Here is a 56,577-nt window from a genome sequence, read left to right on the forward strand (position 1 = left end):
GTGTGGCCCGGTATGCGCCGCGGTTCTCGCGTGGGGCGCCAAGGCCTCGGCCTTCCGCGTTGGTTAGCCGGGTCTGCCGTGCGGTCCTTGCATGCGGGCGTCGGGGCCTCGGTGTTCTGCGGGGGCTGGCCCGGTCGGTCCGGCCTCGTGTCCCGTGGGGTGTGGCCCGGTATGCGCCGCGGTTCTCGCGTGGGGCGCCAAGGCCTCGGCCTTCCGCGTTGGTTAGCCGGGTCTGCCGTGCGGTCCTTGCATGCCGGCGTCGGGGCCTCGGTGTTCTGCGGGGGCTGGCCCGGTCCGCCCCCGCGTCCCGTGGCCCGATACGTCCGCTGCCCTCGCGTGCGGGCGAAACAGAGCCTCGGGCTTGCGCGAGGGGTAGCCCGGTTCGCCCCGGCGTCGCGCGAGGTAGCCCAGTCCGCCCCGGCGTCGCGCGAGGTAGCCCAGTCCGCCCCGGCGTCGCGCGAGGGGTAGCCCGGTCCGTCGCTGCGGCGCGGGGGGTATGGCCCGATACGCCCCCTGTCCTCGCGTGCGCGACAGGCTCTCGGGGTCCCGCGACAGGTAGCCCGGTCCGTCCCGGCGTCCCCGCGACAGCTGGCCCGTGCACCCTCGCGGTCCCGCGAACCGTGGCCCGGCACACCCCGCGGCCCCCGCGCACAGGTGACAAGCCCCCGGGGCCGCGAGATGTCACCCCGGCCACACTCCCCCGCACCCCCGCACCCCCGCCTACGCCCGATACCGCCCCAGCGTCCGCAACCCCGGCAGTGCCCGGTCCTCGAAGTCGAACAGCGCCAGGTTCTCCCACGCGTTGCCCGAGGACGGGTCCGTCGGGTCCCAGCCGTTGCCCGCGCGGTAGGTCCACAGGCCCTCCCAGTAGCAGTAGCCGAGGCCCTGCCCGTCCGGGACCCCGGCGGCGAGGTCGGCCACCGTGCGCAGCCAGGCGGCCTGGCCCTCGGGGGTGGCGGGGTAGCCCTCGGTCAGCTGTGAGGGGCTGTTCATGATGTCGTTGACGTCGTCCTCGCTCTCCAGCGTGAACGGGTACGCCGTCTCGGCGATCACGCAGGGCTTGCCGTAACGCGCCGTGATGTCGGCCATGTTGGCGGCCGCGTCCGCGATCGGGCCGTGCCAGAACGGGTAGTACGAGAGCCCGATGATGTCGAAGTCGACGCCGTACGACACCACGTTGTCGAACCACCAGCGGTACAGCCCGTTGTCGCCGCCGTTCGCCAGGTGCAGGATCGTGCGGACGCGCGGGGTGGTGTCGCGGGCCGCGCTCAGACCGGCCTTGAGAAAGGCGGTCATGTTGTCGAAGTGCTCCCAGTTGCCCTCGGGCCAGATCAGGCCGCCGTTCAACTCGTTGCCGATCTGCACGAGTTGAGCCGGAGTGCCCTGCCTCCGCAAGGCGCCCAGCACATCCGCCGTGTGGTCGTACACCGCCCGGGAAAGGCCCGCCACGTCCAGTCCCGCCCACGCGGCCGGCTTGGTCTGGTGCGCCGGGTCGGCCCAGCTGTCGGAGTAGTGGAAGTCGATCCAGATGCCGACCCCGGCCCGCTTGAGGCGCCGGGCCAGCGGCAGGATGTGCGCCTTGTTGTTGTAGCCGTCGGCCGGGTTCACCCACACCTTGAGGCGGGCGTGCGTGACGCCGGCCCGGGCGATCAGGCGCACCGGGTCCGCGCGGTGGCCGTCGGCCGTGCGGTACACCGCCCCGTGGTCCTCGTTCTTCGGCAGCGAGGAGATGTCCACGCCCCGGATGTCCAGACAGCTCCGCCGGGCGGTGGCCGGTGCGGCGACGGCCGGTGCCGCCCCCAGCACGGGAACGGCCAGCGCGGCGGCTCCGGCAGCGGTGAGAACACTGCGTCTGCGCATGTCAAGGGGTCCTTTCGCGGACGGTCGCGGAGATACCGGCTCTGCGGTGACTTCGGCGGCCGGGGGCGGGCCGGGGGAGGGCCGAGGAGTGGGGTGAGGGGAGCCGGCGAAACGCCGCACGCCCCAGAAAACCCTCATTTTCTGTGATCGTGCACAGCGCCCCTCACCCCCGTCATCGGCGGGCAACAAGTAGGTAACCCCACGCACCCGCCATTGACAAGGGGCCGAAACAATTCTCTACTGTGCACGATCACAGAGCCGCGCGGCCCTCGCGCACAGCCTCTCGGGTACGTCCGCAGAACCTCCCCCCACGGCGGTTGCCGCGAACGCGCGACGTCTCGAGACCGGCTGGTTCCAAGTCAGGGGAGATGAAGATGTCGATCAACCGCCGCCAGATCAGCAGGCGCAGCATCCTTGCCGGGGCCACAGCCCTCGGCCTCACCGGCACCCTCGCCGCCTGCGGCGGTTCCGACGACAAGGACTCCGGCGAGAGCAGCGGGCCGGTCAAGCTGACCTACTGGTCGTGGGCGCCCAACATGGAGAAGGTCGCCGCGATCTGGAACAAGAAGAACCCGGACATCACCGTCACGGTGTCCAAGCAGGCCAGCGGCCAGGAGATCCTCTCCAAGGTGATCACCGCCAAGAAGGCCGGCAACGCCCCCGACCTCATCCAGGTCGAGTACCAGTCCCTGCCCACACTGGTCTCCAACGACGTGCTGGCCGACATCTCCAAGTACGCGGGCGACACCAAGTCCGAGTTCGCCGAGGGCCTGTGGGGCATGGTCACCCTCGGCACGGACGCGCTCTACGCGATCCCGCAGGACTCCGGGCCGCTGATGTTCTACTACCGCGAGGACCTCTTCAAGAAGCACGGACTGAGCGTCCCGAAGACCTGGACGGAGTTCGCCGAGACCGCCCGCGCCGCCAAGAAGGCCGTCCCGGACGCCTACTTGACGACCTTCTCCGCCAACGACCCCGGTCTGTTCGCGGGCCTTTCCCAGCAGGCCGGCGGCAAGTGGTGGACCGTCGACTCGGCCGGCAAGTGGACCGTCGGCATCGGCGACGCGGCCACCAGGAAGGTCGCCGAGTTCTGGGGCGGCCTGGTGCAGGAGGGCGTCATCGACAACCAGCCGATGTACACCCCGGCCTGGAACAACGCCCTCAACAAGGGCACCCACCTCGCCTGGGTCTCCGCCGTCTGGGCGCCCGGCGTGCTGGTCTCCTCCGCGCCCGACACCAAGGGCAAGTGGCGCATGGCCCCGCTGCCGCAGTGGAAGTCCGGCGAGAACGTCACCGGCAGCTGGGGCGGTTCCTCCACTGGCGTCTCCTCCGACTCCAAGCACACCGAGGCCGCCACCAAGTTCGCCACCTGGCTGAACACCGACCCGGAGGCGCTGGCCGCCCTGGTCAAGGAGGTCGCGATCTACCCGGCCGCCACCAAGGGCCAGTCCGGCTCGATCCTCACCACGCCGGAGTTCTTCTCCGACCAGGCGGACTTCTACACGACGGCCGGCGAGATCGCCGCGACCACCGCCGCCGCGGCCTGGGGTCCCAACGTCAACACGGCGTACACCACCTTCCAGGACGCGTTCGGCAAGGCCAGCAAGGCGAAGAAGGAGGCCCAGTTCGACTCCGCCCTCGCCACCGTGCAGTCGAAGACCTTCGCCGACATGAAGAAGCAGGGCTTCGAGGTGACCGAGGCATGACCAGCGCTCCGCTCAAGGGCGCCGACCTCACCGAGGTCGGGCCCTTGGCGGACGGCACCGGCACCGCCCCGACCGTCCGCCCCAGCCGCCCCCGCCGCCGTGGCCGCAGCGCACCGTACTGGTTCCTGGTGCCCACCCTCACCCTCTTCGCGGCCTTCACCGTCGTGCCCATCGGGTACGCGGTCTGGCTGAGCCTGCACAAGGTCCGGGTCAGGGGCATCGGACTCGGCAAGGGCGCCCGCGAGCAGGTGTGGAACGGCATCGGGAACTACACCGACGTCCTCGACGACTCCGAGTTCGGCCACAGCATCCTGCGCGCCTTCGGCTACGGCCTCATCGTCATCCCGACCATGCTGGGCCTCGCGCTGCTGTTCGCGCTGATGCTGGACACCCCGAAGGCCCGCAGCGCGCCCTTCGCCCGGCTGATGATCTTCCTGCCGTACGCGGTCCCCGGCATCATCGCCGCCCTCATGTGGGGCTTCCTCTACCTGCCGGACGTCAGCCCCTTCTACTACCTGCTGGACAAGTTCGGCCTCCCGCAGCCCGACCTGTTCGACGGCGGCAACCTGTACCTCTCCTTCGCGAACATCGCGGTCTGGGGCGGCACCGGCTTCAACATGATCGTCATCTACACCGCCCTGCGGGCGATCCCGCAGGACATCTACGAGGCGGCCAGGATCGACGGCGCGAGCAACCTGAGCATCGCCCTGAAGATCAAGATCCCGATCGTGATGCCCTCGCTGGTGCTCACCTTCTTCTTCTCGGTGATCGCCACCCTCCAGGTCTTCACCGAGCCCATGGCCCTCAAGCCGCTCACCAACGGCCTGCCCAGCTCCTGGAGCCCCCTGATGGCCATCTACGACAAGGCCTTCCTCCAGTCCGACATCTACGGCGCCTCCGCCACCGCGGTCGTGCTGGCCCTGGCCACGTTCGTCCTCTCCTTCACCCTGCTGCGCATCTCCGACCGCTACACCCGGGAGGACCGGGCATGACTCCCCTCACCCTCACCGCCAGGCCCAAGGGCGGCCGCCGCACCGCCTGGGTGCCCACGATCGTCCTGCTCCTCGGCGCCCTGTACTGCCTGATCCCCATCGCCTGGGTGGTCATCGCGGCGACGAAGGACCGGTCGGAACTCTTCTCCACCTTCACCTTCGCCCCCGGCAGCGGGTTCTTCCAGAACCTCAGCGACCTCACGGACTACCGGGACGGCATCTTCTGGAGGTGGATGGCCAACTCGGCCTTCTACGCCGGTCTCGGGGCCCTGCTCTCCGCCGCGGTCTCCGCCGCCGGCGGCTACGCGCTCGGCCGCTACAGCTTCCGAGGCCGTGAGGCCGTCTTCAAGATGATCCTGGCCGGCGTCCTGGTGCCGTCCATCGTGCTCGCCGTACCGCAGTACCTGCTGCTGTCGAAGCTGGGCATGGCCGACTCGTACTGGTCGATGCTGCTGCCGTCGATCCTGTCGCCGTACGGCGTCTACCTGGTCCGCATCTACGCGGCCGCGTCGGTGCCCGCCGAGCTCATGGAGGCGGCCCGGATGGACGGCGCGAGCGAGTGGAGGATCTTCTCGCGGATCGCCGTACCGATGATGATGCCCGGGCTGATCACGGTGTTCCTCTTCCAGTTCGTCGGCATCTGGAACAACTTCCTGCTGCCCTTCGTCATGCTCGCCGACGACGAGAAGTTCCCGATCACCCTCGGCCTGTACACCCTGCTCGCCCAGGGCGCCTCGCAGCCCGCGCTCTACACCCTGGTCATCACCGGGTGCCTGCTCGCGATCCTGCCGCTGATCGGGCTCTTCCTGGTGATCCAGCGGTTCTGGTCGCTGGACCTGATGAGCGGCGCGGTCAAGGCCTGAGGCCCCGGGCTCCCCTGCACGAACGTCTCCGAACGAGGAACATGACCACCAGCGCGAACGGACGCCGCAAGCCACCGACCATCCACGACGTGGCCCGGGAGGCGGGCGTCTCGCGGGGCACCGTCTCCCGCTTCCTGAACGGCGGCCACTACGTCTCGCCCGCCGCGCGGCGGTCCGTGGAGGCCGCCATCAAGAGGACCGGGTACGTGGTCAACCGGCATGCGCGCAGCCTGAGCACCGGCCGGTCGGACTCGGTGGCGTTCCTGCTGACCGAGCCGCAGGAGAAGTTCTTCGAGGACCCCAACTTCAACGTCCTGCTGCGCGGTTGCACCGAGCGGCTCGCCCAGCACGACATCCCGCTGCTGCTGATGCTGGCCGAGAGCGACGACGACCGGCGCCGGCTGACCCGGTACATCACCTCGGGCCACGTCGACGGCGTGCTGTTGCTCTCCAACCACAGCGGTGACCCGGTCGCGGCCGAACTGCACGACGCCGGGATCCCGTTGGTGGTCTGCGGCAAGCCGATAGGGCGGGGCACCAAGGTGAGTTACGTGGCCGCCGCCGACCGGGAGGGCGCGCAGGACATGGTCCGCCATCTCCTCGCCGGCGGCCGGCGCCGGGTCGGCATGGTCACCGGGCCGCTCGACATGCCGGGCGGCCCCGACCGGCTGGGCGGCTACCGGGACGTGCTCGCCGAGGCGGGCCTGCCCTATGACCCGGCGCTCGTCGTCGAGGGCGACTTCCGGCGCAGCGGCGGCGAACGGGCGGCCCGCCGCCTGCTGGCCCAGGCCCCGGACATGGACGCGGTGTTCGTCGCCTCGGACCTCATGGCCCTGGGGGTCGTGGGCGTCCTTCAGCAGGCCGGGCGCGCGGTCCCGGATGACATCGCTGTCGGCGGCTTCGACGACTCCCCGGCGGCCACCGCCATCGCCCCCGCCCTCACCACCATGCGCCAGCCCTTCGACCGCATCAGCGCCGAGATGGTCCGCATGCTCCTCGCCCAGATCGCGGGCGAGGACACGGCCGGAGTGATCCTCCCGACCGAACTGGTGGTGCGGGACTCGGCGTAGCGCTCCGCGGGCCCGTCCGAGGTGGCCCCCGGAACCGGAACTGCCGTCAACGGATGTGAAAGCAGCAGCCGTCCGGTTCGCGTCGAGTCGGAGGGGCCAACCATCCGTATTCTCTGATCATGGCCGCCTCCCCCGCATATGCCCTCATCGCCACCGACCTCGACGGCACGCTGCTCCGCGCCGACGACACGCTCTCCGACCGGTCGTTGGCCGCGCTCGCACGGGTGGCGGCGAGCGGGGCCCGGCATCTCGTCGTGACGGGACGGCCGGCTCCCAGAGTGCGGCCGCTGCTCGACGACCTCGGCAGTACGGGGCTCGCGGTGTGCGGACAGGGCGCGCAGGTGTACGACGCCGGCGCGGACCGTCTGCTCTGGTCGGTGACCCTGGACCGGGAGCTGGCCGAGACCGCGCTCGGCAAGATCGAGGCCGAGGTCGGGCAGGTGTACGCGGCCGTGGACCAGGACGGCGTCGACGGGCTCACGCTCATCGAGCCCGGCTATCTGATGCCCCACCCGACGCTGCCCGCCGTGCGGGTCGGCCGGCGTGACGACCTGTGGTGCGAGCCGATCAGCAAGGTGCTGCTGCGCCACCCCTACCTGTCCGACGACGAGTTGGCGGTCACGGCACGCTCGGTGGTGGGCTCGCTGGCGACGGTCACCATGTCCGGGCCCGGGACCGTCGAACTCCAGCCATGCGGCATCACCAAGGCGACCGGCCTCGCGCTGGCCGCCGAACACCTGGGCCTGGGGCCCGAGGTGACGATCGCCTTCGGGGACATGCCCAACGACATCCCCATGTTCGACTGGGCGGCCCGCGGCGTGGCGATGGCCAACGCCCACCCCGAACTCAAGGCCGTGGCCGACGAGGTGACCCTGTCGAACGAGGACGACGGCATCGCCGTCGTCCTCGAAAGACTCTTCCCGCGGGCGTAGTTCCTAGTACGCGCCGAACACGTTGTCGATGGACCCGTACCGCTGGGCCGCGTAGTTGCAGGCGGCGGTGATGTTCGCCACCGGGTCGTACGGGTCCCACGAGGTGTTGGCCACGTGGTACGCGTTGAAGGTCGGGTCGATCACCTGGAGCAGGCCCTTGGAGGGCGTGCCGGCGGCCGCGTTGGAGTCCCAGAGGTTGATGGCGTAGGGGTTGCCGGAGGACTCGCGGATGACGTTGCGGTAGATGCCGTCGTAGGAGCCGGGAATGCCGTGCTCCGCCATGACGGCGAGGGAGGCCCGGATCCAGCCGTCGAGGGTGTTGGAGTAGCCGAGCGTGGTCGCGGTCTGCACGGTCGGGGTGGCCGCGGAGGCGCTGGTCGCACCGATGAGCGGCAGTGCGAGTACGGCGACTCCGGTGCCGGCGACGGCGAGCTTGCGGGCGAGACGGCTGGTACGGGTACGGCGGTGCTGAGCGGCAGCAGACATGGCGAAGTTCCTCTCCGTCGCCTGCGAGGTGAGCTGTCGGGTTCGGGCGGGAGCTGCCCGGCCACGCCTACGAAAGGCGTGACTTCACCCCAAGCCGTACCGGTATGTCCGAAGACGACCGGTACGGCGACTTACCTGGTTCCCCCGCTCCTGCCGTGGTTCTAGGTGGGTGTTGTCGGGTGGTGGCAGGATTCGGCGTCCGCCCGACAGGCCGGGAACGTATGCGAGAGCACATGTCCGGAACAAGTGGCGAAGTCACATGCGATGCCTATTGACCTTGGTAAGAGGCATTTGGGGCACTTGATCCTTTGCGTTCGCCAAGCCTCAACTCGCGCACGAGGAAAGGCGGATCGGCGGATTCCGGATTCACGCCGATCCGTCCGGACGAGTGGGCCAAGTCACAGCCGAGCGCAAGAGGGGTAAAACGGTCAATAATGCTCAACTCATGTTCAACCGGCCGTCCGTGGGATCCGCTTCTCCCACGTCCGGTGGAAGACCACCTCGCCGCCGTCGGTGCAGACGACCTCGTCGGAGGTGCGGAAGTCCGTTCCGTCGCAGGTGATCTCCGAGCGGGTCCGGACGGTCGCGTCCCAGCCGAGCTCGGGGCGGTGCAGCCGGATCGACCAGTCCGAGCGGGTGCGGGCGGACAGGGGGTCCTGCTCGTCGATCGAGTAGGTCTCCAGCGCGTCCTCGGTGGACTCCAGTCCGTCGGGGTACACGCGCGTGCCGCCGCGGCGGGGGTCGACCTCCAGACGCCACTCGCCCTTGGCCACATCACGGACGACCAGCCGCTCGGGGCGGGGTTCGTCCAGGGTGGCGGGGCTCCATCCGTCAGCGGCTACGCCGCGGGTGACCCCGAGCGGCCCGGACTGCTCCGGCTCCTCGAAGGCGATGGCCGAGTCCACTTCACGCGCGCGTACCGGCAGTTCGAGGAAGCTGCCCGCCGGCTCCAGGGTGAATCCCGCCTGCGACCCGGGCTGCGGCCAGATCCACGGCCAGTACGCGGAGGACACGGCGAGCCGGATGCGGTGGCCGGGCGGGAAGGCGTGCCCGATGCCGTTCAGCTCGAAGGCCACCTCCTGCGTGGCCCCCGGCTCCCAGGGCACCACCCGGTCCCGGCCGTGGCGTGCCGAGAGGTTCAGCACGCCCCGCGTGACGAGCGTCGACGACCCGTCCGGAGCAACATCGCAGAGCCGCGCGACGACCTGCCCGCGCGACACCTCCGAGGTCACCCTGAGCCGCACCCGCGGCCGTCCGAGGATCCACGTCTCCTCGCCCACCGCGAAGTCGAAGCAGGCCGAACGGGCGTCCTCCTCCCGCTGGTCCGGCGGCAGGTCGGCGTCGTTGCCGACGGGGCGGAAACGGCCGGCGTCCACACCCGTGTGCTGCGGGGAACGGAGCAGGACGGGTGCGCCCTGAAGGCCGTACGACACCGTCGTCACGTTCGGGGACGGCCAGGCCGGCTCGCCGAGCCAGCGGCCGGGCAGGGTGTCGTAGGCCGTGGCCGGGGGGTGGGAGTCGCTGACGTAGGCCCTCAGGAGCGGTTCCCGCATGATGCCGGTGTCCACGCCCTTCAGGTGCTGGTCCCACCAGCGCAGGGTCTCCTGGAGGAAGCCGATCGCCGGGCCGGGCGACAGGCCGCGGTCCGGGTACTGGTGGGACCAGGGGCCGATCAGTCCCCGTACGCCGTCGGCCGGCAGGTGCTCGACCAGCCGCAGGACCGTGTCGCGGTACGGGTCGTGCCAGCCGCCCACCGCGAGGACGCACGCGCCGATCGCGCCGAAGTCCTCGCGGACGCCGCCGCGCCGCCAGTAGTCGTCGCGGGTCTGGTGGCCGAGCCACGTGTGGACGAACGGCTCGACCGCTTCGAGGCGTTCGAGCCACATCTCCCGCCAGGCGTCCCCGACATGGAGCGGATCCGGCGGCCGGGAGACGAAGGCGAGCATCGTCGCCGCCCACGCGTGCATGTCCACCGCGAGGACGGAACCTCCCATGTAGTGCGCGTCGTTGTCATAGCGGTCGTCGGTGGAGCAGACGGCGACGACCGCCTTGAGCGGCTCGGGAGCCAGCGCCGCGATCCGGAGGGAGGCGAAGCCGCCCCAGGAGATGCCGAACATGCCGACCCGGCCGTCGCACCAGGGCTGCGCGGCCAGCCAGTCGACGACCTCGACCCCGTCGGCGAGCTCGGTCGCCGAGTACGCGTCGCCCGGCAGGCCCCCGCTGTTGCCGTGCCCGCGTACGTCCACGCGGACGGAGGCGTAGCCGTGGCCCGCGTACCAGGGGTGGCGCTGCCGGTCACGGGCCGCGGTCCGGTCGGTGAGGCGGTAGGGCAGGTATTCGAGGATCGCGGGTACCGGTTCCTGGGTGAGGGGTCGCCACACGCGTGCGTACAGGAGTGTCCCGTCCGGGAGCGGGATGCGGACGTCGTCGTGGGTCGTCTCGTGGGGGAAGGACGTACGGATGCGCATCGGTGGGGTCCCGTCGGTCGACATCGTCGTAGAGATTCACCGGCTGGGCCCGGATGCCGTTCGCCAGGACGAGGGACAGCGAGCAGGGGCCGACGATCGGTTCGGGACACCGGCGGGTACTTCCCTACAAGTCGATAGATATCCGTTCTTTTCAGGTGATCAAAAACATACCGGTCGTGATCCGATACCGCCTGGCATGGACGGGGCGGGCGCTATCGGTGATCCAAAGGTGACCGGATACGCTGACTTGAGTGATGGCAGCGACCTATCGACATTCCGCGTAACCGCAGAAGACACCAGCAGACAGGAGACCCCTCGTGACCGTCGTCGGGCCGTTCGGGCTGAGCGTGCGGGACCAGGCTCTGGAAGCCGATGTCCAGGCCGGATTGGCGGCTGTCGAGGAGGGACTGCTCGAGGCCACCAAGAGCGAGGTCCCCTTCATCACGGAGGCCGCCCAGCATCTGGTACGGGCGGGCGGAAAGCGGTTCCGGCCGCTGCTCGTGATGCTCGCCGCCCAGTTCGGGGATCCCTATGCGCCGGGCGTGGTGCCGTCGGCCGTCGTGGTGGAGCTGACCCACCTCGCGACGCTGTACCACGACGACGTCATGGACGAGGCCGAGGTCCGGCGGGGTGTGGACAGCGCCAACACCCGCTGGGGCAACTCGGTGGCCGTGCTGACCGGCGACTTCCTGTTCGCCCGCGCCTCGCACATCCTGGCCGATCTCGGTCCCGAGGCGGTCCGGGTGCAGGCGGAGGCGTTCGAGCGCCTGGTCACCGGCCAGATCCTGGAGACGGCCGGACCGCAGGACGGCCGGGATCCGGTCGACCACTACCTGGACGTCCTCGGCGGCAAGACGGGCTCGCTGGTCGCGGTCTCGTGCCGCTTCGGGGCGATGATGTCGGGCGCCGACGAGACGGTCGTGGACGTCCTGACCCAGTACGGCGAGCGCCTCGGCGTCGCCTTCCAGCTCGCCGACGACGTCCTGGACATCGCCTCCGACTCCCACGAGTCCGGTAAGACACCGGGCACCGACCTGCGTGAGGGCATCCCCACGATGCCGGTCCTGCGGCTGCGGGAGCGGGCCGCCCGGCTCGGCCTGGCCGAGGACAAGGCGCTGTGCGAGCTGCTCGACTCCGACCTCACGGACGACGCCCGGCACGCGGAGGCCCTGGCGGCCCTGCGCACCCACCCCGCGCTGGAGCAGGCCCGCCGGGACACCGTGCGCTACGCGGAGGAGGCGCGCGCGGCCCTGGCCCCGCTGCGGGAGTGCGACGCGAGGGCGGCCCTGATGGAGCTGTGCGACGCGGTGGTCCACCGGGCGGGCTAGCGGGCCGGTGGTCCCGAGCGGCGGCGCCCCCTACGGGTCGTAGGGGGCGTCGGCATGTCGTGTCATACCCCAGGTGTACATCGAGTTGGCCCCGAGGGCTGACGCATCTTCATGGCCGATTTGGTCAGATGGACACCACGGAAAACACCACTCCTCACCGATTCGGGTGAGAATGGCGGCTACGGGTGGACGCACGGGAGTTGACAGCCGCCGCCGACGACGGAGGTAAGGCACACATGGCACCGTACGAATCCGACGACAGCGCGACCGCCGCGGACGCCGAGGAGCTGCGTTCCGCGCGCCGGCGCAAGGCCGCGCGGTACGTCGTGCCGGCCACGGTGGTGGGGATCGCGGCGGCGACCATCGGGCTCGTCCCGGCGCTCGCCGACTCCGGCGACCCCGACCTGCCGAAGATCAGCGCACAGGAACTCATCGAGAAGATCGCCGCGTCGGACGTGGAGCAGCTGTCCGGCACCGTGAAGATCACCACGGACCTCGGTCTGCCGGACCTCGGCGGCCTGGAGAGCTCGCTCGGTTCCGCCGCCGGGCCCTCCGGCTCGGGCGGCGGCTCGTCCGCCGACCCGTCCACCAAGCTCACCGAACTCGCCTCCGGCACGCACACGCTGCGCGTCGCGGCCGACGGCGAGGACAGGCAGAAGGTCTCGCTGCTGGAGAACGCGGCCGAATACAGCCTCATCCACAACGGCAAGGACGTCTGGGGCTACGACAGCGAGTCCAACTCGGTCTTCCACACCAAGGCCTCCGAGAGCGACGGGAAGCGGAAGGAGCTTCCGGCCACGCCCAAGGACCTCGCCGAGGAGGCCCTCAAGGCCGCCGACAAGACCACGTCGGTGACGGTGGAGGGCACCGCGCAGGTCGCGGGCCGGGACGCCTACCGTCTGGTCATCAAGCCCAAGGACGAGGGCTCGACGGTCGGGCAGATCACCGTGGCCGTCGACTCGAAGACCGGTCTGCCGCTGAAGTTCACGCTGACACCGGCGAGCGGCGGCGCGGCCGTCGTGGACGCGGGCTTCACCCAGGTCAGCTTCGCCAAGCCGGCCTCCTCGACCTTCGATTTCACCCCGCCGAAGGGGGCGAAGGTCGAGGAGGGGGACGCGTCGAAGGCGCCCGGCCACTCCGAGGGCCTCGGCAAGGAGCAGCGCGAGGACCTGGCCAAGGGTTCCGCCGACCTCGGCAAGGGCGGCCCCGAGGGGCTGAACGTCATCGGGGACGGCTGGGACTCCATCGCCGCCTTCGACACCGGCGGCCAGGGCGTCCCGTCCGGCTCCGAGGTCGGCGGTGACGTGGGCGGCTTCCTGGACTCGCTCGGCGACAAGGTCTCCGGCGACTTCGGGAAGGGCACCGTCTTCAAGACCCGCCTGATCAACGCCCTGATCACCGACGACGGCAAGGTCTACGTCGGCGCGGTCACCAAGGACGCGCTGGTCAAGGCGGCCGACGCGGCGAAGTAGTCCCGAGCGGGCACGACGAATCGAGGGAGCCGATGGACCAGCCGTCCGCCACGGCACCGGATCCGGAGGGGGCGAGTGACAGCGCAGGCGGTGCTGCGGGTGCGGACGCAAGTGCCATCCACACCCGCGCCCTCACCAAGCGCTACCGCGGCGGACAGCTCGCCGTGGACGGTCTCGACCTGACCGTCCCGGCGGGCAGCGTCTTCGGCTTCCTCGGCCCGAACGGCTCCGGCAAGACCACCACCATCCGCATGCTGATGGGCCTCATCGAACCGACCTCCGGCACCGCGCGCGTCCTGGGCCGCCCCATGCCGCGCGCCTCCCGGACCGTCCTCCCGCACGTCGGCGCGCTCATCGAGGGCCCGGCCCTCTACGGCTTCCTCTCCGGCCGCGACAACCTCGTCCGCTACGACGCCGCGGACCCGACCGCCGACCCGCGCACCCGGGGCACCCGTGTGGCGGCGGCCCTGGACCGGGTGGGCCTCGCGGCCGCCGCGGGCAAGAAGGCGAAGGCGTACTCACTGGGCATGAAACAGCGCCTCGGCCTGGCCGCGGCCCTCCTCCAGCCCCGCAGACTCCTGGTCCTGGACGAACCGACCAACGGCCTGGACCCGCAGGGCATGCGCGAGATCCGTTCCCTGGTGCGGGAGCTGGCCTCGGACGGCACCACCGTCTTCCTCTCCTCCCACCTCCTCGACGAGATCGAACAGGTCTGCACCCACGCGGCGGTGATGTCCCAGGGCCGCCTGATCACCCAGGGCTCGGTGGCGGACCTGGCGGCGGGAGTGAGGGGACGCCTGGTGGTGACGACCCCGGATGCGGCGGACGCGGCGAGGGTGCTGAAGGAACAGGGGGCCGGCGATGTGGTCGTGGCCGAGGACCGGGTCACCTCCGACCCACCCGACGGTGAACTGGCGGACGTCAACACGGCGTTGGTGACGGCGGGGGTGAGGGTGCGCGGCTTCGGAGTGGAGAGGGCCTCTCTGGAGGACGCTTTCGTGGCCCTGACAGGGGAGGGCTTCGATGTCGCAGGCTGACGTGAAGGGGCGCGGGGAACTGCGCGCCGCCCAGCCCCCACAACCCGCAACCCGCCGTACGACCTTCTACGGCACCCTCTTCCGCAACGAACTCCACACCACGTTCCGCCGCTGGCGCACCCTCGCCCTGCTGGCGGTACTCGCGGCCGTCCCGATCCTCGTAGGCATTGCAGTGAAGATCGAGACCGGTGATGACTCCCGGTCCAGCCCCAGCGGCAGCGGACCCGCCTTCATCTCCCAGATCACCAACAACGGCCTCTTCCTGGTCTTCACCGCCCTCGCCGCGACCCTCCCCTTCTTCCTCCCGATGTCCATCGGCGTGATCGCGGGCGACGCGATCGCGGGCGAGGCCAACGCCGGCACCCTCCGCTACCTGCTGGTCGCCCCGGCGGGCCGCACCCGGCTGCTCCTGACCAAGTACGCGACGGTGATGACGTTCTGCCTGGTCGCCACCCTCGTGGTCGCCCTCTCGGCGCTCACGGTGGGGGCCGTACTCTTCCCGCTCGGCGACCTGACGACGATCTCCGGCACCCGGATCCCTTTCACGGAGGGGCTGGGCAGAGCCCTGCTGATCGCGCTGGTGGTGGCCGCCTCACTGACCGGCGTGGCCGCCCTCGGCCTGTTCGTCTCGACGCTCACGAACAGCGGCATCGCGGCGATGGCCACGACGGTCGGCCTGTTGATCACGGTCCAGATCCTCGACCAGATCCCCCAACTGCACGCGCTTCAGCCGTACTTCTTCTCCCACTACTGGCTGTCCTTCGCCGACCTCATGCGTGAGCCGGTCTACTGGGACGACCTGGTGAAGAACCTCGGCCTCCAGGCGCTGTACGCGGCGGTGTTCGGCTCGGCGGCCTGGGCGAGGTTCACGGCGAAGGACATCACGGCGTGATCTGCTCGTAGGGGAACCGCGCGAGCGGGGCCTCCTGGTCGAAGAAGGTCTTCGCCCGGGCAAGGGCATCGGTGTCCCGCAGGACGTCACCGGGCTTGCTGCCGTTGCCCAGGAGCACCCCGCCGAAGCGCATCCCCATGTACGCGGCCGAGTTGTTCAGGGTGCCGATCAGCGGGGCGGCGACCTCGAACTCCTCGTGCGCCAGCGCGGTGACACCCCACAGCGTGCGCCCCGCCATGGTCGCCTTGAACTCGACCCCCGGCGTGCGCAGCCAGCCCGACCAGTGGTCGAGGTAGCGCTTGACGTTCGCGGAGACCGAGTACCAGTACAGCGGGGAGGCGATCACGATGTCCGTGGCCGCGAGCGTCGCGTCGAAGAGCAGTGCCGTGTTCCCGATCGTCGGACGCACATGGTCGGTGTCGTGGCGGAGGTCCTCGAAGTCCGGCAGCGCATGTTCCGTGAGGTCGATCCACTGCTGCTCGACATCCGGGGGCAGTTGTTCTGCGGCCCGGCGGGCCAGCAGTTCGGTGTTGCCGTCGCTGCGGCTGCTGCCGAGCACGAACAGGAAACGGCGCGTCATGGAGAGCTCCCGGCTGATCGGCGTACGGTAAATACTCGCACATGCATTATATGTATACGCAAGTAAGTGTCCAGGAGGTGCCCCGTCAGGTGGTGCCTCAGCCCGGGTGCTTCAGGAGGCGTACGCCTGTGCCGCCCGCGCGACCTCCAGCAGCAGCGCCTCGCCGCCGTGCCGGGCCACGAACTGGAGCCCGACCGGGCAGCCGTCGGGGCCGAGGCCCGCGGGGAGGCTGAGCGCCGGGTGTCCACTGAGGTTGAAGGCCCAGGTGAGAGCGGTGGAGTAGCGCTCACCCGGGCCTTCGTGACCGTGCGGCGGGTGCGGGGTCGTGGGCGTCAGCAGCAGGTCGGTGCCGGCGAAGATCTCGTCGAGAAGACGGTCGTTGGCGGCCCGGATCCGGTCGGCGTCCCGCGGATCGGCCCCCGGGGTGCGCAGGGCGAGCCAGGCGGGGGCCGGGTCGTGCAGGCGCGGTGGGGCGAGGGGCCGGCCGAGCCGTACGACACCGGCGTCGGCCAGCCGCCCCACCGCAGCGCGGGCGATCCGCACGATCCCGGGGTCGGGGTCGGCGTAGCCGAGATCGGGGGACCAGAGGGCGGGGACGGGGAGAGGGACGACGGGGAGGTCGGAGGGCGGCACGAGGTCACGGCGCTCGTCTCCCCCTCCGTCGCTGCCCCCGACGTCACCGCAGACCGCGTGCCAGTAGGCGGCCGCGTCGCAGGCGTGGCGGACGAGGATGCCGGGAGCCGTGAGGCCCCCACCGGTACGGACGCGGTCGACACCGCTGCCCCCGTGGCCGGGGTTCGTGGCCTTCAGGCCGATCACCCCGCACCACGCCGCCGGGATCCGTATCGACCCCGCGCCGTCGCTCCCCGTCGCCATCGGGACGAGCCCCGCGGCCACCGCGGCCGCGGAGCCCGCCGAGGAACCGCCCGGGGTGCGGTCGGCGCGCCAGGGATTGACGGTACGGCCGTGGGCGCCGAGCCCCCAGGTCTGCCAGGGAGTTCCGGGACCGGGCACGGAGGTCGCGCCGACGGGTACGCACCCGGCCGCGAGGAGCGGTGCCGCACCGCGCAGCCCGTGCCGCCCCTTCACCCCGATCGGCACCCCGGCGAGCGGCGGCCGCTCACCCGCCTCGACGCGGAGATCGATCTCGCGTGCCCGGCGCAGCGCCTCCTCCTCCCACACCTCGGCGAAGGCGCACAGTTCGTGATCCGCGCGCCGGATCCGCTCCAGGGCGCAGGCGGTGACGTCCACGGCCCGCAGCGAGCGGGAACGGACCGCTGAAGCCAGGTCGGCGGCGGAGAGGGCGGCGGTCGCCGTCATGGAGCGGTGGCCCGGGTGAGCCGGACGAGTGGCTCGGTTCCGCGAGGCGGGGTCGCGTTCAGGTCGCCGAGGCGCCACGCGGGGACCCAGGGCACGCGGTACACGTCGACCGTGGACTCGATCTCCTTGACCTGCTGGGCGAGTGGGCGCGGGAGCCGGCCGGGAGCGTCCGCGACGAGGACGACGGCGTCGAGGTCGAGCCCCGGCGGGTGCTCCCCGCGCCGGAAGAGCTCCAGGGTGCGGCGGGCGGCGAGCAGCCCCGAGGCGTGGGTACGGGCGACCAGCAGGACGGAGGCCGGGGCGCCGGGGCCGGGCCAGTCGCGTCCGCTGTCGTGACCGCCGTAGACGGCGGCCAGGGTGGAGACGCCGGCGCCGCCGTGCGTGCCGACCCACGCGAACCGCCTCCCGGTCGGGGCCACCGGCCCGCGGATCCAGATCTCCGGCCCCTGCTGCACGTTCTCCGCCTCTCGCCGCACGTCGGTCCGCATGCCCGCGCCCCGACTCTGCCATCCCACCCGCCCTCCCCCTCCTGGAACAGGCCTGTGACATCACGGTGACGTGAGAACCGGGGGCGAGCGGAGAGACTCGACAGTACGTGCACGACCGTGAGGGATGAGATGCCTCGACTCAGCCGAGAAAAGAAGCGGGACCAGCAGAGGGGGGCGACCCCGATAGACGTCCGCGTCCCCCTGACGGGTGAGTCCGCGACCGTGGCCGGGACACCGGTCACCGCGCCGCCCGGCGAGGAACTCCATCAGACCGTCCTGACCCACCTTCACCACCTCGCCCGCACCAGCGGCCACCCCGTCCACGCCACGATCCACGACGCCCGCATCGGCTATGTGGTCCCGCTGGAAGTCGCCACGGACGGCGCCAGCCGCTTCACCGCGGAGCCGGTACGGATGGCTCCGCCGGAGGGGGGGTCGCGGAACCGCGCCGCCGAGCAGGGAGCGTCCCCGGCGCCAACGCCTGAGCAGGGGGACTGGCCGCTGCCGTCCGACGCGGGCGAGGAGTCGGCGGAGACGCCCTGGCCGCCCGCGGCCTCCGCCCCGCCCGAGGGGGCCACGCAGCTCCTGCAGGCGCTCGACGAGCGGGGCCCTGCCCCCACCTTCCGGTCGCAGGACCTGCCCGAGCCGCAGCCGGCCGACGCCGAAGCGTTCCCGACCCAGGTCCTACGACAGCTGCCGAACCCTCAGCCCACCGGCTCGGCTCCGCTTCAGGCCCCGGGGACGGCCGTACCTCCGACGGGGGAGTTCGGCCCGCCACCCGTGATGGACGCGAGCCCGGCCACCACCCCGGCCCCGCTGTCGCCGACCGACCTCGCCTACACATCCAGTCCCCTGCCGGAGCCCGGCCCCGCCTCGACGCCGTCCGCGCCGCAGTCCGGTCCTCCTCGTATCCCTGGCCAGCCGCAGTCGGGCCCGGTGCACACTTCTGCCCCGGCGCCGGACGCCATCGCACTGACGGACCTGGCCCACACGTCCAGGCCCTTGCCGCAGCCCGGCGCTGCCACGACGCCGACCGCGCCGCAGTCGGGCCCGGTGCACACTTCTGCCTCGGCGCCGGATGCCATCGCACTGACGGACCTGGCCCATACCTCCAGGCCCTTGCCGCAGCCCGGCGCTGCCACGACGCCGATCGCGCCGCAGTCGGGCCCGGTTCACCCCACCCCGCCGTCGGAGGCGACCGCACCGACCCCCCGATCTCAACCAGGCCCCGGACCCGTTCCCGAGCCCATCCCCGTGCCCACGGCCGGTTTCGCCGCCGTCGTGCCCCAGCCGCTTCCGTCGGCCTCGCCCGCCCCGCGGGCCGCCGCCCCCTTCATCGACCCCGTCCCCCTCCTGGACGATCCCGGTCCCAAGCCGACGCCCGTGCGTGGGTTCGACGCCGTGGCGGAAGCGGTTCTGGGGGAGGGACTGGTGGTCGACGAGAGCGCGGTGCTCGCGGAGCCGGTCGAGCGGATCAGCGAGGCCGTGCGGGAGGGGCGGACAGACGTGGCCGCCGAGTTGGCGGAGCGGGTCGTCGGGGAGGCGTCCGAGACCTTGGGCGCAGAACATCCCGACGTGCTGCGGGTACGTGAACTCGCCGCCTACATCGCCTACTTGGGGGGCGAGCCGGTCCAGGCCGCGGAGATCTCCCTCGACCTGGCCGACATCCACCACCGCGCCGGGGACGCCGAGGCGGCCTACGGCAACGTACAGAGCGCGGCCACCGCGTGGAAGGCCGTACGGGACCCGCTGCGGGGCCTGGCCCTCGGGCGCGATCTGCTCACCCTGTGGACGGACCTGGCCGCCGGAGAGGGCCCGGCGGCCGAGGACCCCGACAAGCTGGAGTCGGCCCGCGCCCGGATGCTCCGCCTCGCGGAACGCGCCCGGAACGCCGACCAGTAGTACGGAGAGGGCCCGTTACTGCGACAGCTCCCACACCGCGTACGCCACCGCGTCGCTGTTGCGGTCCAGGGCCGTGTCGTTGATGTTGGCCGTGGTGTCGCACGACGAGTGGTAGCAGCGGTCGAAGGCCAGCCCCGAGGTGCCGCCCCACTTGGCCGCCTGCGCCGCCGTCTTGACGTAGTCGGCGCCGCTGAACAGCCCGCCCACCGGCACGCCCGCGTTCTTGAACGGCGCGTGGTCGGAGCGGCCGTCGCCCTCGGTCTCGATCTCGGTCGGGACACCGAGGCCGGCGTAGTACGCCTTGAAGGTCTTCTCGATGGCCGGGTCGTCGTCGTAGACGAAGTAGCCGGGGTTCGGCGAGCCGATCATGTCGAAGTTGAGGTAACCGCTGATCCGTGAACGGTTCGCGGTGGAGAGGCTGTTGACGTAGTAGCGGGAGCCGACCATGCCCAGCTCCTCCGCGCCCCACCAGGCGAATCTCAGGTGCTTGGTGGGTTGGTAACCGGCCCTGGACACCGCGAGCGCGGTCTCCAGGACGGCCGCCGAACCGGAGCCGTTGTCGTTGATGCCCGCGCCCGCCGTCACGCTGTCGAGATGCGAGCCGGACATGATCACCTGGTTGGTGTCGCCGCCCGGCCAGTCGGCGACCAGGTTGTAGCCGGTGCGGCCGGAGGACGTGAACTGCTGGACCGTCGTGGTGAACCCGGCGGCGTCCAGCTTGGCCTTCACATAGTCGAGCGAGGCCTTGTAGCCGGTCCGGCCGTGCGCGCGGTTGCCGCCGTTGGCGGTGGCGATGGACTGGAGCTGGGTCAGATGCGCCTTCACGTTGGCCACCGGGATGTCCGGGGCCGCGGCCACCGCGGGCTGTCCCGCGGGGGCCGCGCCGGCTATGGATCCGCCGGCCAGGAGGGAGACGGTGGCGACGACGGCGGTGGCCGTGACGCGTCCGGGAACCGAGAGCTTCATGTGGGGGGCTCCGAATTCCGTGGGAACCCCTGAAGTCACAGGGATTCCACAGCGAATGGGTGCCTGGATGGTGAAGCTGAGGTTGACTCTCCGTCAAGGGCGGAATCCGGTCAGGGGTGTTCGCATACCGGACCGCAGAGGAACAGCCGGCGACCAAAAGGGATCAACCGGCGATCGAGGGCGACCAAAGGGGGATCAGCCGGAGATCGGCCGGAGATCGGCTGGGCGGCAGCCAGGATCAGTGGACGCAGAATTCGTTCCCTTCCGGATCCGCCATCACCACCCACGCCCCCGACGGTTCGCTCACCTCACGCAGCACGCTCGCCCCGAGCCCGGTCAGTCTCTCCACCTCGTCCGAGCGTCTGCCCTCCCCGGGGTGCAGGTCGAGATGGAGCCGGTTCTTGACCGTCTTCGGCTCCGGTACGCGCTGGAACAGCAGCCGCCGCCCGAGCCCCGTCCCGCTGTCCTTGTCGTACGGGTCGTCCGGATGCCGTACGGCGACCAGGTCCCGGAAGGCCAGACGGGCGTGGTACTCGACGGTCGCCTCGCGCGGCAGCGCCCCGAGCTCCAGCAGCCGCTGGACGAGGGCGTCGTTGTCCTCGGTCTCGTAGTGCAGTGCCGCGGCCCAGAAGTCGGCCTGGGCGTGCGGGTCCTCGGCGTCGATCACGACTTTCCAGTGCACGGGTGTCATACCGTCACTTATAGCGGCGACCACTGACAGCGGCCCCGCTCACATCACCTTGGCCGCCTGTGGTCCGCCCGTCGTCCACCCGTCGGACGTACGCCGACCGGGTTGACGTGACCGTGATCGTGCGATCTGGCACGCCGGGTACGGTGCCGGCGTGCGGGGCCCCACTCCACCAGAGAGATGGTCCGGGGCCTCCCCGCGGCCATTGGCCGTATCCACCTGGCCGGGTCGCGCAGGGCTGCGTCCATCAGCGGCCTCCGCCGCGGGGGGCCTCCCGGGACCGGACCACGCACAGGGTGCGTGTCACTGCCCCGGGGTTGAGTACGCCGGGGGCCAGTACGCCCAAGGCTGTTCGGCCGTTCGCGGCAACGGTCGGTCGTACTCCACCCGCGCTGTACGACAAGCGCACCGTCCGCCTCGCCGGTGCGCGCCGAGCCCGAACAGGCCCACGCGGGCGGGCTGCCGCACACGGGGACCCGGTACCCGGTACTCAGCACCCGGTACCCGGCACCTGGTTCGGCTCGGCGCGCGGGATCGCGGCGGTGACGGCCGTCTACGGCCTGGCGGCGGGGGAGTCCAGCGGTTCCGGGGCCGAAGCCAGGCTCTCCGCCTTCCGTGCGGCGTTGACGGTGCCCGTGGTCATGGTGATGCCGCCGGGCCTGCCGATCTCCCTCCTGAGCGTTCGCGCGGTGCGCAGGGCGTCCCAGGTGAGCAGCGTCAACGCCAGCCAGACCAGCGCGAACCCGGCCCAGCGCTCGGGCGGCATGGCCTCGTGGAAGTAGAAGATGCCGAGCAGGAACTGGAAGACCGGCGCCAGGTACTGCAGCAGCCCCAGCGTGGACAGCGGCACGCGGATCGCCGCGGCGCCGAAGCAGACCAGGGGGAGCGCGGTGACGATGCCGGTCGAGGCGAGCAGCGCCGCGTGGCCGGGGCCCTCGGAGGCGAAGCTGAGGTCGCCCCGGCCGCTCAGCCACAGCAGATATCCGAGCGCGGGCAGGAACTGGATCGCGGTCTCGGCGGCCAGCGACTCCACGCCCCCGAGGTTCACCTTCTTCTTGACGAGGCCGTACGTGGCGAAGGAGAAGGCGAGCGTGAGGGAGATCCACGGCGGCTGCCCGTACCCGACGGTGAGGACGACCACCGCGGCGGCGCCGATCCCGACCGCCAGCCACTGCACCCGCCGCAGTCGCTCCTTGAGCAGCAGCACACCCATCGCGATGGTGACCAGCGGATTGATGAAGTACCCGAGGGAGGCCTCGACCACATGACCGCTGTTGACGGCCCAGATGTAGACGCCCCAGTTCACGGTGATGACGGCGGCGGCCACGGTGACGAGCGCCAGCCTGCGCGGCTGCCGCAGCAGCTCACCGGCCCAGGTCCAGCGCCGTACGACGACGAGCGCGACGGCCACGAAGGCGAGCGACCACACCATCCGGTGGGCGAGGATCTCGGCGGCTCCGGCGGGCTTGAGCAGCGGCCAGAACAGGGGCACGAGCCCCCACATCCCGTACGCGGCGAAGCCGTTCAGCAGACCTATGTGCCGCTCGCCTCTCGACTTCACGGGCTCTCCTCCTCGCACTGTCCTCGCCTGCACGAAGGTAACGCCGAGCACCCCCGACTGTCATGCCCGTATCGCCATACGGTCATGACAGCCGGGGGTGGAGGTCCCGGGGCCTGTCAGGGAAGGGGCAGGGAGATGTCAGCCCTTGAGCGCGGCCTCGATCGACGCGGCGATCGGGGTGGCCGGACGGCCGGTCAGCCGGGCCAGGTCACCGGAGGTGACGACCAGCTCGCCCTTCTCGATGGAGGCGTCGACGCCGGCGAGGATCGCGGCGAAGGGGGCGGGCAGCCCGGCACCGGTCAGGATCTCGATGTAGGCCTCGACGGGGACGGCGTTGTAGGCGATCTCCTTGCCGGTCTGCCGGCTCAGCTCGGCCGCGTACTCGGCGAAGCCCCAGGGCTCGTCGCCGCCCAGCTCGTACGTCGTGTTCTCGTGCCCCTCGCCGGTCAGCACGGCCACCGCGGCAGCCGCGTAGTCGGCGCGCGAGGCGCTGGAGAGGCGGCCGTCACCGGCGGCCTGGACGACCGCGTTGTACTGCAGGACGGGGGCGAGGTTCTCGGTGTAGTTCTCGTTGTACCAGCCGTTGCGCAGCAGCGAGTAGGGCAGACCGGAGGCCAGCAGTGCCTCTTCGGTGGCCCGGTGGTCGTCGGCGAGCGCGGCGGACAGGGTGCCGGGCGCGCTGGTGTACGCGAGGAGCGCCACGCCCGCGGCCTTGGCGGCGTCGATGACGACCTGGTGCTGGGCGGGGCGGCCCTTGTCGAACTCGTTGCCCGAGATCAGCAGCACCTTGTCGCCGGCCGCGAAGACGCTGTCGAAGGTCTCGGGGCTGTTGTAGTCGGCGACCGCTATCTTCACGCCCTTGGCCGCGAGGTCGGCCGCCTTCTCCGGGGTCCGGACGACGGCGGTGACCTGCTCCGCGGGGACCTTCTCCAGCAGCTGCTCGACGACGTGACGGCCGAGGTGTCCGGTGGCTCCGGTGACGACGATGCTCATGATGTGCGATCTCCTTGTGGGGTGCGGTGTTACTAACCATAGGGGATGCGCTAACTCTGCGAAAGTACCCACTTTGAAGTAAGGTACTGGCATGTCGGTAAGTGTTGAGCAGATTTTCCCGGAGGCGGCGACGGGCGAGGCGATGTGCCCCCACCGCCTGGTCATGGAACACGTGACGAGCCGTTGGGGCGTCCTGGTCCTGATGCGTCTCCTGGACCACCCCCACCGCTTCAGTGAACTCCGCAGGGCGATCGGCCGGGTGAGCGAGAAGATGCTGACCCAGACCCTCCAGACCCTGGAACGGGACGGACTGGTCCACCGAGACGCCAAGCCGGTGATCCCCCCGCGGGTGGACTACTCCCTGACCGACCTGGGCCGGGAGGCGGCGGAACAGGTACGTGGGCTGGCGGAGTGGACCGCGCGGCGGATGGGGGCGGTGCAGGAGGCACGGGAGGGGTATGACGCGCGAAAGAGGGGCTCTGAGCAGGAGTGATGCACCTCGGCGGGCTCGCCTGAAGGCATGTGCACGGCGCCTGGGGGCACACATGTGTCAGGGCGTTGGTCGACATGCGAGACGCGTCCACCCATGCGCCCCCTCTCCGCCTCCCACGCCGACTTGAGTCGACGGGCACGCTGGATGCGGAGTGCCACGCCCACCGTGCACCGACCCGCCACGCCACCACTCGGCGCACGGTCACCGGATCCAGGGGGATGCCTTGACATGGCCACACAGACTCCGGCCGTCCGCCGCAGCAGGATCGGTTCTGCTGTTGCTTCGGGACGCGACCTGATGCGGGCCTTCTTCACCCGGGGCTCGCGCCGCCGACGACAGGAGGACGTCCTGCTGGAACTGCTCGGTCAACTCAGGCTGATGACCGAGGAGATTCATCGGGCAAATCTGATCCAGCAGTACCGGCTCACCCTGATGCAGATGGACCGGATGGTGGATGACCCGTCCCTGGCTGACGCGGCGAACACGCTGCCAGGCCTCTCCGAGGTCAAGCGACGCCAGATGATCTTTGCGAACAGACAGTACGGCAATCTGCTGCTGGCCCACCGCGTCGGTGCGTGCGACTGGGACGAACTAATCGGCCATCTGCGCGTTCTATGCCTGAATGCTCTCTTTGCCGAATACTGGGATCACACGGCCGAGCATCGCAGGAGTCTTCCGGCGGATTCGATCGAGGCGCGGGTCGGCGCCGTTGTCGACGTCATGATGGAGGAGCTTGCGGACGATCCGGACGAGTGGTGGATCGTGGGTCCGTCCCCGGGGGAAACTCAATCATGACGAGGTGTCGCGCTTCGTCCGCTCGGGTGCGGCTCCGGCAACTCACGCGTCAGGAATATCCCGCTTGGCGCGGATGAGAGTCTCGCGGTCGATCACGACGATCCTCTCGTAGTCGGCCCGCGCCGCGTCAGCGGGAAGCAGGGGTGTCAGCGCCTCGGTTGCTTCCGTGCCGATGACTGCGAAGCTTCCATCGCTCAATTCGAACACGTCTGGACAAGTCTGCGCGGTTTGACTGCCCCGCAGCTTGGGTGGATCTCCGATACGGCGTACAACGCTGAGAGCGGGGATTTCGCGGGGCACTCCGGAGCCTTCTCTAGGACCGGAATGGTAAATCCGGTGAGCCAAGCAGGGCAGGACAACCCGCATAGCATCGCATAAGAATCAGTTCTCGTTGTCGCCCGGGCCCCGCAGAATCGCTTCTGTTCTCCGGGAATTACCTCTGTTGCAGGAACCGCCGGCAAACCGGTGGCCTGAGGCCCGAGCGCCCCAGGCCCTTTCGGTGTCCTACTGCTCAGCCCACCACGGTCCAGGTGTCCCCACCCGCCAGCAACGCCCCCAGATCCCCCTTGCCGTTCTGTTCGATCGCCGCGTCCAGCTGGTCCGCCATCTGTGTGTCGTACACCGGCCGGTCCACCGACCGGAACACGCCGATCGGGGTGTGGTGAAGGGTGTCCGGGTCGGCCAGGCGGGACAGGGCGAAGGCCGTCGTAGGTGACGATGAATGCGCGTCGTGGACGAGGATCTGCGCCTCGTTCTCCGCCGTCACGGTCACCACCTTCAGGTCACCCGTCGCCGCGTCCCGCACCACGCCCTTGGACAGGTCGGTGCCGAAGCGGATCGGCTGCCCGTGTTCCAGGCGGATCACCGCTTCCTCGGCCTGCTGCTTGTCCTTGAGGGCCTCGAAGGCGCCGTCGTTGAAGATGTTGCAGTTCTGGTAGATCTCGATCAGCGCGGTGCCGGGGTGGGCGGCCGCCTCCCGCAGGACCGAGGTGAGGTGCTTGCGGTCCGAGTCGACCGTGCGGGCCACGAAGGACGCCTCCGCGCCCAGCGCGAGGGACACCGGGTTGAAGGGCGCGTCCAGCGACCCCATCGGCGTCGACTTCGTGATCTTGCCGACCTCGGAGGTGGGGGAGTACTGCCCCTTCGTCAGGCCGTAGATCCGGTTGTTGAAGAGCAGGATCTTCAGGTTGACGTTGCGCCGCAGGGCGTGGATCAGGTGGTTGCCGCCGATGGAGAGGGCGTCTCCGTCGCCCGTGACCACCCACACCGACAGATCCCGGCGCGAGGCCGCGAGGCCCGTGGCGATCGCCGGGGCGCGCCCGTGGATGGAGTGCATGCCGTATGTGTTCATGTAGTACGGGAACCGCGACGAGCAGCCGATGCCCGAGACGAAGACGATGTTCTCCTTGGCCAGCCCCAGCTCCGGCATGAAGCCCTGGACCGCCGCGAGGATCGCGTAGTCACCGCAGCCGGGGCACCAGCGGACTTCCTGGTCGCTCTTGAAGTCCTTCATGCTCTGGCGCGCCTCGGCCTTGGGGACGAGCTGGAGTGCCTCGATCGTGCCCGTGCCTTCCGTGGACGTCTCAGCCATCGATGGCCTCCTTGAGAGCCGTGGCGAGCTGTTCGGCCTTGAACGGCATGCCGTTGACCTGGTTGTAGCTGTGCGCGTCGACCAGGTACTTCGCCCGCACCAGCGTGGCGAGCTGCCCGAGGTTCATCTCCGGGATGACGACCTTGTCGTACGCCTTCAGCACCGCGCCCAGGTTGCGCGGGAAGGGGTTGAGGTGGCGCAGATGGGCCTGCGCGATCGACTCGCCGGCCGTCCGCAGGCGTCGTACCGCCGCCGTGATGGGGCCGTACGTCGATCCCCAGCCCAGCACCAGCGTGCGTGCCTCGTGCGGATCGTCGACCTCGAGGTCCGGTACGTCGATCCCGTCGATCTTGGCCTGGCGGATACGGACCATGAAGTCGTGGTTGGCCGGGGAGTAGGAGATGTTGCCCGTCCCGTCCTCCTTCTCGATGCCGCCGATGCGGTGTTCGAGACCCGGCGTGCCGGGGACGGCCCACGGGCGGGCGAGGGTCTGCGGGTCGCGCTTGTAGGGCCAGAAGACCTCGGTGCCGTCGTCCAGGGTGTGGTTCGGGCCCTGCGTGAACTGCACGGTCAGGTCCGGGAGTTCGTCCACCTCCGGGATCCGCCAGGGCTCGGAGCCGTTGGCCAGGTAGCCGTCGGACAGCAGCATCACCGGCGTGCGGTACGTCAGTGCGATCCGGGCCGCCTCCAGCGCCGCGTCGAAGCAGTCGGCCGGGGTGCAGGGGGCGACGATCGGTACCGGCGCCTCGCCGTTGCGCCCGAACATCGCCTGGAGCAGGTCGGCCTGCTCGGTCTTGGTCGGCAGCCCGGTGGACGGGCCGCCTCTCTGGATGTCGATGACGAGGAGCGGCAGCTCCAGGGAGACCGCCAGCCCGATGGTCTCCGACTTCAGCGCCACACCCGGCCCCGAGGTCGTCGTCACCGCCAGCGAGCCGCCGAAGGCCGCGCCCAGCGCCGCGCCGATGCCCGCGATCTCGTCCTCGGCCTGGAAGGTCCGTACGCCGAAGTTCTTGTGCTTGCTCAGCTCGTGCAGGATGTCCGAGGCGGGGGTGATCGGGTACGAGCCCAGGAACAACGGCAGGTCCGCCTGGCGGGACGCGGCGACCAGTCCGTAGGACAGCGCGAGGTTCCCGGAGATGTTGCGGTAGGTACCGACCGGGAAGGCCTTGGTGGCCGGGGCGATCTCATAGGAGACGGCGAAGTCCTCGGTCGTCTCGCCGAAGTTCCAGCCCGCGCGGTAGGCCGCCAGGTTCGCCTCGGCGATCTCCGGCTTCTTCGCGAACTTGGTCCGCAGGAACTTCTCCGTGCCCTCGGTGGGCCGGTGGTACATCCACGACAAGAGGCCGAGCGCGAACATGTTCTTGCTGCGCTCGGCCTCTTTGCGAGTGAGGTCGAAATCCTTGAGGGCCTCGACGGTCAGCGTGGTCAGGGGGACCGGATGAAGGCTGTACCCGTCGAGCGAGCCATCTTCCAGCGGCGAGGCCGCGTACCCCACTTTCTGCATCGCCCGTTTGGTGAACTCGTCCGTGTTGACGATGATCTCCGCGCCGCGCGGCAGATCGGCGATGTTGGCCTTGAGGGCCGCCGGGTTCATGGCCACGAGCACATTGGGCGCGTCACCCGGCGTGAGGATGTCGTGGTCGGCGAAGTGGAGCTGGAAGGAGGAGACACCTGGCAGGGTTCCGGCAGGGGCCCGGATCTCGGCGGGGAAGTTGGGAAGGGTGGACAGGTCGTTGCCGAAGGACGCCGTCTCCGAGGTGAAACGGTCACCGGTGAGCTGCATCCCGTCACCGGAGTCGCCCGCGAAACGAATGATCACCCGGTCGAGGCGGCGGACGTCCTTCACGCCGGCCTCTTTGCGCTGCTCTCCTACGACGGTTTCGTCGGCCTGCTCCGCTGGGCTGCTGACCTGACTGGTCACTGAACTGGACCTCCCTCGAGGCGGCTGTTCGGGAGCGGCCTTCCCGCAGGCCTTCCCAGGATCAACCCTACGACCGCAGGGTTCGCCTTCCCTCGGCCATTCGCATGATGAACGTGGATTTGAGACGTTACAAAGCCCTGACTTGTCACCATTTGCTCGCCCCCCGGCGCTTTCCTCGAAGACGCTCCTCGTCGTTGTTCGGTTCTCGGCCCCGGGCGGCCCATCCGCCCGCCCGTCGGCCACCGCCCTGATCATCTGACACGGTGTCAGATGATCAGGAGTTCAGGTAGGTCAGTACCGCCAGCACCCGCCGGTGGTCCCCGTCGCTCGGTGACAGCCCGAGCTTCAGAAAGATGTTGCTGACGTGCTTCTCCACGGCTCCGTCGCTCACGACGAGCTGCCGCGCGACCGCCGAATTGGTGCGCCCCTCGGCCATGAGTCCCAGCACCTCCCGCTCCCGGGGAGTGAGATTGGCGAGCACGTCCTGCTTACGGCTGCGTCCCAGCAGCTGAGCGACCACCTCGGGGTCGAGAGCGGTGCCGCCCTCGGCCACCCGCACCACCGCGTCCACGAACTCACGCACCTCCGCGACCCGGTCCTTGAGCAGGTAACCCACCCCGCGACTGGACCCGGCCAGCAGCTCGGTGGCGTACCGCTCCTCCACGTACTGCGACAGTACGAGTACCCCGAGTCCGGGATGTGCCTTGCGCAGTTGTACGGCGGCTCGCACACCCTCGTCCGTGTGCGTCGGAGGCATCCGCACATCGGCGACCACGACGTCGGGCAGCTCGCCCTGGGCGTCCAGCTCGCCGATGGTCTTGATCAGCGCCTCCCCGTCGCCCACACCGGCCACGACGTCGTGCCCACGGTCGGTCAGCAACCGGGTCAGGCCCTCCCTCAGCAGCACTGAATCCTCGGCGATGACCACCCGCACCCTGTCCTCCACGACTCTCGGCCCCCCAGCCCACTGCCTGCCCGCCCGCTGAACAAGTCCAGCATTCCAGCATTCGGATGCGGGTGGGCGAGGGCAACGGGAATAGGCCACCAGGAATACGAACAAAGCCGCGAAAACGGGGGGTCGCACTCGGAATCCGGCCAGGTTGGCGGAGGCGGGGGCGCCGGGGGCGGGGGAGTCGTCGGTCTCTCGCGGAGGGCGTTGGGTGTCTTGGGGAGGGGGGTGCCTGGTCTCTGGCGGGGGCGGGGGCGCCGGGGGCGAGGAGTCGTCGGTTCCTCGCGGAGGGCGTTGGGTGTCTTGGGGAGGGTGGGGGTGCCTGGTCTCTGGCGGAGGGCGGAGGGTGGAGGGCGGAGGGCGGGGCGCCGGGGGCGGGGTGCCGTATGTCCTGGGGGGCCCGCACTCCGGTTGTGCGCCGGCCCCTCGCGGATGGTGTGGGCGCCGTCCTTTTGGCGGCGAGTCGGTCGGGCAGGACGCCTCTCCGCAAGCCGGTCGCGCTTCGCAGGCCGAGCGCTCCCGCGGGGTCGGGGACGGAAGGTGCCGCTCAGTGGGCAGAGGGCCGAGCCCTGGGCGGAGTCGTCGCGGCGCGGCCTCGCGCAGACGTCTCGCGGCAGCCCCCGGCGGGGTCGAAGGGGCGGCAGCCCCTGGGGATGGGACGGGTAAGGGCGGCGGGGGCGAAAATAACCCCTACCGCCCGCTCACGCAGAACCCGTCACACCCCTTCGCCCCGCCAAGGCAACTCCGCCGTCACCCGCGTAGGCCCCCCGACCGGTGAGTCCACCACCAGGATCCCGTCCACCGCGTCCAGCCGTTCCGCCAGCCCCGTGAGCCCGGACCCGGACGACACATCGGCCCCGCCCACCCCGTTGTCCACGACCTGCAGCATGAGCCGGTTCTCCACCCGCCACACATCCACCGCGGCGAACGTCGCCCGGGAGTGCTTGCTGATGTTCTGCAGCAGCTCGGACACCGTGAAGTACGCGATCCCCTCGATCGCCGGCGCCGGCCGCGCCGGCAGGTCCACCTCCACCTGCACCGGCACCGTGCAGCGCGAGGCGACGGAGGACAGCGCCGCATCCAGCCCGCGGTCGGTCAGGACGGCGGGATGGATGCCCCGTGCCAGATCCCGCAGCTCCTGAAGCGCCGTCTTCACCTCGCCGTGCGCCTCGTCCACCATCCGGGCCGCCGCGGCGGGGTCCTCCGTGAGCTTCTCCTTGGCCAGCCCCAGATCCATGGCCAGAGCCACCAGCCGAGCCTGCGCACCGTCGTGCAGATCCCGCTCGATCCGACGCAGATCCGCGGCCGCCGTGTCCACCACGACCCCCCGGTCCGACTCCAGCTCCACCACCCGCGCCGACAGCCGGGTCGGCCCCAGCAGTCCGTGCACCATCACCCGGTCCACCGCTGTCAGCGCCCGTACGATCCACGGCGTGGCCAGCGTGAACAACAGGCCCACCAGCGCGGTCACGCCGATCTCGAACGGGTTGTCCAGATAGATGTGGTGGGTCTGGTCACCGTAGAGCTGAAGCCCGTCCTGACCGACGTACGCGGGGAAGACCCAGAACCACAGCGGATACGTCAGCAGCGCCCAGCCGTACACCCAGAAGTTCACCGCGACGACGAACGAGAACATCGCCCACGGCAGGTGCAGTACGGAGTACAGCAGCGTCCGCCACGACGTCCCGCTCTTGAGCACCGCCCCGATCCACGCCATGAACCCGGGCGTCCGCATCCGCAGCGGCTCCGGATCGCCGACCTCGAGACCCAGCAACCCCCGCGCCCGCGCTCGTTCCAGCGCCCCGAGCCCGCGGCACCCGGCGAGCCCGGCCGCGAAGACCGGAATCCCGAGGAAGGTGATGAGCAGGCCCGCGCCGAGCGAGATCATCGTGACGGCGTACGTGAACATCACGATGCTGATCGGCAGGCTCAGCAGCACATAGCCGAACTCCCGCCAGGTCCGCCCCTCGAACGGCGCCCGCAGCCCGGCCGGCACCCGCTGCCGCCGTACCGTCTCGGGGAACCCGAGCCCGCTGTCGTACCCGTAGTCCGTGGCCATCGACGTCGTCCTTCTTCTCTCGTCCCGCGCCTGTGGTGTCGTACCTCCACCCTGCTGGGCCCCAGCTCAACGGACCATGGAGGCCGTCGGCGTCTTGGAAGGGGGGTTTTCCCTACCTACGGTCCGGGACCCGGTCCCGCCACGGCAGCTCCGCCGTGACGACCGTCGGGCCGCCCGGCGGCGAGTCGATGACGAACAGCCCGTCGACCGCGCCGAGGCGCTCCGCGAGCCCGCGCATCCCGGTGCCGCCGTCGAGCCGGGCACCGCCGTGGCCGTCGTCCCACACCTGGATGAGCAGCCGGTTCTCCGCCCGCCACACGTCGACGGACGCCGACCGCGCCCCGCTGTGCTTGCTGATGTTCTGCAGCAGCTCGGAGACGGTGAAGTAGGCGATCCCCTCGATCGCCTGGACCGGCCGCGAGTCGAGGTCGGCGGTCACCTTCACGGGGACCGTGCAGCGCGAGGCCACCGAGGAGAGGGCGGCGTCGAGGCCACGGTCGGTCAGTACGGCGGGATGGATGCCCCGCGCCAGATCCCGCAGCTCCTGAAGCGCCAGCTTCACCTCACCGTGCGCCTCGGCGACCATCGCCTGCGCGTACTCCGGGTCCTCCAGGAGCTTCTCCTTCGCGAGCCCGAGCCCCATGGCCAGGTTGACCAGCCGGGCCTGCGCCCCGTCGTGCAGATCGCGCTCGATGCGCCGCAGGTCGGACGCGGCCGCGTCCACCACGACCCCCCGGTCCGACTCCAGTTCGGCGATACGGCGTTCCAGCTCGTCGGAGGGCGACAGCAGACCGCGCACCATCGCCCGGTCGACGTTGGCGAGGCCCCGCGCGATGAACGGCAGCACCGGCCACAGCACGAACAGCGACGTCAACGTGATGGTGAAGGTCAGCACCCCCCACGGCAGCCGGATGAAGTCGTACAGCACCGTCCGCCAGCCCACGGGGTCCTTCACCCCCAGCCACAGCTGGGCGAAGAAGCCGTTGCCGCCGTTCTTGGCGCGCCACGGGAGGGGGCTCGGCTCGTCCACCCGCACCCCGAGCAGCGCACGGGCCCGCGCCCGCTCCAGCTTGCCCAGCTGCCGCGCGCCCAGCAGACCCGCGGCGAGCAGCGGGAGCCCGATCACCGTGACCGTCAGCCAGAAGCCGGTGAAGAGCACGGTCACGACGTAGGTGAAGCCGAGAATCGACACCGGGAGGTTCGCCAGGAGATGCGCGATCTCCTTCCAGGTGTGCGCGTCGAAGGCGAAACGGGCCGGCGGCGGCCGGCCGTCGTCGGATCCGCCGTCTCTGCCGGTGGTCACGGCACGGCTCAGGGACGAGTGGCGTTCGGTCATATGGGCTAGCGTGCCGCCCCGGACCGCCGCGCGCCATGAGGCGGGCCGCCGCGGCTTACTGGGGAAAACCCCACCCTGGCCCTTCGGATGGCTTTCCTCGGGTGACGGGCTGCTTACCGTCCCTTTATCAGGGCCTAGACTCCCGTGCGTACAGATCGTCGAACAGTGGTGTGCAGCGTGACCACTGTGTTCAGCGTGCTCACAGGGAGTGAGGGGCGGACGTGCCGGAACCGACCGTCGTCGATGCAACCGTCGTCGATCCGACCGTCGTCGCGGCGGACTACTTCCAGTCGTACTCGGTCGTCGGACTGCTCGCCGTCGTCGGCGTGCTGTTCGTCGCGGTCGCCTTCGGCGCCGGCCGCCTGCTGCGACCCGTGGTGCCCACCCCCGAGAAGCTCCTGACGTACGAGTGCGGAGTCGACCCCGTCGGCGAGGGCTGGGCCCACACCCAGGTCCGCTACTACGTCTACGCCTTCCTCTACGTCATCTTCGCCGTCGACTCGATCTTCCTGTTCCCGTGGGCGACGGTCTTCGCGGCTCCCGGCTACGGCGCGACGACCCTCGTCGAGATGTTCATCTTCCTCGGCTTCCTCGCCGTGGGACTGCTGTACGCGTACAAGAAGGGTGTCCTGACATGGACGTGAACCCTGCGGTCGACTCCGCTGTCACGGAGCCCGTTCTGCTCCCGGAGCCGAAACGGCTGGGCGCCCTCGCCCGCCTCGCCCCCGAGCCGATGAAGGTGATCCTCAACTGGGGCCGCCGGTACTCCCTCTGGGTCTTCAACTTCGGTCTCGCCTGCTGCGCCATCGAGTTCATCGCCGCGTCGATGGCCCGCCACGACTTCATCCGCCTCGGCGTCATCCCGTTCGCCCCGGGCCCGCGCCAGGCCGACCTGATGGTCGTCTCCGGCACGGTCACGGACAAGATGGCACCCGCGGTGAAGCGCCTGTACGAACAGATGCCGGAGCCGAAGTACGTCATCTCCTTCGGCGCGTGCAGCAACTGCGGGGGCCCGTACTGGGACTCCTACTCCGTCACCAAGGGCGTCGACCAGATCATCCCCGTCGACGTCTACGTCCCCGGCTGCCCGCCCCGCCCCGAGGCCCTGCTCCAGGGCATCCTGAAGCTTCAGGAGAAGATCGCCCGGGAGTCGCTGGAGGAGCGGTACGGGCCGTCCGCTGCGCGTCCGTCGGCGGCTGCGCTGCAGAGCGGGTTGGTGAAGCCGCCTGCGCCTGCGCCGACGTCGACTTCGGCTTCGGCTTCGGGTGAGGGGGAGTCGCAGTGACCGCCGTCGGTTGGCTCCCCGCCCCCGCCGAGGAACTCTTCGGCCCGGAGGCCACCGCCGAGGAGTCGTACGAGGTCCTGACCGTGGACGTCCCGCCCACGAGCTGGCTCACGGCACTGCGCGTCGCCCGCGACGAACTGGGCTGCACCTACTTCGACTGGCTCAGCGCCGTCGACGAACCCGGCACCGGCTTCCGCGTGGCCGCCCACGTGGCAGCCCTCTCACCGGTACGACGCCTGCTCCTGCGCACGACGATCCCCCACGACACGCCGGTACTGGCCAGCGCCGTCGACATCTACGCGGGCGCCGCCTGGCACGAGCGCGAGACCCACGAAATGTTCGGCGTCACCTTCGAGGGCCATCCGTCCCTGGACCACCTCCTGCTGCCGGAAACCTTCGAGGGCCACCCCCTCCGCAAGGACTTCGTACTGGCCGCCCGCGTCGCCAAGGCCTGGCCCGGCGCCAAGGAACCGGGCGAGTCCGAGCACGGCGGCCCCAAGCGCCGCCAGATGCTCCCCCCAGGAGTCCCCGACCCGAACGAATGGGGCCCCCTCAAGGGCCAACTCCCCCCGGCCCCCACCCGCCCGACCCGCACACCCGGAGAACGCCCCACCCGCACCCCGGGAGAACGCCCACCCCGAGCCACAGGCGACCGCCCGGTGCGCCGGGCCCGCTCGGCGGCGGAGGGATCGGCGAGTCAGGCGGAGACGTCTGGTGCGGCGGGCGCGGCGGGTGCTGCGGGTGCGGCGGGTGCGGCTGGTCCGCGTCGGGCACGTTCGGCGGCGGAGGGGTCGGCGAGTCAGGCGGAGACGGCGGGTGCGGCAGGTGCGGCTGGTCCGCGTCGGGCACGTTCGGCGGCGGAGGGGTCGGCGAGTCAGGCGGAGACGTCTGGTGCGGCGGGCGCTGCGGGTGCGGCTGGTCCGCGTCCGGCACGTTCGGCGGCGGAGGGGGCGGCGAGTCAGGCGGAGACGTCTGGTGCGGCAGGTGCGGCAGGTGCGGCGGGCGCTGCGGGTGCTGCGGGTGCGGCGGGTGCGGCTGGTCCGCGTCGGGCACGTTCGGCGGCGGAGGGGTCGGCGAGTCAGGCGGAGACGTCTGGGAGCACGGCTGCGGCGGACGCGTCGGGAGCCGGTCCGCGTCTGACGGGTACAACTGCCGAGGGCTCCGCAAGTCAGGCGGAGGCCCCTACGGCGTCTGGTGCGGCTGGGGCTGCGGGGACCGGCCCAACCGGCCCAACCGGCCCACGCCGTGCGCGCACTGCGGCCGAGGGCTCGGCGAGCCAGACCGCGCCCGAGGCGACGGAGGATGCTGCGGCAACCTCGCCGACCGTGGTGCCTCGGCGCACACGTACTGCTGCGCAGGGTTCGGCCAGCCAGACGGGACCAGAAGCTGACGGCACCGAGGCCGGTGCCGGTTCGGCAGCGCCGGCCGGCGGCGCGCCCGAGTCGGAGGCTCCGGCAACGCCCCCGGCGCCTGACGCGCCCACACCTGCGTCCAACGCCTCCGCGTCTGATGCGCCCACAGCACAGCCTCCGGGAGCGGCGCCGGGCGGTGCCTTGACCGGGCCCCGTCGGGCACGTACCGCCTCGGGCGGTTCCGCGAGTCAGAGGCCCACCGCGACCGGCTCCGAGCCGTCGACCGACGAGGCGAGCCCGAGCCCCGCCCCGCCGAAGCCTCCCGCGACTCCTCGCAGCCCGGACGCGCCATGGCACCACGCCCGACCGGCCTTCGACGACCCGGAACCGAAGCGGCCTCCCACACCCGAGGACACCGGACCTTCCGGACCCCCCGGACCCTCCGAGCGTCCTGAGGAGCCCGGGGTGCGCAAGACCACCGCGAAGCCCCGGGCTACTGAAGGCCCCGAGGTACGGGATGAAGGCGCCGAGGTACGGGAAGAGCCGTCGCCTTCCGGGGAGCCGGCCTCCGAGGAGTCCAAGGCCCCCGAGCGGTCCCAGACTCGGTCCCGGACCTCCGACGTTCCTGAGGACTCCCAGAACCCTGACCGCTCCGAAGACACCGGCCCGAGCTCCGGCAACCCGACCCCGGACAAGCCCTCCACCCCCGAACCCCCCACCCCCGACAAGCCCGCAGGAGGCCCGCAGTGAATGACGCTCTCGACGTCGCCCTGCGACTCCTGATCGTCTTCGTCGTCTTCCTCACCTTCCCCCTGATCATCGGTCAGACCGAGCACAAGGTGATGGCCCACATGCAGGGCCGCCTGGGCCCGATGTACGCCGGCGGCTTCCACGGCTGGGCCCAACTCGTCGCGGACGGCGTGAAGTTCGCTCAGAAGGAAGATGTCGTACCGGCGGGCGCGGACCGCCGTGTCTTCCAACTCGCCCCCGCCGTCGCCCTCCTGCCCTACCTCCTCGTCCTCCTCGCCATCCCGATCGGCCCCGGTGAGGGCGCTGTCGGCGAGGTCATCGACGCGGGCGTGTTCTTCGTACTCGCCGTGATGGGCGTGGGCGTCCTCGGCTCCCTCATGGCCGGCTGGGCCTCCGCCAACAAGTTCTCCCTCCTCGGCGGCCTGCGCACCGCCGCACAGCTCCTCGCCTACGAACTCCCGATGTTGCTCACCGCCGCCTCGGTGGCGATGGCGGCCGGAACCGTCTCCCTTCCCGGCATCCTCGACGCCTTCGAGTGGTGGTGGCTGCCCTGGCAGATCGTCGGTGCGATCGTCTTCTTCGTCGCAGGCCTCGCCGAACTCCAGCGGCCTCCCTTCGACATGCCGGTCGCCGACTCGGAGATCATCTTCGGCGCCTACACCGAGTACACCGGCCTGCGTTTCGCCCTGTTCCTCCTCGCCGAGTACGCCGGAATCGTCGTTCTGAGCGGACTGACCACCGTCCTCTTCCTGGGTGGCTGGCACGGTCCCTGGGGCGCCGACGGCCTCGGCTGGGTCTGGACCCTCCTCAAGACTGCCGCGCTCGCCTTCGTCGTCATCTGGCTCCGCGTGACCTACCCCCGCCTGCGCGAGGACCAGCTCCAGAAACTTTCCTGGACCCTTCTCGTCCCCCTCTCTCTCGCCCAGATCGCCCTCACCGGCATCGTCAAGGTGGTGATCCAGTAACCATGGCCCCCATTCCTGGCTCGGGTCTGGCCAAGGGCCTGGCCGTCACCCTGCGCACGATGACGAAGAAGACCGTCACCGAGCAGTACCCTGACGCCCAGCCCGACCTCCCACCCCGCACTCGCGGGGTCATCGGCCTGTTCGAGGAGAACTGCACGGTCTGCATGCTGTGCGCCCGTGAGTGCCCCGACTGGTGCATCTACATCGACTCCCACAAGGAGACGGTCCCGGCTGCGGCCCCCGGTGGGCGCGAACGCAGCCGTAACGTCCTCGACCGCTTCGCCATCGACTTCTCCCTCTGCATGTACTGCGGTATCTGCATCGAGGTGTGTCCTTTCGACGCCCTGTTCTGGTCCCCGGAGTTCGAGTACGCCGAGACCGACATCCGCGAGCTCACCCACGAGCGGGACAAGCTCCGAGAGTGGATGTGGACCGTCCCGGCCCCACCGGCCCTCGACCCCGGCGCCGAGGAACCGAAGGAGATCGTCACCGCCCGCAAGACCGCCGAGAAGCTGGCGGCGGCCCAGGCCGAGCCGACCACTCCGGCCGATCCCCAGGGGGAAGAGTCGTGACCCTCGCTCAGGAGGCGCACGGCTTCCTCTCCCCGACCGGTGTCGAGATCGCCTTCCTCCTCGTCGGCCTGCTCACCTTCGGCGCCGCGATCGTCACCGTCACCACCAAGCAGCTGGTGCACGCCGCCCTGTGGCTGGTGGTGGCCCTCGGTGGCCTCGCCGTCGAATACCTCCTGCTCACCGCCGAGTTCATCGCCTGGGTTCAGGTCCTCATCTATGTGGGCTCCGTCGTCGTCCTCCTTCTGTTCGGTCTGATGCTCACCAGGGCCCCCATCGGCCGATCCCCGGACGCCGACTCCGGCAACCGTTGGGCCGCCCTCGTCGTGGCCCTCGCCGCGGCGGCCGCTTTGGTCTGGGTGGTCGTCGACGCCTTCCGCACCACCTGGGTCGACCTGGACGGTCCCGCCGCCGGATCCACCGAGGTCACCGGCGCGAGCCTCTTCCAGAACTGGGTCCTCCCTTTCGAGGCTCTCTCCGTCCTGCTCCTCGCTGCACTGGTCGGCGCGATCGTCCTGTCCCGCAAGGCGAAGGCGGAGTCGAGCTCTCCCCCTGTGAACTCCCGAGCTGCGACCGGTGGTTCCCCATCCGTCCCGGATTCCCGCAATCACCGGATCGGGCGAAATGAGCCGGTCGCGGGAACCAAGTCAGCCAAGGGAACCGCGTCCGCCAAGGCAACCGAGTCCGCCGAGCAGGAAGGCGCCCGCTGATGCACCTCGCCTATCCCGCCGTACTCTCCGCTCTCCTCTTCTGCACCGGCCTCTACGGCGTCCTCGCCCGCCGCAACGCGATCCTCGTCCTGATGTCGGTCGAGCTGATGCTCAACGCCGTCAACCTGAACCTGGTCGCCTTCGACGTCTGGCTCAGCAGGACCGCCGAGGAGACCCTGCACTCCGGCCAGGCCCTCACCTTGTTCACCATCGCCATCGCCGCCGCCGAGATCGGCATCGGCCTCGCGATCGTCCTCGCCGTCCACCGCAACCGCGGTACCGCCGACATCGACAAACTCCGCGACTCGGCCGAGGGCCACAACCCTGACGACCTCGACGACCGCGATGACTCCGACACCGAAGCCCGTCCGGCCGAGCAGGCCGCACGATCCGGGCGGACCGGGAAGGCTGAGGCCACCGCGTGACCACGACCACCCTCGCCGTCCTCGTCCCCCTCCTTCCCTTCCTGGGTGCCGCGGTCGGTCTGCTCCTGGGCCGCACGGCCCCCGGCTTCGTCCGCCCGCTCGCCGTTGTGCCTCCCCTGGCAGCCCTCGCGCTCGCCGCGGTGGTCGCCGTACGCCAGGGCGGCGACCAGGTGGTTGACGCCGCCACCGAACTCACCCCCACCGGTTCAATCCCGATCGAACTCGCCCTGCACATCGACGGCTTCGCCGCCCTCGTCGCCGTCCTCGTCGCCTTCGTCGCCACATGCGTGCAGATCTACTCGACGGGCTACCTGCGCGACGACCCGCGCTACCCCTCGTACGCCGCTCTCGTCTCCCTCTTCACCTCCGCGATGCTGCTCGTCGTCTACTCAGGCGACCTGATCGTGCTGCTGGTCGGCTGGGAGATCATGGGCATCTGCTCGTACTTCCTGGTCGGCCACTACTGGGAGACCCCGGAGGCCCGCGCCGCCTCCCTCAAGGCCTTCCTGGTGACCAAGCTCGGTGACGTCCCCTTCCTGATCGGCCTGTTCGCGCTGGCCACCGACGCAGGCTCCTTCCAGATCACGAAGGTCCTCGACGCCGTCGCGCACGGCGGACTCGACCATCCGACCCTGATCGCCCTGCTCCTCCTCGCGGGTGTGGCCGGCAAGTCGGCGCAGTTCCCCCTGCACACCTGGCTCCCCGACGCGATGGCCGGCCCCACGCCCGTCTCCGCGCTGATCCACGCCGCGACGATGGTCGCCGCCGGTGTCTACTTCATCGCCCGTCTCCTCCCGGTCTTCGAGGCCTCCCAGGCCGCGATGGTGGTCCTCGCCGTCATGGCGGCCGTCACGATGCTCGGCTCCGGTCTCGCCGCGCTCGCCCAGGACGACATCAAGCGCGTCCTCGCCTACTCGACGATCGGGCAGCTGGGCTACATGACCGGTGCCCTCGCCGTGGGCGACCGTGGTGCCGCGGTCTTCCACCTGCTGTCCCACGGCGCCTTCAAGGCGCTGCTGTTCCTCGCGGCAGGCGTGATCATCCACGCCGCCGGCACCAACTCACTGGCCGCGATGTCCCGCATGAAGGACCTGCGGGCCCGCGTCCCGGACGCCTTCTGGACGATGACCGTGGCGCTCCTCGCGCTCGCCGCGATCCCGCCCTTCAGCGGTTTCTTCTCCAAGGAGTCCGTCCTCGGTGCCGCCGAGCACGTCGCCACCGGCCACACCGAACACGCTCCCGGTGCCGCGGGCTGGATCACCCTGGTCGCCGGGCTCCTCACGGCCGTACTCACCGCCGCGTACGCGACCCGCCTGTGGCTGCTGGCCTTCAACGGACGCGGTACCGAGGCCCCCGATCACGGCCGTCAGCCGCTGACGATGAACGTGGTCCTGTGGGTCCTCGCGGCCCCTTCCCTCGCCCTCGGCGCGTTCGCCTACCGTGTGCTGCCCGACTGGTTCGACGGCCGTGACCTCACCCCGACCCTCACCACGTCCGTCGTCGGTACGGGCGCGGCCCTGGTCGGTGGCATCGTCACCTACGCGGCCTGGCGGCACACCAGCACGGTCGCGGCCCGCGTCCCGCTCGGCGCGGTCGCCGCCCACCCCGAGGGCGACGCCGGCCTCGTCGAGGCCGAGGCGATCGCCACCCACGAGCCGGCCTACGGAGACGTGGCCTACACGCCCGACCCCGCGGACCCCGGACGGCTGCTGCTCGGGCCCCTGCACCGCCACGCTGCCGTCGGCTTCCACCTGGACGCCCTGTACACGGCCATCTTCGTCCGCCCGGTCCAAGCCGGAGCCACCCTCGTCCGGTTCCTGGACCGCGAGGTCGTCGAGACCTACGTCCGCGGCGCGGGAGCACTGCCCCGCTGGCTCGGCAGCGCCGTACGACGCGCCCAGACCGGCAATCTCCAGACCTATGTGAGCGCGCTGCTCGCCGGCACCGTCGTCCTCGCGGTCGCCGTCGTCCTCGTCGCCACGGGAGCGTGAGCAGGCGTGATCGATATCAACGAGTCCGTGATGCAGTTCCTTCTGGCGTTCGTCGTGGCCGGCCCGCTCCTCGGTGCCGTCACGGCTCTGCTGCCCGCCCCGCCCGGGCTGAAGGGAAAGTCGCCCGACCAGGCCGTACTGCGGCACGGCGTGACCGTCACCGGCGTGATCCTCATCGCCGCGATCGTCCTCGCACTCGGCTTCGACCACGACCACCCGTCGAAGATGCAGGCCACGACCGACATCAGCTGGATCCCCGCACTCGACGTGCGCATCCACCTCGGCATCGACGGCATCTCCCTCCCCCTTCTGGTCCTGACCGCGCTGCTGACCTTCCTCTGCGCGCTCTACTCCTACTTCAAGATGCCTTCGGGCCCGTCCCCGAAGGCCTTCGTCGCGCTGCTGCTCGTCCTGGAGTCCGGCACCCTCGCGACCTTCGCCGTCCTCGATCTGCTGCTGTTCTTCCTCGCGTTCGAGACGGTGCTCATCCCGATGTACTTCCTCATCGCCCGCTGGGGCGGCGCGGACCGCCAGGCCGCCGCCTGGCGCTTCATCCTCTCCACACTGCTCGGCTCGGTCGTCATGCTGCTCGGCCTGCTCCTGATCGGGATCAAGGCGGGCACATTCGACATGGTGGCACTCGCCACTGACAACGGCCGGTCGCTGACCACATCCGTGCAGGTCATCGCCGTTCTGGCGATCGGGATCGGGCTCGCGGTCAAGACCCCGATGTGGCCCCTGCACAGCTGGCTGCCCGACGCCCACACCGCCGCGCCGACCGTCGGCTCGGTTCTGCTGGCCGGCGTCCTGCTGAAGATGGGTACGTACGGGTTCGTCCGGATTCTGCTGCCGATCGCGCCCGACGGCTTCCGTGACTTCGCGCCCTGTCTCGCCGCCTTCGCCGTGGTCGGGATCATCTACGGATCACTGGCCTGCCTCGCCCTCGCCAAGCGGGGCGCGAAGGGCGACCTCAAACGCCTCATCGCCTACTCCTCCGTCGGCCACATGGGCTTCGTCCTGCTCGGCATCGCCACCATGACCCCGACAGGCGTGAACGGCGCCCTGTTCGCCAACATCGCCCACGGCCTCATCACCGGCCTCCTGTTCTTCCTGGTCGGCGCCCTGAAGGACCGCACCGGCACCACCGACCTCGACACCCTGGCCGAGGAGACCGGCGCCGCCCTGTACGGCAAGGCCCCCCGCCTCGGCGGCCTGCTGGCCTTCGGCGCGGTCGCCTCGCTCGGCCTGCCCGGCCTCGCCGGATTCTGGGGCGAGATGCTGTCACTCTTCGGAGCCTTCAATCCCGCGGACGGCCTCAGCCGCCCCGCCTTCCTCACCTTCATGGCGATCGGCGCGTTCGGCACCCTCCTGACGGCCGCGTACATGCTGGTCGTGGTCCGTCGTGTCTGCATGGGCGCCCTGCCCCAGGACGCCCCACGACTTGCCGACGTCCACGCGTACGAGTTCGCGGCCTGGACGCCCCTCGTCGCCCTCACCGTCGTGGCGGGCCTGTGGCCGAAGGCCCTCCTCGGCCTCACCGACCCGGCCGTCCAGCAGCTCCTCGCAGGAGGCAACCGATGAGCACCCTGGCCGCCATGGCCCAGCCCCTGGCTTCGTCGGCCCAGCCGCTGACCGCGACGGCCGCGAACCTCGTCCAGTCCGTCGACTGGCTCGCCATCGCCCCGCCGACCGTCGCGGCGATCGTCGGACTCGTCGTCCTCGTCGCCGACCTGTTCGTCGGTGAGCAAAAGAAGGCCGTGCTCGGGTGGGTCTCGGTCGCGGGCCTCGCCGCCTCCGCGCTCCTGCTGCTGCCCCTCCTGGACGGCGACCGCAGCACGTTCTGCCTGACCGGCGACGACGGCGTCTGCAGCTACACGGCCGACCGCTTCACGCTCGTCATCCAGTTCCTGGTGCTCGGCGGTGCCCTCCTGGCCGCCCTCCTGTCGGTCACCACCCTCAAGGACGCCGACAAGAGACTCCCCGAAGGGGAGTACTGGTTCCTGCTGCTCTCCTCAGCCGCCGGCGCCGCCCTCCTGCCGGCCTCCCGCGACCTGGCCACCCTGATCGTCGCCCTCGAAGTCGCCTCCCTGCCCGCCTTCGCCCTCGTCGGCATCCGGCACGGCGACCGGAAGTCCTCCGAGGCAGCACTGAAGTTCTTCCTGTCCTCGGTCACCGCCACCGCGGTCAGCCTCATGGGCGTCAGCTTCGTGTACGCCTCCACGGGCACCCTCTACCTCACCCAGGTCGCCGACCGCATCCAGCACGTCGACGGACAGCTCCACACCCTCGCCCAGACCGGCGTCGTCCTCACCCTCGTCGGCTTCGCCTTCAAGACCGCCGCCGTGCCCTTCCACTTCTGGGTGCCCGACACCTACGTGGGCGCGCCTCTCCCGATCGCCGCCTACTTGTCTGTCGTCGGCAAGGCGGTCGGCTTCTCCGGCCTGATCCTCGTCACCGTCGTCGCCCTGCCGTCCTACGCCGACGTCTGGGGCCCGGCGCTCGCCGCGCTGGCCGCCCTCACCATGACCGTCGGCAACGTCGGAGCCCTACGACAGCAGGCCACGCGCGCGTACAGCGCCGTACGGCTGCTCGCCTGGTCCTCCGTCGGCCAGGCCGGCTACCTCCTCGTCCCCATCGCCGCCGCCGCGTACTCCGACGACGCCGAGCGGTCCGTCGGCTCCACCGTCGCCTACGCCCTCATGTACGCCGCCGTGAACCTCGGCGCCTTCGCGGTGGCCGCGCTCGTGGGCCGTACGAAGGCCGCGAACCGCCTCACCGACTACCGGGGCCTCTACGCGACCAACCCGCTCGCCGCGCTCCTGCTGGCCTTCTTCCTGCTGTGCCTGGCCGGGCTGCCACCGGGCATCATCGGTCTGTTCGCCAAGGTCACCGTCTTCTCGGCGGCCGTGGACGCGGGCCTGGGCTGGCTCGCCGTGGTCATGGCCGTCAACGTCGTGATCGCGCTGTTCTACTACCTCCAGTGGACGACGCTGCTGTTCCGGGCTCCGGAGGGCGAAACCGCCGCGCACCGTGTCCCCGCACCCCTCACAGCCGCGCTCGCCCTGACCGGCGTCCTCGGCGTCGCCCTCTCGGGCGCGCCCCAACTGGTGCTGCGCTTCGCCGACACCGGCCTCTTCTGAACCAGCCCTCCCGAACCCCTGAACCGCCCCTCCCGAACCCCTGAACCGCCCCTCCTGGACCATCACCCGGACGGCCGACCTGGGCCTCCGTGCGCACAAGGGAACTAGTGGCCGCCGCCTGGCGTTGAGCAAGACGGGAAGGTCCACTGGACGTGACACCACGGACCGGTGGCATCGGAAGACATCGGAGACCAGCAAGCAAAGGGTTCCCCTGCTGCACCACTTGGAGGGCGTACCGTGCACCGCCGGCACAACGGGCTCAGGACCGCAGTCCTCCTCGGGGGACTGTCCGCACTCATCATCGTCATCGGCAGCTTCTTCGGCCGCATGGGGTTGGTCGTGGCCGTCCTGATCGCGCTGGGCACCAACGCGTACGCGTACTGGAACAGCGACAAGCTGGCTCTACGCGCGATGCGCGCCCGCCCGGTGAGCGAGTTCGAGGCGCCTGCCCTGTACCGCATGGTCCGCGAACTCTCCACCCAGGCCCGTCAGCCCATGCCGCGCCTGTACATCTCGCCGACCGAGGCACCCAACGCCTTCGCGACCGGCCGCAATCCGCGCAACGCCGCCGTGTGCTGCACCGACGGCATCCTGCGCATGCTGGACGAGCGCGAACTGCGCGGCGTCATCGGCCATGAGCTCAGCCATGTCTACAACCGAGACATCCTGATCTCGTCGGTCGCCGGCGCCCTCGCCTCCGTGATCATGTTCCTGGTCAACTTCGCGTGGCTGATCCCGATCGGCCGCTCCGACGACGACGACGGCCCAGGCCTCCTCGGCATGTTGATGATCATGATCCTCGGGCCGCTGGCGGCCAGCCTCATCCAGCTGGCCATCAGCCGCTCCAGGGAGTACGAGGCGGACGCGTCCGGAGCCCAGCTCACCGGCGACCCCCTCGCGCTCGCCAGCGCCCTCCGCAAGCTCGAAACGGGCACCAAGCAGCTGCCGTTGCCCCCCGAGCCGCGCCTCGAGACCGCGAGTCACATGATGATCGCGAACCCTTTTCGCCCTGGCCAGGGACTGTCCAAGATGTTCTCGACACACCCGCCGATGGCGGAACGCATCGCCCGGCTCGAGAAGATGGCAGGTCGACCCCAGTGAAAACGATCCTGAACGTCATTTGGCTCGTCCTGAGCGGCCTTTGGCTGTTCCTCGCGTACCTGGCCGCGGGCGTGCTTCTGTGCATCACCATCATCGGCATCCCGTTCGGCCTGGCGGCTTTCCGTATCGGCGTCTACGCCCTGTGGCCCTTCGGATACACCACGGTCGAGCGCCGCGACGCGGGCGCGCCCTCCTGCGTCGGCAACGTCCTGTGGCTGGTCCTCGCCGGCTGGTGGCTGGCCCTGGGCCACATCGCCACGGGCCTCGTCCTCTGCCTCACGATCATCGGCATCCCGTTCGGGATCGCGAACTTCAAGCTCATCCCCGTGTCGCTGTTCCCCCTGGGCCGCGAAATCGTTCCCACGGACGAGCCGTTCGCGGCCCGCTGACGGATGGGCCGTTCGCGGCCCGCTGACGGATGGGCCGTTCGCGACGGGATGACGGATGGGCCGTTCGCGCGGGATGACGGACGGGCCGGGAGAGTGGGAGCGGTCACCCGCAGATGTCCCGGCCTCGCCCGCAGCACTCCCCACCGTCCACCGGCCGTCGAGGTACTCCTCGCCCTTCTCACCGAGGGCGATCGCGTCGACGGCCACCTAGCCTGAACCGGGATGGCGGCCCCGAAGTTTTCCACAACCAGCGGGTTGTCCACAGGCCTGCCCGGCTGTCAGTGCCGCCCTGCATCATGAATGCATGACCGAGAGCGAGCAGTTGCTGGCACGGGTGGCGGAAAAGGCCCGCAACACCCATCCGTGGGGCTGGACTTCCCTGCCCGAGCCGGTGGACACGACCACACTGGCCCGCGCCGAAGCCGCGTTGGGCTTCCGCCTGCCCCCGCTGCTCGCCGACCTGTACCTGCGGATAGGAGACGGTGGATTCGGCCCGGAGTACGGCCTGTTGCCCCTACTCGACAGCGCTCCGGCCGGCGAGCCCGCAGCGGTCGTGCAATACCTGGCCAACCGCAAGAGCGGTCGCAAGGACCCCGACTGGCCCTGGCCCGAGGGCGTCCTGCCGATCTCCCACTGGGGCTGTGCGATGTACGCGTGCGTGGACTGCCACAGCCCGCAAGCCTCCGTCCTGCTCTTCGAGCCGAACGCCGGAGACTGCGACCACTCCTGGTTCGTGGACGCTCCCGCCCTCACGGAATGGCTGCAAGCCTGGGTCGAGGGCACGGGCTGGTACGAGGAGATGAACGAGGAGCTGGAGATGACTCCTTGGACGGAGTTCCCGATACGCACGGCACCGCCGACGAGCGCGACCTGACGTTCCTCAGGGGCGCCCGTCCGCAGATCTACCGCCCCGCCCACCACATCCGTACGCCGTACGCCACCACCCCGACCACCAGCACCCCCGCGCCCACGACCACCGAGACCCCGGGCAGCGCGAACGCGAGCACCACACACCCGAGCAGCCCCACCACCGGCACCACACGGGCAGTGGGAGCCGCACCGAGTGTCCAGGCCGACGCATTGGCCACCGCGTAGTAGGCGAGCACACCGAAGGAGGAGAAACCGATCGCGCCCCGTACGTCCACCGTGGCGGCGAGGACCGCGACCACCGCACCCACGGCCAGCTCGGCCCGGTGCGGCACTTGGAAACGGGGATGCACGGCGGACAGCGCGCCCGGCAGATGCCGGTCCCGGGCCATCGCCAGCGTCGTTCGTGAGACGCCCAGAATCAGAGCGAGCAGCGAGCCGAGCGCGGCCACGGCTGCACCCACCCGTACCAGCGGCACGAGCCCCGGCACCCCTGCCGCCCGCACGGCCTCGGCCAGCGGCGCGTCCGCGCGGCCCAGAGCATCAGCGCCCAGCACGGAAAGGACAGCCACCGCCACACCCGCGTACACCACCAGCGCGATGCCCAGGGCCAGGGGGATCGCGCGGGGGATGGTGCGCGCGGGGTCCCGCACCTCCTCACCGAGGGTCGCGATACGCGCGTACCCCGCGAACGCGAAGAACAGCAGACCGGCGGCCTGCAGCACCCCGCCCATACCGCCGGAGACACCGGCGTTCAGCCGCCCGGCCTCCGAGGCCCCGGCCCCCAGACACACGACCACCACGGAAGCGAGGACAGCGAGGACCACCGCCACGATCGCCCGGGTCAGCCAGGCGGACTTCTGGATCCCCCCGTAGTTCACAGCGGTCAGCGCCACCACGGCCGCGACGGCCACGGCATGCGCCTGCTCAGGCCACACGTACGCCCCCACCGTCAGCGCCATCGCCGCACAGGAGGCCGTCTTTCCGACCACGAACGACCAGCCCGCGAGATAACCCCAGAACGGTCCGAGCCGCTCCCGCCCGTACACATAGGTGCCGCCGGAGGCGGGGTACAGGGCGGCCAGCCGCGCCGAGGACGTGGCGTTGCAGTAGGCGACCAAGGCGGCGAGCGCGAGCCCGAGCAGCAGTCCCGATCCGGCGGCGCGCGCGGCCGGCCCGAGGGCGGCGAAGATCCCCGCGCCGATCATCGAGCCGAGTCCGATGACGACGGCGTCCCCTACTCCCAGCGTGCGCCGCAGTTCGGCACCGGAATGCGTCATGAGCCGCACCCTACTGAGCGCGTGCAACCGCGGGACACGGCCCTGACGTCCTCTTCAGCAACAAGACGCGAACACCGCTCGACGAACACCGCACAGGCCCGACGAGCACGACGTACTCCCCATGAGCACGCGCTCGCCCGGTCTGCCGGGACGTAGATCACAGTCCTCCGACAGTGCGGGCACAGCACGGAAGGGCAGGTTCAGGGCATGAGCATCATCGGCTGGATCATCCTGGGGCTGTTGGCCGGAGCCATCGCCAAGTTCCTGCTGCCGGGCCGTGACCCGGGCGGCCTGATCGGGACGACTCTCATAGGCATCGCGGGTGCCTTCATCGGCGGCTGGATATCGGCCCGTTGGCTTGACCACCCGGTCTCCAAGAACTTCTACGACGGGCCCACCTGGGCCGCCGCGATCGGCGGCTCCCTCGTGCTCCTGATCGCCTACCGTCTCCTGTTCGGCAACTCGCGCGACTGACCTCCGAACCGCAGCCAGCAGGCGAGAAGGGTGGGCACCGGCCAGGTGCCCACCCTTCCTCGTGGATCGGTGCCGATCGGTGAGTCAGCAGCTCACCGGTAGTTCACGAACTGGATCGCGAAGTCGAAGTCCTTGCCCTTCAACAGGGCGATGACGGACTGCAGGTCGTCACGGCTCTTCGAGCTGACCCGCAGCTCGTCGCCCTGGACCTGGGCCTTCACGCCCTTCGGGCCCTCGTCACGAATGATCTTCGCGACCTTCTTGGCGTTGTCCTGGGAGATGCCCTCTTCGATCGTCGCGAAGATCTTGTACTCCTTGCCGGAGAGCTGCGGCTCGCCCGCGTCGAGTGCCTTCAGCGAGATCCCACGCTTGATCAGCTTGGACTGGAAGACGTCGAGGACGGCATTGACCCGGTCCTCGGAGTTCGCCTCCATCAGGATCTTGTCACCGGACCACGAGATCGAGGCACCCACGCCCTTGAAGTCGTAGCGCTGGGAGATCTCCTTGGCGGCCTGGTTGAGGGCGTTGTCGACCTCCTGCCGCTCGACCTTCGAGACGATGTCGAAACTGGAGTCGGCCATGTCCTGTGGCTCCTTGTATCGGGGTGCGTGTCGGCGTGCGTACGGATGCGTATCGGCGACGTGGGGCGGGCGCCGAGCCCGGCGCGAACCCGGGCCGCATCCGCCCAAGCCTAGTCACCCCATGCCGTTCGGGCGCAGATCAATCGGGTGGCGAAGCACCCCTCGGCATCGGGTATTGTTTACGTCGTTGCCACGGAGCACCGCCGAAAGTCGGTTCGAAGGGCAGCAACCCCGGCGGTGTGCCCGAGCGGCCAAAGGGAGCAGACTGTAAATCTGCCGGCTCAGCCTTCCCAGGTTCGAATCCTGGCGCCGCCACGCTGAGAAAGACCCCCTCCGAACTGCGGAAACGCAGAGCGGAGGGGGTCTTTGCGTATCCGAACAGCGCTGGTCAAACGAAGCTCGAAAAGGGCTGTTTGTCTCGCGCTGTCTCAGGTGATTCCCAAGCCTGATCAGCGCGTGTCCCCCAGGCGTCCCCCGGGGGGACGGCCGTCTCCGTCCCATTCCCGCAGGCCAGCCTCGATCTGACGGTTCGCGCGGTCCTGCGCCTGCGCCAACACCTTCGCGTAGACGCGCAGCAGTACGGCTACCGAGTGTCCGGCTCGGCGCGCAACCTCCATGGGGTCGACTCCGCTGAAGAGCCAGAAGGAGACGCCAGCGCATCGGAGGTCGTACGGCCTACGAGCGAGGGGCGACGCCTCCTCATCCACGGTCAGCACCGCTATGCGTGCGCCAGCCCAGACCTCGCCGTAACCAGTGTCCTGAATCACACCTCCCCTGCTCGTGCGGAACAGGCGACCGTCGGGTGCGGTGCCGTAGCGGGCGATGTGTTGGCGGAGCATCGCAACGAAGTGCGGAGGCACGGGCACCACACGTGAATCTCGCGCTGCCCGTGCTTTCAGGTGGCGATCCTGGTGGGCTCGGCCGTCGTCGGTCCAGTCGCGGCCGGCATGGACGATGCCGCCTCGAAGAGTGAGCTTCCCCCACCCGCTCTCCGGCAAATGGCATTGGGCTGCCGTTAGACCTACCGCTTCAGCGGGCCGCATGGCCGCGTAATACAGGCAGCCGAAGAAAGCTTCGAGGTGGGCCCCGCGCTCGCCCTGTCCCCGTACGCCTTCGAGCAGGGCACGGACCTGACGGGGATTGGCGACGCTCGCCGGATCCACCTCTTCGGCGGACTTCGGAGCTGACCACTTCACTGTCGCCAGCGGGTTCACGGGAACACTGAAGTATCGACGCTCGACGGCGAGACCCAGAACGTCGCTGAGGCAGGCTCGCTTGCGCCGGGCCGTTCGCCCGGCAGCGAGGGAGCCGTCGAGCAGCGTCGACACAGCGTCGAGCGCCAAACGGAGCGTGGCAGGATCTTCGAGGTCTGAGACAGGGAGGGAATTCTTCTCAAGCCAGTGCAACGCGCTCACGACGTCATCGGGATGATCCTGGTCCCAACGGCTCTTGTTGTAGGCCCAGCCGTACAACGCCTTGCGTAGTACGCGGAGTGGCGGTTGCCCGACGGTGGTCTTCACGAGGGCGGGCGTGATGGTCGCCAGAGCATCGGCATCGTTGCGGCGTGACTTGGCGGGGAGCCGGTCCCATCTACGCTCCACGTACGCGCGGGTGTGCTCGTACCACGTCACGGAGCCGTTCCGGGCCCGCAGTTCGGAGGCAGGGAGCCCCGTCTCCACATCGAACTGCTCGCCCTTACGCAGAGCGCTCATCAGCTCAGAACGGCGACCGTCAGCCTGCGCTTTGACCGTGTAGCTCTTGGAGTGCTTCTGAGTTGCGACAAGCCAGCGAACGCGGTACGGCTTCGGGCGATCACGGCGAGTTTCGATGCTGTAGATGCGAACGTCGTACGTTAGGGGCATGGCTCTCCGGGGATGAAAGAGCCCGCCCCAGGTGGGGCGGGCTCGAAATGACCAAAGTCGTCAGACGGCGGTTTCCTCGCAGCTCTCCCACCAGGCGTCGAGGTCGGCGCGGCTGACGCGGACCTGTCCGTTGGGGAGTTTGCGGATTCGGGGCGCGTGGCCGCGGGCGCGCATGCGGTAGAAGGCGGCGCGGCTCATGCCGATCTCTGCGAGGACTTCGGGGAGCTTGAGCATCTGAGGGCGTGCCACAGCCGACTCCTTCGAGGTTCTGGTCATGTCTGGGCTTGCACCTGTCCGAGGTTCGGATTTCTGCGTCACCGCGTCACCTGCGTCATTCAGGTCGCTGACCTGCGGTTATCGGTGACGGAGCGCGGTGGGGCTGCGTCACCGCCGCGTCACCTGCGTCACCGGGGGGTGACGCAGGTGACGCACGATGACGCAGAGGGTTGGGCTCTGCGTCACCGCCTTCTCTGCTGGTCAGGGGCCGTTTTCCGGCGTGGGTGACGCAGGTGACGCAGTGTTCCCCTACTTAGGAAAAGGAGGGGGGTGGTGTCTGTTGTTGTGCGCGGCTCAGAGAGCGAAGAAGGAGCCGCTGCGCGGCACGTCCTTCGGGCGGTGCTGCGCACCGAACAGCAAGAGGAGCACCCCTCTCCGCGTCGTGCCGGGTGCTCTTCTTGCTGTTGTGCGGTGGCCTCCGCTCAGAACGCCGTTTCCTGTTGCGGCCCGGGTGCGGGTGCGGGTTCGGTGAGTTCGATGTAGCGGGCCGTTTTGGTGCGTCCCCAGTCGACGACCAGGCCGCGGGCGGCGAGGGTGGGCTGAAGGCGCTTGAGCCGGTCGGAGAGGACTTTGCCGGTGGTCGGCCAGCCCTTGGGCAGGGGGCGGCAGTCCTCGCCGCTGTAGAGCCGGGTGAGCAGGTGCAGCCACTCCGCGGACGACATCCGCTCCTGCGCCCCGGGCTCCATGCCGGCCGCGTACTGAAGCACGGTCTGCGCGAGCAGGTCGCCCTCGATGACGTCGTCGTTGAGGTCGTCCAGCCCGGCCCGGTAGGCCGCCAGCGCCCCAAGACCCATGGCCTCGTCGAGCTGAGCGCACAGGTGGGCGAAGTCCGCCATCCGCAGGTCGGTCGGTGTTTCAGCGGTGGCGGCGCGGACCTTGACGGTCAAATCCAGCAGGGAGCCGAGCATGACGGGCAGGGCTTCCGCGTACTCCGTCCACAGCTCCGCTTCGGTGCGCCGCACCTGCGGGCGTTCCAAGCGGAGCGGCAGCAGTCGCTCGGCGAGGTCGGGGCGGATGACGCCGACGTCGATGCCGGTCAGGAGCAGGGGGCGGCGGTAGCGGGCGCGGAAGACGTCGCCGTCGGTGAACAGGGCGCGCTTGACGCTCTCGGCTCCGGTGACGATGCAGCACATGGCATCCGACAGGTCCGGGGTCATGTGGGAGAGGTTGTCCAGCGCCGTGACCCATCCCGCGGCCACGGCCGCGATCAGGTTGTCCTCGTCCTTCGGGGCCCGGCGCAGGTCACCCGTCATGCCCTCGATGAGCCGGATCAGCATCCGCCCGCCGGTGGACTTGCCCGCGCCCTGGGGGCCGGTGAGGAAGGGGGCGGGGACGGGCACGGAGGGTTCCAGGCAACCGACCAGCCAGGCCATGGCCAGGCACTCCGTCTCGGCATTGGCGAAGTTGCACAGCCTGAACAGCAGGTCGATGCCCTTGCCGTTGGTGTCCTTGACGGGCAGGGGCAGTTCGCCGGTGAGCTGGGTGCGCCGCCAGCACACCTCTGCCGGGTCGGGGACGGTGATGTCCCAGCCGGTGGGGTGGATGCGCACGGACTGGCCGTCGTTGCGGCCCAGGTCCAGCCAGGTGGCCCCGTCCCAGCCGGGGGCGACGCGGATGTGGACGGGCTGGACCTGCTCGGTGAGGGCGAGTGCTTCGATCAAGTCGAGTGCCTCCTTCATCGCGGTGCCGTTGAACGTGCCGAGTCCGTCTCTGAACAGGCCGACCATGAGTTCCTGTCGGTGGCTTCCGGTGGTGCCCTGGGAGCGGATCGGGCGGGCCACGGGGTGGCCCTTGCGCTGTGCGTAGACGGTGCCGTCCGCGGTGCGGAAGTAGCGGAAGCGCTCTTGCGCGTAGTCCGCGATGACCTTCCGGGCCGGGTTCTTGTCGTCGTCGTTGTCCATGCTCAGAGCCCCAACGTGGTGCGGGCGTTGGTCCACGCGTCGGTGCAGTGCCGCGGCGTCTCGCCCTTGTCCTGAGCGGCGGTGAACAGGCGGGCGATGTGATCCTCGGTGAGGCAGCCGCACCGGCCGTGCGTCGAGAGCACGGCCAGGAACGTCCGGTAGACCGTGTGGTGAATCGTGCTTCGGGCCTCGGTGATGCGCTGCTCCGCCATGGCGATCCCGCGTTCGAGGTAGGCGGGGGTGCGGTGGCGGCATTCCCCGCCCCCGGCCGGCGCCGGAACCCTGACGGGTACGGGGGTGGCGGGCTTGGCTGCGGTGAGCGCGCGCACGACGTCGGGCAGCGCGGCCATGGTGCCGGTGCCGGGCCCGAGCCAGCGGGCGTAGGCCATGGTGGACTTGATGTCCACGCCGGGCCGCACGCCGTTGGCTGACGCCATCGTCCCGCGGTAGAGCCAGTGCTCGCCGCGGGTCGTGGGCACGGTCCGGGTGGCGGGCAGGGTCTCGCGGGCCCACGCGATGGCGTCGGCGTTGTCGCAGTCCACGACTGTCAGGCCGGCGCCGCCGGGGTGGTAGGCGACCGCCGCGGCGCCTTGCCATGCGCTCGCCCATGCCGGCGAGTTGATGACGCTGGTGTCGGTGGTGGCGGCGGCCCAGCCGTGGCAGGGGGCGGGGCAGGTGCAGGGGCCGGGGGTCTTCATGTTCGGCCGGCCGCCGCACGAGGTGTACAGGCATGCGGGGCAGTTGGCGAAGGGCACCTTGCCCTTGCGCAGCGGCAGGACCGGCAGCCCTTCGGCTGCGAGCTGGAGGGCGGTGCGCAGGTGGTTGCTCACGCCGCCACCCCCAGGCCGGGGGCGAGCAGGGGCAGGGCGGCGTTGCCGATGTAGCGGGCGTAGGCGGGCGGGATGCACTCGCGGATGCCGTCCCGGTTCATCCACTCCACTCCGATGACGCGCCGGGCCAGGGGAACTCCGGAGAAGTTGCCGACGAACTGCCCGTAGTACCCGGGCGGGACGGGGCGGCCCATCTTGGCCTGCGGAACCGTGTGGACCGGGTGAGCAGGCTGCGGGAGGGTGAAGCCGCCGCCGGTCTCGAAGAACCGGTGCCGGTACGACTGGACGCCGAACATGGGCCCGCACAGCATCACGGGCCTGCGGAGCTTGGGCACCGCGCCGCCCACGTTCTCCAGCACCCACGGCCGACCGGTGCTCTCCAGCGCGGTACGGGTTGGGGCGATCAGGTCCGGATGGTCATTGCCGTGGAGGCGCTGGCAGTCGGTGTCGTGCTGGCAGGGCGGGGAGGCGTGGACGAAGTCGAACGCCGCTCCGTGTTCGAGGACGAACGCGATCGCATCCGCCTGCACGAACCGGAACGGGTAGCGCGGCTGCGGGTCCTTGTCGACGCCGGTCACGTCGAACCCGGCGTCGGCGTAGCCCTTGGCCGCGCCGCCCTGCTTGCAGTACAGGTCCAGCAAGCGCAGGCGTCGGCCGTGCACTCGCCGGATGTCGGTGGATTGCGTCATGCTGGGAGACCTCCAACAGGTCTGTTGAGGGCTGGTTGGGCAAGGGCGACCCCGATTCATTGGCGTGAGGGGGGTCGCCCTTGGCGTAGCTACTTCTTCGAAAAGACCTTGAGCGTGATGCCGCCCGCTCCGATCGGCCCTGCGGCGCCGGCGATGACGGTGGCGGTGTGGGCGGCGACGTCCATGAGCCAGCACAGGGCGGCGACCACTCCCCAGGTGCCGAGTGCGGCGGCCCCGGCGATCGCGAACGGGATGAGCAGGCGCTGCCACGGGAAGCTGGCCGGGGTGGTGTCGTGGACGACGAACACGACCGGCTGTCCGGTCGCCTGTGCGCGCTGGTAGAGGTCGGCGGGGACGTGCGGGGCCATCTGGCCGGGCGGGGTGTGCTGGCTCATTCCTGGCTCCCTCGGGGTGTGCCGCGGGCCCGCGCCAGCAGGTGGCGCGGGCCCGTGCGGATGGGTGGTGTGCTTGTCGCGTTGCTTGTCGCCTGTCTTGTCGTGCGGCTTGTCGTCTGGCTTGTCGCTTGTCTTGTCTTGTCGCTTGTCGCCTCCCAGGTCACAAGCCGTTTCCGGGCCTCCAGAGCCCTGGTAGCGGTATCGGGAGACGTGCGCGCGACAAGCGACAAGTGATCAGTCGTCGGCGATGTGGGAGCGGTGGACGTAGCGGGCTTTGGTGCCCTCCCCGACGCGGACGGCTGTGCCGTCCTGCACCCACGTTTTCAGCCAGCCCACGACCGTCTGACGAGTCGTGCCGTAGGCATCCGCGAGCGCGCGGGCGATCGCGGACGCTCCGGTGCCGTCGGGCCCGGCGGCGATCAGCGCGGCGAGCGCGGCCTGTTGCGCGGGGCTGTCCTCCTGCTCGTCCCGCAGCGCCGACAGATTCAGCCCGGCCGGCCGCTCCGCCCCGGCGTCCACGCCGGGGGTCTGGGGTTCGGGTGCAGTGGCGAACTGGGCGTCGATCTCCTCGCGGAACCGGCGCGCCAGCTCCTCCTCCGGAGACTCTGCTCGCGGGCTCAGAGCTGACAGACGCAGTCCCGTTCCCGCCCCGCCCGCGGGCACGTCGTCGGCGCCGTCCGGTACGACCTGGTCGCGCATCCACGCGGTCCGCTCGGCATCCCAACGCCGTGCGTAGGCGGGTCCAGCGGCCTTGGCGGAGACGTCGTCGAGGGTGGGGTGGCGGTCGGAGGTGGCGGCGGTGATGTCGCGGATCTGGTTCGGGAGGATCCGCCACGTCTTGAACAGCGCGGCCGGTGACTCCGGGGTGCCCATGAACCCGGCGCCCTTGTGCGGGGCTTGGTCCACGCGCAGGCCGCGGCTGCCGGGGAACATCTTGCTTAGGTCCATGCCTTCGGTCTCGCCGCCTGTGAGGGCGACGCGGACCTTGGCTTCCCGGCGGATCATCAGGTTGCTCAGCACGCTGCCGGTCGCCCCGAGTGCGGTGAGCACGGTGCGCACGCCCATGGCGCGGGCGATCCGGATGACTTCGAGGATCTTCTCCCCGAGCTTGCGCACCTGCCGGTCGGGGCTGGCCAGGATCTCCGCGCCCTCATCGATCACGAGCATGATCTGAGGAATCCTTGCACCGATCGGCAGCAGATCCGTGTTGGCCTTGGACAGCAGGTCCTGGTAGCCCATCTTGCGCTGCTTGGCCACGCGCACGGCCGCATCCAGCATGGTCATGGCCTCGTCGAACGTCCCGGCGAGCCAGTCGATGCCGGGCCGTACGGGCTTTCCGTCCTCCCGCACCAGTTCACCGTTCAGCGCGGGCAGCACCCACGGCAGGCCGGCCGACCCGGCGTTCAGGTCGATCACCCACGTCAGGACGTCCTCAGCACGCGCGAACCCGGCCAGGATCGCGTGCACCATGTTCGTCTTGCCCGAACCGGTCGGCCCGACGATCAGCGCGCACTGCTCACGCAGGTACGCGAGGATCTGCGACGCGTTCGTCCGGTAACCCCACGGGATGCCGGTGTGCAATGACAGCGGGCCGTAGTCGGCGGGGTAGGTGCGCTCCTGTTCCAGGACGTTGACGGTGGTCACGTCGATGATGACGCGGCCCTGGTGGATGCCGGGGGAGGCGGTGGCGGTGCAGCCGTGCGGCAGTCGCGCGTCCGCGGACAGCCGCGGCGACTCGGCAGCAATCTTGTTCCAGGTCGCACCCCCGGGCGGGAGTTCGGCATCGATGGAGAACCCGGCCCCGGTCTCCCACATCTCCACCCCCAGCACCCGCACGGTCATGGAGCACACCCGCTGGATACGCTCCGCCCACTCCGCGGCGATCGCCCGGCGTTCCGCGGACAACTCCGCGGCGACCTGCCGCTGTTCGGCGGCAAGGGCTTCCTCCTCACGCGCCTCCTCGAACAGGGCGGCGGAGCGGGCGGCGGCGCCGATGC

At 70.3% G+C, this 56,577-nt stretch carries 51 protein-coding genes, 1 tRNA gene and 1 riboswitch (1 of these 53 running past the window's edge); of the genes, 27 read left to right on the forward strand and 25 right to left on the reverse strand.

Going from position 1 to position 56,577, the window contains the following annotated elements; all coding sequences use genetic code 11:
• Window positions 1-720: 720 nt before the first annotated feature.
• The gene (locus ABZT93_RS00790; protein WP_356096938.1) at window positions 721-1,860 is read right to left on the reverse strand and encodes an arabinogalactan endo-1,4-beta-galactosidase; all 1,140 of its coding nucleotides are present in this window, start codon (window positions 1,858-1,860) and stop codon (window positions 721-723) included.
• A gap of 368 nt (window positions 1,861-2,228) precedes the next feature.
• Between ABZT93_RS00790 and ABZT93_RS00795 the strand changes: the two genes are divergently transcribed.
• From ABZT93_RS00795 to ABZT93_RS00815, 5 genes are all read left to right on the forward strand, one after another.
• Complete coding sequence (locus ABZT93_RS00795; protein WP_356096940.1) at window positions 2,229-3,566, forward strand: extracellular solute-binding protein; 1,338 nt, start codon at window positions 2,229-2,231, stop codon at window positions 3,564-3,566.
• A complete protein-coding gene (locus tag ABZT93_RS00800) occupies window positions 3,563-4,558 on the forward strand; it encodes a sugar ABC transporter permease (RefSeq protein ID WP_356096943.1) in 996 nt (331 codons plus the stop codon). The genes ABZT93_RS00795 and ABZT93_RS00800 overlap by 4 nt, the downstream gene beginning before the upstream one ends.
• The gene (locus ABZT93_RS00805) at window positions 4,555-5,421 is read left to right on the forward strand and encodes a carbohydrate ABC transporter permease (RefSeq protein WP_356096945.1); all 867 of its coding nucleotides are present in this window, start codon (window positions 4,555-4,557) and stop codon (window positions 5,419-5,421) included. The genes ABZT93_RS00800 and ABZT93_RS00805 overlap by 4 nt, the downstream gene beginning before the upstream one ends.
• 41 nt (window positions 5,422-5,462) lie before the next feature.
• Window positions 5,463-6,491 (forward strand): LacI family DNA-binding transcriptional regulator, encoded by a 1,029-nt coding sequence (locus ABZT93_RS00810; RefSeq protein WP_356096948.1) that lies wholly within the window; start codon window positions 5,463-5,465, stop codon window positions 6,489-6,491.
• 119 nt (window positions 6,492-6,610) lie between these two features.
• Window positions 6,611-7,423 carry an HAD family hydrolase gene (locus tag ABZT93_RS00815; RefSeq protein WP_356096951.1) on the forward strand — a complete coding sequence of 271 codons (813 nt, stop codon included), beginning with the start codon at window positions 6,611-6,613 and terminating at the stop codon, window positions 7,421-7,423.
• A 3-nt stretch (window positions 7,424-7,426) separates the two neighbouring features.
• Here ABZT93_RS00815 and ABZT93_RS00820 read toward each other — a convergent pair whose 3' ends face one another.
• Window positions 7,427-7,909, reverse strand: a complete 483-nt coding sequence (locus tag ABZT93_RS00820) for a transglycosylase SLT domain-containing protein (RefSeq protein WP_356015321.1) — start codon at window positions 7,907-7,909, stop codon at window positions 7,427-7,429.
• Window positions 7,910-7,914: 5 nt separating this feature from the next.
• Window positions 7,915-8,117, reverse strand: a riboswitch (cyclic di-AMP (ydaO/yuaA leader).
• A 241-nt stretch (window positions 8,118-8,358) separates the two neighbouring features.
• The gene (locus ABZT93_RS00825) at window positions 8,359-10,377 is read right to left on the reverse strand and encodes a CocE/NonD family hydrolase (RefSeq protein WP_356096954.1); all 2,019 of its coding nucleotides are present in this window, start codon (window positions 10,375-10,377) and stop codon (window positions 8,359-8,361) included.
• Between the two features lie 317 nt (window positions 10,378-10,694).
• Between ABZT93_RS00825 and ABZT93_RS00830 the strand changes: the two genes are divergently transcribed.
• The 4 genes from ABZT93_RS00830 to ABZT93_RS00845 all read left to right on the forward strand — a co-directional run bounded on the left by ABZT93_RS00830 (window position 10,695) and on the right by ABZT93_RS00845 (window position 15,106).
• Window positions 10,695-11,705, forward strand: a complete 1,011-nt coding sequence (locus ABZT93_RS00830) for a polyprenyl synthetase family protein (RefSeq protein ID WP_356096957.1) — start codon at window positions 10,695-10,697, stop codon at window positions 11,703-11,705.
• Window positions 11,706-11,941: 236 nt separating this feature from the next.
• A complete protein-coding gene (locus ABZT93_RS00835; RefSeq protein WP_356096960.1) occupies window positions 11,942-13,177 on the forward strand; it encodes a sigma-E factor regulatory protein RseB domain-containing protein in 1,236 nt (411 codons plus the stop codon).
• A gap of 32 nt (window positions 13,178-13,209) precedes the next feature.
• The gene (locus ABZT93_RS00840; RefSeq protein ID WP_356096963.1) at window positions 13,210-14,214 is read left to right on the forward strand and encodes an ABC transporter ATP-binding protein; all 1,005 of its coding nucleotides are present in this window, start codon (window positions 13,210-13,212) and stop codon (window positions 14,212-14,214) included.
• On the forward strand, window positions 14,201-15,106 hold the full coding sequence (locus ABZT93_RS00845; RefSeq protein ID WP_356096966.1) for an ABC transporter permease: 906 nt from the start codon (window positions 14,201-14,203) through the stop codon (window positions 15,104-15,106). Before ABZT93_RS00840 ends, ABZT93_RS00845 begins: the two co-directional genes overlap by 14 nt.
• On the opposite strand, the gene ABZT93_RS00850 is transcribed toward ABZT93_RS00845, so the two are convergent.
• From ABZT93_RS00850 to ABZT93_RS00860, 3 genes are all read right to left on the reverse strand, one after another.
• A complete protein-coding gene (locus ABZT93_RS00850) occupies window positions 15,096-15,686 on the reverse strand; it encodes an NAD(P)H-dependent oxidoreductase (RefSeq protein ID WP_356096969.1) in 591 nt (196 codons plus the stop codon). The genes ABZT93_RS00845 and ABZT93_RS00850 overlap by 11 nt on opposite strands.
• Window positions 15,687-15,797: 111 nt before the next feature.
• A complete protein-coding gene (locus tag ABZT93_RS00855; protein ID WP_356096971.1) occupies window positions 15,798-17,006 on the reverse strand; it encodes an amidase in 1,209 nt (402 codons plus the stop codon).
• On the reverse strand, window positions 17,003-17,494 hold the full coding sequence (locus tag ABZT93_RS00860) for a DUF6668 family protein (protein WP_356098377.1): 492 nt from the start codon (window positions 17,492-17,494) through the stop codon (window positions 17,003-17,005). The genes ABZT93_RS00855 and ABZT93_RS00860 overlap by 4 nt, the downstream gene beginning before the upstream one ends.
• Before the next feature lie 129 nt (window positions 17,495-17,623).
• Between ABZT93_RS00860 and ABZT93_RS00865 the strand changes: the two genes are divergently transcribed.
• Window positions 17,624-19,396, forward strand: a complete 1,773-nt coding sequence (locus ABZT93_RS00865; protein WP_356096973.1) for a hypothetical protein — start codon at window positions 17,624-17,626, stop codon at window positions 19,394-19,396.
• A gap of 15 nt (window positions 19,397-19,411) precedes the next feature.
• Here the strand turns inward: ABZT93_RS00865 and ABZT93_RS00870 are convergent, their stop codons facing one another.
• The 4 genes from ABZT93_RS00870 to ABZT93_RS00885 all read right to left on the reverse strand — a co-directional run bounded on the left by ABZT93_RS00870 (window position 19,412) and on the right by ABZT93_RS00885 (window position 23,604).
• A complete protein-coding gene (locus ABZT93_RS00870) occupies window positions 19,412-20,362 on the reverse strand; it encodes a M28 family metallopeptidase (protein WP_356096975.1) in 951 nt (316 codons plus the stop codon).
• A gap of 238 nt (window positions 20,363-20,600) precedes the next feature.
• Window positions 20,601-21,053, reverse strand: a complete 453-nt coding sequence (locus tag ABZT93_RS00875) for a VOC family protein (RefSeq protein ID WP_356096978.1) — start codon at window positions 21,051-21,053, stop codon at window positions 20,601-20,603.
• A gap of 550 nt (window positions 21,054-21,603) precedes the next feature.
• Window positions 21,604-22,554 (reverse strand): EamA family transporter RarD, encoded by a 951-nt coding sequence (rarD, locus tag ABZT93_RS00880; RefSeq protein WP_356098380.1) that lies wholly within the window; start codon window positions 22,552-22,554, stop codon window positions 21,604-21,606.
• Window positions 22,555-22,749: 195 nt separating this feature from the next.
• A complete protein-coding gene (locus ABZT93_RS00885; protein WP_356096981.1) occupies window positions 22,750-23,604 on the reverse strand; it encodes an SDR family oxidoreductase in 855 nt (284 codons plus the stop codon).
• A gap of 91 nt (window positions 23,605-23,695) precedes the next feature.
• Here ABZT93_RS00885 and ABZT93_RS00890 point away from each other — a divergent pair, with 91 nt between their 5' ends.
• Together ABZT93_RS00890 and ABZT93_RS00895 are read left to right on the forward strand one after the other, a co-directional pair.
• A complete protein-coding gene (locus ABZT93_RS00890) occupies window positions 23,696-24,097 on the forward strand; it encodes a helix-turn-helix domain-containing protein (RefSeq protein WP_356096983.1) in 402 nt (133 codons plus the stop codon).
• Between the two features lie 228 nt (window positions 24,098-24,325).
• The gene (locus ABZT93_RS00895; protein WP_356096986.1) at window positions 24,326-24,892 is read left to right on the forward strand and encodes a DUF6082 family protein; all 567 of its coding nucleotides are present in this window, start codon (window positions 24,326-24,328) and stop codon (window positions 24,890-24,892) included.
• A 42-nt stretch (window positions 24,893-24,934) separates the two neighbouring features.
• On the opposite strand, the gene ABZT93_RS00900 is transcribed toward ABZT93_RS00895, so the two are convergent.
• The 6 genes from ABZT93_RS00900 to ABZT93_RS00925 all read right to left on the reverse strand — a co-directional run bounded on the left by ABZT93_RS00900 (window position 24,935) and on the right by ABZT93_RS00925 (window position 32,748).
• Window positions 24,935-25,192: a hypothetical protein gene (locus tag ABZT93_RS00900; RefSeq protein WP_356096989.1), complete on the reverse strand. Its 258-nt coding sequence runs from the start codon at window positions 25,190-25,192 to the stop codon at window positions 24,935-24,937.
• Window positions 25,193-25,403: 211 nt separating this feature from the next.
• Entirely contained in the window at window positions 25,404-26,483 is a 1,080-nt protein-coding gene (locus ABZT93_RS00905) for a 2-oxoacid:ferredoxin oxidoreductase subunit beta (protein ID WP_356096992.1), read from the reverse strand.
• Window positions 26,476-28,404 (reverse strand): 2-oxoacid:acceptor oxidoreductase subunit alpha, encoded by a 1,929-nt coding sequence (locus tag ABZT93_RS00910; protein ID WP_356096995.1) that lies wholly within the window; start codon window positions 28,402-28,404, stop codon window positions 26,476-26,478. The genes ABZT93_RS00905 and ABZT93_RS00910 overlap by 8 nt, the downstream gene beginning before the upstream one ends.
• Before the next feature lie 274 nt (window positions 28,405-28,678).
• Window positions 28,679-29,338, reverse strand: coding sequence for a response regulator transcription factor (locus ABZT93_RS00915; protein WP_329272971.1), 660 nt, complete (start codon window positions 29,336-29,338; stop codon window positions 28,679-28,681).
• A 730-nt stretch (window positions 29,339-30,068) separates the two neighbouring features.
• Window positions 30,069-31,412 carry a sensor domain-containing protein gene (locus ABZT93_RS00920; protein WP_356096998.1) on the reverse strand — a complete coding sequence of 448 codons (1,344 nt, stop codon included), beginning with the start codon at window positions 31,410-31,412 and terminating at the stop codon, window positions 30,069-30,071.
• A gap of 112 nt (window positions 31,413-31,524) precedes the next feature.
• Window positions 31,525-32,748, reverse strand: a complete 1,224-nt coding sequence (locus ABZT93_RS00925; RefSeq protein ID WP_356097001.1) for a sensor domain-containing protein — start codon at window positions 32,746-32,748, stop codon at window positions 31,525-31,527.
• A 221-nt stretch (window positions 32,749-32,969) separates the two neighbouring features.
• On the opposite strand from ABZT93_RS00925, the gene ABZT93_RS00930 reads away from it, so the two are divergent.
• The 13 genes from ABZT93_RS00930 to ABZT93_RS00990 all read left to right on the forward strand — a co-directional run bounded on the left by ABZT93_RS00930 (window position 32,970) and on the right by ABZT93_RS00990 (window position 46,299).
• Window positions 32,970-33,392, forward strand: coding sequence for an NADH-quinone oxidoreductase subunit A (locus tag ABZT93_RS00930; RefSeq protein WP_057607955.1), 423 nt, complete (start codon window positions 32,970-32,972; stop codon window positions 33,390-33,392).
• Window positions 33,383-34,033, forward strand: a complete 651-nt coding sequence (locus ABZT93_RS00935) for an NADH-quinone oxidoreductase subunit B family protein (protein ID WP_356097005.1) — start codon at window positions 33,383-33,385, stop codon at window positions 34,031-34,033. Before ABZT93_RS00930 ends, ABZT93_RS00935 begins: the two co-directional genes overlap by 10 nt.
• Entirely contained in the window at window positions 34,030-36,135 is a 2,106-nt protein-coding gene (locus ABZT93_RS00940; protein WP_356097007.1) for an NADH-quinone oxidoreductase subunit C, read from the forward strand. The genes ABZT93_RS00935 and ABZT93_RS00940 overlap by 4 nt, the downstream gene beginning before the upstream one ends.
• A complete protein-coding gene (locus ABZT93_RS00945) occupies window positions 36,132-37,100 on the forward strand; it encodes a complex I subunit 1 family protein (protein WP_356097010.1) in 969 nt (322 codons plus the stop codon). The genes ABZT93_RS00940 and ABZT93_RS00945 overlap by 4 nt, the downstream gene beginning before the upstream one ends.
• Window positions 37,101-37,102: 2 nt before the next feature.
• Window positions 37,103-37,672 (forward strand): NADH-quinone oxidoreductase subunit I, encoded by a 570-nt coding sequence (locus ABZT93_RS00950; protein WP_356097013.1) that lies wholly within the window; start codon window positions 37,103-37,105, stop codon window positions 37,670-37,672.
• Window positions 37,669-38,379, forward strand: a complete 711-nt coding sequence (locus ABZT93_RS00955) for an NADH-quinone oxidoreductase subunit J (RefSeq protein ID WP_356097015.1) — start codon at window positions 37,669-37,671, stop codon at window positions 38,377-38,379. Before ABZT93_RS00950 ends, ABZT93_RS00955 begins: the two co-directional genes overlap by 4 nt.
• Entirely contained in the window at window positions 38,379-38,804 is a 426-nt protein-coding gene (nuoK, locus tag ABZT93_RS00960; protein ID WP_356097018.1) for an NADH-quinone oxidoreductase subunit NuoK, read from the forward strand. The genes ABZT93_RS00955 and nuoK overlap by 1 nt, the downstream gene beginning before the upstream one ends.
• Window positions 38,801-40,795, forward strand: coding sequence for an NADH-quinone oxidoreductase subunit L (locus tag ABZT93_RS00965; RefSeq protein WP_356097021.1), 1,995 nt, complete (start codon window positions 38,801-38,803; stop codon window positions 40,793-40,795). Before nuoK ends, ABZT93_RS00965 begins: the two co-directional genes overlap by 4 nt.
• A gap of 6 nt (window positions 40,796-40,801) precedes the next feature.
• Complete coding sequence (locus ABZT93_RS00970) at window positions 40,802-42,376, forward strand: NADH-quinone oxidoreductase subunit M (protein ID WP_356097023.1); 1,575 nt, start codon at window positions 40,802-40,804, stop codon at window positions 42,374-42,376.
• Window positions 42,377-42,390: 14 nt separating this feature from the next.
• Window positions 42,391-43,935: an NADH-quinone oxidoreductase subunit N gene (locus ABZT93_RS00975; protein ID WP_356098384.1), complete on the forward strand. Its 1,545-nt coding sequence runs from the start codon at window positions 42,391-42,393 to the stop codon at window positions 43,933-43,935.
• A 237-nt stretch (window positions 43,936-44,172) separates the two neighbouring features.
• The gene (gene htpX, locus ABZT93_RS00980; protein ID WP_355747466.1) at window positions 44,173-45,036 is read left to right on the forward strand and encodes a zinc metalloprotease HtpX; all 864 of its coding nucleotides are present in this window, start codon (window positions 44,173-44,175) and stop codon (window positions 45,034-45,036) included.
• Window positions 45,033-45,425, forward strand: coding sequence for a YccF domain-containing protein (locus tag ABZT93_RS00985; protein ID WP_356097026.1), 393 nt, complete (start codon window positions 45,033-45,035; stop codon window positions 45,423-45,425). The genes htpX and ABZT93_RS00985 overlap by 4 nt, the downstream gene beginning before the upstream one ends.
• Window positions 45,426-45,729: 304 nt before the next feature.
• Complete coding sequence (locus ABZT93_RS00990) at window positions 45,730-46,299, forward strand: SMI1/KNR4 family protein (protein ID WP_356097029.1); 570 nt, start codon at window positions 45,730-45,732, stop codon at window positions 46,297-46,299.
• A gap of 28 nt (window positions 46,300-46,327) precedes the next feature.
• Here the strand turns inward: ABZT93_RS00990 and ABZT93_RS00995 are convergent, their stop codons facing one another.
• A complete protein-coding gene (locus ABZT93_RS00995; RefSeq protein ID WP_356097031.1) occupies window positions 46,328-47,572 on the reverse strand; it encodes an APC family permease in 1,245 nt (414 codons plus the stop codon).
• Window positions 47,573-47,779: 207 nt separating this feature from the next.
• Between ABZT93_RS00995 and ABZT93_RS01000 the strand changes: the two genes are divergently transcribed.
• On the forward strand, window positions 47,780-48,046 hold the full coding sequence (locus ABZT93_RS01000) for a GlsB/YeaQ/YmgE family stress response membrane protein (RefSeq protein WP_356097034.1): 267 nt from the start codon (window positions 47,780-47,782) through the stop codon (window positions 48,044-48,046).
• A 92-nt stretch (window positions 48,047-48,138) separates the two neighbouring features.
• Here the strand turns inward: ABZT93_RS01000 and ABZT93_RS01005 are convergent, their stop codons facing one another.
• The gene (locus tag ABZT93_RS01005) at window positions 48,139-48,627 is read right to left on the reverse strand and encodes a YajQ family cyclic di-GMP-binding protein (RefSeq protein ID WP_356097037.1); all 489 of its coding nucleotides are present in this window, start codon (window positions 48,625-48,627) and stop codon (window positions 48,139-48,141) included.
• 233 nt (window positions 48,628-48,860) lie between these two features.
• Between ABZT93_RS01005 and ABZT93_RS01010 the strand changes: the two genes are divergently transcribed.
• Window positions 48,861-48,942, forward strand: a tRNA-Tyr gene (locus ABZT93_RS01010).
• A gap of 134 nt (window positions 48,943-49,076) precedes the next feature.
• On the opposite strand, the gene ABZT93_RS01015 is transcribed toward ABZT93_RS01010, so the two are convergent.
• The 7 genes from ABZT93_RS01015 to ABZT93_RS01045 all read right to left on the reverse strand — a co-directional run.
• Entirely contained in the window at window positions 49,077-50,489 is a 1,413-nt protein-coding gene (locus ABZT93_RS01015; RefSeq protein WP_356097040.1) for a site-specific integrase, read from the reverse strand.
• A gap of 60 nt (window positions 50,490-50,549) precedes the next feature.
• Window positions 50,550-50,738: a helix-turn-helix domain-containing protein gene (locus tag ABZT93_RS01020; protein ID WP_356097043.1), complete on the reverse strand. Its 189-nt coding sequence runs from the start codon at window positions 50,736-50,738 to the stop codon at window positions 50,550-50,552.
• Window positions 50,739-51,187: 449 nt separating this feature from the next.
• Window positions 51,188-52,666 (reverse strand): ATP-binding protein, encoded by a 1,479-nt coding sequence (locus tag ABZT93_RS01025; RefSeq protein ID WP_356097045.1) that lies wholly within the window; start codon window positions 52,664-52,666, stop codon window positions 51,188-51,190.
• Between the two features lie 2 nt (window positions 52,667-52,668).
• Complete coding sequence (locus ABZT93_RS01030) at window positions 52,669-53,496, reverse strand: bifunctional DNA primase/polymerase (RefSeq protein ID WP_356097048.1); 828 nt, start codon at window positions 53,494-53,496, stop codon at window positions 52,669-52,671.
• Window positions 53,493-54,185 carry a class I SAM-dependent methyltransferase gene (locus tag ABZT93_RS01035; protein ID WP_356097051.1) on the reverse strand — a complete coding sequence of 231 codons (693 nt, stop codon included), beginning with the start codon at window positions 54,183-54,185 and terminating at the stop codon, window positions 53,493-53,495. The genes ABZT93_RS01030 and ABZT93_RS01035 overlap by 4 nt, the downstream gene beginning before the upstream one ends.
• A gap of 89 nt (window positions 54,186-54,274) precedes the next feature.
• Window positions 54,275-54,580 (reverse strand): hypothetical protein, encoded by a 306-nt coding sequence (locus tag ABZT93_RS01040; RefSeq protein ID WP_356097053.1) that lies wholly within the window; start codon window positions 54,578-54,580, stop codon window positions 54,275-54,277.
• Window positions 54,581-54,814: 234 nt separating this feature from the next.
• Window positions 54,815-56,577 carry the 3' portion of a hypothetical protein gene (locus tag ABZT93_RS01045; protein ID WP_356097056.1) on the reverse strand. 340 nt of this gene lie beyond the right edge of the window, so the window shows 1,763 of its 2,103 coding nt (coding positions 341-2,103); its start codon lies beyond the right edge, outside the window; the stop codon is at window positions 54,815-54,817.

It is taken from the genome of Streptomyces sp. NPDC005303 (assembly GCF_040607335.1).
Taxonomy (GTDB): domain Bacteria; phylum Actinomycetota; class Actinomycetes; order Streptomycetales; family Streptomycetaceae; genus Streptomyces.

Bases quoted from the DNA above. Each gene is read 5' to 3' on its own strand.
- ABZT93_RS00935 (WP_356097005.1), top strand. From the start codon at position 33,383: ATGGACGTGAACCCTGCGGTCGACTCCGCTGTCACGGAGCCCGTTCTG.
- ABZT93_RS00995 (WP_356097031.1), bottom strand. From the start codon at position 47,572: ATGACGCATTCCGGTGCCGAACTGCGGCGCACGCTGGGAGTAGGGGAC.
- ABZT93_RS00840 (WP_356096963.1), top strand. From the start codon at position 13,210: ATGGACCAGCCGTCCGCCACGGCACCGGATCCGGAGGGGGCGAGTGAC.
- ABZT93_RS00795 (WP_356096940.1), top strand. From the start codon at position 2,229: ATGAAGATGTCGATCAACCGCCGCCAGATCAGCAGGCGCAGCATCCTT.
- ABZT93_RS01005 (WP_356097037.1), bottom strand. From the start codon at position 48,627: ATGGCCGACTCCAGTTTCGACATCGTCTCGAAGGTCGAGCGGCAGGAG.
- ABZT93_RS00805 (WP_356096945.1), top strand. From the start codon at position 4,555: ATGACTCCCCTCACCCTCACCGCCAGGCCCAAGGGCGGCCGCCGCACC.
- ABZT93_RS00885 (WP_356096981.1), bottom strand. From the start codon at position 23,604: ATGAGCATCGTCGTCACCGGAGCCACCGGACACCTCGGCCGTCACGTC.
- ABZT93_RS00920 (WP_356096998.1), bottom strand. From the start codon at position 31,412: ATGGCCACGGACTACGGGTACGACAGCGGGCTCGGGTTCCCCGAGACG.
- ABZT93_RS01035 (WP_356097051.1), bottom strand. From the start codon at position 54,185: ATGACGCAATCCACCGACATCCGGCGAGTGCACGGCCGACGCCTGCGC.
- ABZT93_RS00975 (WP_356098384.1), top strand. From the start codon at position 42,391: ATGGCCCAGCCCCTGGCTTCGTCGGCCCAGCCGCTGACCGCGACGGCC.
- ABZT93_RS00950 (WP_356097013.1), top strand. From the start codon at position 37,103: ATGGCCCCCATTCCTGGCTCGGGTCTGGCCAAGGGCCTGGCCGTCACC.
- ABZT93_RS00835 (WP_356096960.1), top strand. From the start codon at position 11,942: ATGGCACCGTACGAATCCGACGACAGCGCGACCGCCGCGGACGCCGAG.
- ABZT93_RS01040 (WP_356097053.1), bottom strand. From the start codon at position 54,580: ATGAGCCAGCACACCCCGCCCGGCCAGATGGCCCCGCACGTCCCCGCC.
- ABZT93_RS00925 (WP_356097001.1), bottom strand. From the start codon at position 32,748: ATGACCGAACGCCACTCGTCCCTGAGCCGTGCCGTGACCACCGGCAGA.
- ABZT93_RS00890 (WP_356096983.1), top strand. From the start codon at position 23,696: ATGTCGGTAAGTGTTGAGCAGATTTTCCCGGAGGCGGCGACGGGCGAG.
- ABZT93_RS00855 (WP_356096971.1), bottom strand. From the start codon at position 17,006: ATGACGGCGACCGCCGCCCTCTCCGCCGCCGACCTGGCTTCAGCGGTC.
- ABZT93_RS00865 (WP_356096973.1), top strand. From the start codon at position 17,624: ATGCCTCGACTCAGCCGAGAAAAGAAGCGGGACCAGCAGAGGGGGGCG.
- ABZT93_RS00815 (WP_356096951.1), top strand. From the start codon at position 6,611: ATGGCCGCCTCCCCCGCATATGCCCTCATCGCCACCGACCTCGACGGC.
- ABZT93_RS01000 (WP_356097034.1), top strand. From the start codon at position 47,780: ATGAGCATCATCGGCTGGATCATCCTGGGGCTGTTGGCCGGAGCCATC.
- nuoK (WP_356097018.1), top strand. From the start codon at position 38,379: ATGCACCTCGCCTATCCCGCCGTACTCTCCGCTCTCCTCTTCTGCACC.
- ABZT93_RS00860 (WP_356098377.1), bottom strand. From the start codon at position 17,494: ATGCGGACCGACGTGCGGCGAGAGGCGGAGAACGTGCAGCAGGGGCCG.
- ABZT93_RS00990 (WP_356097029.1), top strand. From the start codon at position 45,730: ATGACCGAGAGCGAGCAGTTGCTGGCACGGGTGGCGGAAAAGGCCCGC.
- ABZT93_RS00820 (WP_356015321.1), bottom strand. From the start codon at position 7,909: ATGTCTGCTGCCGCTCAGCACCGCCGTACCCGTACCAGCCGTCTCGCC.
- ABZT93_RS00825 (WP_356096954.1), bottom strand. From the start codon at position 10,377: ATGCGCATCCGTACGTCCTTCCCCCACGAGACGACCCACGACGACGTC.
- ABZT93_RS00875 (WP_356096978.1), bottom strand. From the start codon at position 21,053: ATGACACCCGTGCACTGGAAAGTCGTGATCGACGCCGAGGACCCGCAC.
- ABZT93_RS00810 (WP_356096948.1), top strand. From the start codon at position 5,463: ATGACCACCAGCGCGAACGGACGCCGCAAGCCACCGACCATCCACGAC.
- ABZT93_RS00790 (WP_356096938.1), bottom strand. From the start codon at position 1,860: ATGCGCAGACGCAGTGTTCTCACCGCTGCCGGAGCCGCCGCGCTGGCC.
- ABZT93_RS00905 (WP_356096992.1), bottom strand. From the start codon at position 26,483: ATGGCTGAGACGTCCACGGAAGGCACGGGCACGATCGAGGCACTCCAG.
- ABZT93_RS00895 (WP_356096986.1), top strand. From the start codon at position 24,326: ATGGCCACACAGACTCCGGCCGTCCGCCGCAGCAGGATCGGTTCTGCT.
- ABZT93_RS01015 (WP_356097040.1), bottom strand. From the start codon at position 50,489: ATGCCCCTAACGTACGACGTTCGCATCTACAGCATCGAAACTCGCCGT.
- ABZT93_RS00845 (WP_356096966.1), top strand. From the start codon at position 14,201: ATGTCGCAGGCTGACGTGAAGGGGCGCGGGGAACTGCGCGCCGCCCAG.
- ABZT93_RS00870 (WP_356096975.1), bottom strand. From the start codon at position 20,362: ATGAAGCTCTCGGTTCCCGGACGCGTCACGGCCACCGCCGTCGTCGCC.
- ABZT93_RS01025 (WP_356097045.1), bottom strand. From the start codon at position 52,666: ATGGACAACGACGACGACAAGAACCCGGCCCGGAAGGTCATCGCGGAC.
- ABZT93_RS00800 (WP_356096943.1), top strand. From the start codon at position 3,563: ATGACCAGCGCTCCGCTCAAGGGCGCCGACCTCACCGAGGTCGGGCCC.
- ABZT93_RS00850 (WP_356096969.1), bottom strand. From the start codon at position 15,686: ATGACGCGCCGTTTCCTGTTCGTGCTCGGCAGCAGCCGCAGCGACGGC.
- rarD (WP_356098380.1), bottom strand. From the start codon at position 22,554: ATGTGGGGGCTCGTGCCCCTGTTCTGGCCGCTGCTCAAGCCCGCCGGA.